The sequence below is a fragment of the Streptomyces erythrochromogenes genome (assembly GCF_040684695.1).
Lineage (GTDB): Bacteria > Actinomycetota > Actinomycetes > Streptomycetales > Streptomycetaceae > Streptomyces > Streptomyces erythrochromogenes_C.
On sequence record NZ_JBFBGM010000027.1, the window covers coordinates 57,672 to 113,507 of the forward strand.

Here is a 55,836-nt window from a genome sequence, read left to right on the forward strand (position 1 = left end):
TGCAGCGCCAGGGCCGCGGCTCCATCATCAACACCGCGTCCTTCGTCGCCATCATGGGCGCCGCCACCTCCCAGATCTCCTACACCGCCTCCAAGGGCGGCGTCCTCGCCATGTCCCGCGAACTCGGCGTCCAGTTCGCCCGCGAGGGCATCCGCGTCAACGCCCTGTGCCCCGGGCCCGTCAACACCCCGCTGCTCCAGGAACTGTTCGCCAAGGACCCCGAGCGCGCCGCCCGCCGGCTCGTGCACATCCCGCTGGGCCGGTTCGCCGAGCCCACCGAGATTGCCGCCGCCGTCGCCTTCCTCGCCAGCGACGACTCCTCCTTCATCAACGCCACCGACTTCCTCGTCGACGGCGGCATCTCCGGGGCGTACGTCACCCCCCTCTAAACGCTCACCCCCGCACTGCCACATCCCCGCATCCCCGCACCACCCACCCGACAGCCGGGCGTCGCACGACGCCCGGCTGTCGTGCTCCACCGCCCGTGACGCCTTCACCGCCAAGGAGCGTTCACCCATGTCCCCACGCACCACCACCCGGCGCCTCCAGGCGCTCGCCGCCGCCGCGATCACCGTGGCGGCCCTCGTCGCCGTCGGCCCCACCGCCGACGCCGCCGCCGCGGGAGCGCCCTGCACCACCCCGCAGCTGAAGCCCGGCTGGTACGGCGACAACCAGGCCCGCCTCCAGCAGCTCATCGACCGGTACGACCGCTGCACCCCCCACCGGCCCACCCGCGCCAAGCCCGTCGCCGTCTTCGACTGGGACAACACCGTCATCAAGAACGACGTCGGCGACGCCACCATGTTCTGGCTGCTCCGCAACTCCCGGATCCGCCAGCCCGCCCGCGGCGACTGGAGCACCACCAGCCGTTTCCTGACCCCCGCCGCCGCCCGGGCCCTGGCCGACGCCTGCGGCGCCCTCGCCCGCCCCGGCAACCCGCTGCCCACCGGGACCCCCGCCGGAGCCGGCTGCGCGGACGAGATCAACGCGGTCTACGGCACCGCCGCGACCCGCACCGGAGCCGCCGCCTTCGCCGGCTGGGACCGCCGCACCATGGAACCCGGGTACGCCTGGCTGCCCCAGCTGATGCAGGGCTGGACCGCCCGCGAGATCCGCGGCTTCGCCGCCGCCGCCCGCACCGAGAACCTCACCGCACCCGTCGGCGCCACCCAGCAGGTCGGCACCGGCCGGGCCACCGGCTGGGTGCGCTACTACGACCAGCAGAAGGACCTGATCAAGAGCCTCCGCAAGGCCGGCTTCGACGTCTGGATCAGCTCGGCCTCCCCGCAGCCGGTCGTCGAGGTCTGGGCCGAGGGCGTCGGCATCGACGCGGACCGCGTCATCGGCATCCGCAACACCACGACCCGCGGCGGGGCGTACACCACCCGCCTCCAGGGCTGCGGATCCGTCCGGGACGGCGCCGACACGATGATCACGTACATCGACGGCAAGCGCTGCTGGATCAACCAGGAGGTCTTCGGGGTGCGCGGCCCCGCCGCCGAGAAGGTCCAGCCGGCCGCCCGCCGCCAGGTGTTCGCGGCGGGCGACTCCGACACCGACATCTCGTTCCTGCGGGACGCGACCGCCCTGCGGCTCGTCGTGAACCGGAACAAGAACGAGCTGATGTGCCGCGCCTACGACAACAGCGACGGCAAGTGGATCGTCAACCCGATGTTCATCGAGCCGAAGAAGCAGAAGACCGGCCCCTACCCCTGCTCCACCACCGGCTACGTCGACCACGACGGCACGCCCGGCCCGGTCCGCCGCGGCGACGGCACCGTCGTCCCGGACCAGACGGACACCGTGTACTGACGGACACCGTGCCCTAGAGGAAGGTGCGGCCCTCGCCCCGGTAGGTCGCCGCGCCGACGGTGACCCGGTCGCCCTCGACGAGGTGCAAGGTGTCGAACCGCTCGCACAGTTCGCCCGCCTTGGCATGGCGGAACCAGACCCGGTCGCCGATCAGCAGATCGTCGGCCGGGCTCCCCAGCAGCGGCGTCTGCACCTCGCCCGCGCCCTCCTGCGGGTCGTAGCGCAGCCCCTGCGGCAGGTACGGGACCGGCAGCCGGTCGGGGCCGGCCGCGCCGGACGCCGGATAGCCGCCGCCGAGCACCGTCACCACCCCCACCCCGGGCCGGCGCACCACCGGCTGGGCGAACAGGGCCGCCGGACGCCCGCTGAACGACGTGTAGTTGTCGAAGAGCCGCGGCACGTACAGACCCGACCCGGCGGCGATCTCCGTCACCGCGTCCTCGGCCGCGGTCTGCTGCACGCTGCCCGTACCGCCGCCGTTGACGAACTCCAGGTCCGGTACGACCTCCCGCACGGCCGCCACCACCGCGGCCCGCCGCGCCGCCAGCTCCCTGCGGGCCGCGCCCTGCATCAGCCGGATCGCCCGGGACCGCAGCGGACGCCCCGCCAGCGCGTCCCCGACCCCGGCGACATGGCCCTCGTACGCCATCAGGCCCACCACCCGGAACCCGGGCCGGGCTGCGACCGCCCGGGCCAGCGCCGCCAGCTGGGCGGGCTCGCGCAGCGGGGAGCGGCGCGCGCCCACCCGGACCCGGCCGCCCAACAGGTGCAGGGCGGTGTCCAGTTCCAGACACACCCGGATCTCCTCGGCGCCGCCGTCGCGGGAGGCGTCGATCAGCTCCAGCTGCGCCGGGTCGTCGACCATCACCGTGACGGCGGCGGCCAGCTTGGCGTCGCTCGCCAGCTCGCCGAAACCGGCCCGGTCGGCGGAGGGATAGGCGAGGAGCACGTCCTCGAACCCGGAACGGGCCAGCCAGAGCGACTCGGCGAGCGTGTACGACATGATCCCGGCGAACCCGGGCCGGGCCAGCACCCGTTCGAGCAGGGCGCGGCACCGGACCGACTTGCTGGCGACCCGCACCGGCTTGCCGCCGGCCCGGCGCACGAGATCGTCGGCGTTGGCGTCGAAGGCCTCGAGATCCACGATGGCCAGCGGTGCGTCCAGGTGCGCGGTCGCCCGGTCGTACCGGGCGCGGTCGGTGGCGGCGGAGTTCATGGGCGGCAGCTTGCCAGAGGTCTGTACCGGTGGGTAGGGCCCGCCCCGATCCGGCGCTCCGCCCCGCACCCCGCGCCTCGAACGCCGGCGAGGCTGAAGGGGACCCCGGCGGGGCGGGTCGGCCGGGGCGGGGACGGGGGCCGGGCCGACCGGACCTGGCCGTGAACCCCGTAGAGTACGGACAGGCAGCCGTACGGAACGGGGGGCGGAGCCGCCGGATGACCACGACGACACCGCGGACCACGATCCCGGGCGAGCCCGACCCCTGGTCCCCGCCGCCCCAGCCCGCCCACGCCCCACCGCGCCGCCACCCCGCCCGCGTCGCGGCCGCCACCCTCTGCGTCATCCTCGGCGGCGGCCTCGTCGGCGGAGCCGCCGTCACCACCTGGGCCGAGCACCGCGCCGCCAACCGCCCCCTGCCCGCCGACGCCGCCTACCGCAAGGCCGGCTCGCTGTGGCGCGCGGCCCCCGTGGACAGCCTCCTCCCGCCCGTCCTCGCCGGTCCCTCGGCCGGCCCCGGCGGAGCCGACCGCACCTGGACCCGCATCGCGCTCGCCCCCGACGCCGACTGCCCCACCGCCCTGCCCGCCGACTGGCAGGCCGCGGTCGCCGCGACCGGCTGCACCCGCGTCCTGCGCGCCACCTACACCGACGCCACCCGCAGCTCCCTCATCGCCGTCGGCATGGTCTTCACCCCCGCCGACGGGCCCGCGATGAACGCGCTCAACGGCCGGCTCCCCGCCCCGCCCGCCTACGGGTTCGCCGACAACCAGCGGGCCGCCTGGGCGGCCTCCGTGCGCACCGAGGCGCCCGTCGTCGTCTACGCCGTCTCCGCCTTCGCCGACGGCCGCCCCCAGGACGCCCCCCGCCCCGCCGAGGACCTCGTCAAGAAGGACGCCACGGGCGCCGCCGCCCAGGCGGGCCTCGGCCACGAGGCCAAGGCGGTCGCCGCCCGCCTCGGCGACGGCCTGACCGCGCTCGCCGCACCGCCCCCCGCAGGCACCGGAACCGGAACCGGCACCAACCCCGCCCCGAAGGCCGCACGATGAGCCCCGCCCGCGTCCGCACCCGCACCCGCGTCCTCCGCGGCGCCGCCGTGCTCGCCGCCACGGCCCTGCTCACCACGGCCACCGCCGCCCCGGCCGCCGCCGACACCATCCGCGACCGCCAGTGGGGGCTCCTGGCCCTGCGCGCCGAGGAGGCCTGGGGCACCACCCGGGGCGACGGCGTGACCGTCGCCGTCCTCGACACCGGCGTCGACGAGTCCCACCCCGACCTGTCCGGCCAGGTCCTCGCCGGCACCGACCTCATCGGCATGGGCGCCGGCCCCGGCGACCGCGCCTGGGCCCGGCACGGGACCGCCATGGCGAGCATCATCGCCGGGCACGGCCACGGCCCCAGCCGCGGTCAGGGCGTCCTCGGCATCGCCCCGCAGGCACGGATCCTGCCCGTGCGGGTGATCCTCGAAGAGGGCGACCCGGGCCGCGCCAAGGCCCGCGAGAGCAAGGGCGGCGCCCTCGCCGACGGCATCCGCTGGGCCACGGACCACGGCGCCGACGTGATCAACCTGTCCCTCGGCGACGACAGCGACTCCGCCCACCACGAGGCGGGCGAGGACGAGGCCGTGCAGTACGCCCTCGCCAAGGGCGTGGTCGTCGTCGCCTCCGCGGGCAACGGCGGCGAGTCGGGGGACCGGGTCTCCTACCCGGCCGCCTACCCGGGAGTCATCGCCGTGACCGCGGTCGACCGCCGCGGCCGGAAGGCCAAGTTCTCCACGCGCAACTGGTACGCCACCGTCAGCGCCCCCGGCGTCGACGTCGTCATCGCCGACCCCGACCGCTCCTACTACGAGGGCTGGGGCACCAGCGCCGCGGCGGCCTTCGTCTCCGGGGCGGCGGCCCTCGTCAAGGCCGCGCACCCCGACCTGTCGCCGGCCCAGATCAAGAAACTGCTGGAGGACACCGCCTCCGACTCACCGGCCGGCGGTCGCGACGACGCCCGCGGCCACGGAATGGTGGACCCCGCCGCCGCCCTCCAGGTCGCGGAGGCGATGCAGCCGGAAGCCTTGGCGCCCGCCCCGGCCGCGGCCGCCGGCACGTACTTCGGCCCGGGCCCCGAGCCGGTCCGCCCGCCCGAGCGCGGTGCCCGGCTCGGCGCGCCGGCCGCCGCGGTCGCCGGGGCCGCGCTGCTCGTACTGGCCGCCGTACTGGCCCGGCGCCCGCGACGGGGTCCCCGGGGCGGCGGCGCCCACCCGGCACAGTAGGGTCGGGTAACTGTGGCGAACATGGCGAACAAGAACATTCCCGACCCGGGCTTCTCCGACGACGACGGCTCCGCCGATCCCGAGCTGACCGCGGCCCTGGCCGCGTGGGCCGCGGACCGCACGCAGGAGCCGCGGGTGCTGGCCGCGCTCAAGGGCGCCCGGCTGCTGGTCCCCGTGGTCGCCGTACTCGGCGAGGTCGAGACCGACCCGGAGACCGGCCTGAAGCGGGAGAAGACCAGCGACATGGCCGTCCCGACCCTGCGCGCGGGAGACCGGCGGGCGCTGCCCGCCTTCACCTCGATCGCCTCGCTCGCCCTCTGGGACCCGGCCGCCCGGCCGGTCGCCGTCCCGCTGCACCAGGCCCTGGCGGCCGCCGCCCACGAGAAGGCCGACACCGTCGTGCTGGACCTGGCCGGCCCGGTCGCCTACCAGCTGACCGGCCCCGCGCTGCTCGCCCTCGCGGAGGGCCGTACGGACACCGACCCGCTGGCCGACCCCGCCGTGCGGGAGGCCGTACGGGCCGCCGTGTCCGGCGAGCCGGCCGTGCTGCGCGCCCACCTCGGCCCGGGGGGCGCGGACGTCGACGGAACCCTCGCGATCGTGCTGGCCGCCGACGCCCAGGCCCCGGCCGCGGCCCGCCGCGTCGCCGAGGCACTGGCGGCGGACACGACCCTGCGGGCCCGCCTGGTGCGCGGCCTGAACCTGGCGCTGCTGCCCTCGGACGCCCCGGTTCCGCCCGGCGAGCCCCTCTTCACCCGCTGAGCGGACCGCAGACACCACGCGGGAGACACCGCACCGGAGTACGACGCAGGAGGGGCCGGTCGTGACATCACGGCCGGCCCCTCCTGCGTCGTGCTTGCGCGTCGTGCTCCCGCCGGATCAGCCGAAGACGGGGCCGGTGAACTTCTCGCCCGGGCCCTGGCCCGGCTCGTCCGGGACGATCGAGGCCTCGCGGAAGGCCAGCTGCAGCGACTTCAGGCCGTCGCGCAGCGGGGCGGCGTGGAAGGAGCTGATCTCGGTGGCGCTCGCGGTGACCAGACCGGCGAGGGCCGTGATCAGCTTGCGGGCCTCGTCGAGGTCCTTGTGCTCGGAGTCCGGCTTGTCCAGGCCCAGGTTGACCGCCGCGGCGCTCAGCAGGTGCACGGCCACCGTGGTGATCACCTCGACGGCGGGCACGTCCGCGATGTCGCGGGTCATGGCGTCGTAGTCGGGGGAGCCGTCGGCAGCGGATTCGGTGGAGGCGGGGGGTGTCGCGTCAGTCATGCGCCCCACGATATGCCGTGCGGCGGGCTTGCAACGCGGGTGCTAGTATGTACATCGACCGGCCGGATGCTGTGGTGTCCGGCCCACAAGTGGAGGCTCCGTTCTCCCACCTGACCGCCTTCCGGGGCGGCGGGTCACCGGTCAGGCGGCATCCATCGTTCCGTACGGACGATGGAAAGCCGCCCGATTCTGCGCCCCGCGTGTTGCATGCGGCGGTGCTCCGGTTGTTTTGGAGCCCCTGCCTGTGCCCGGCGGGGCTTTTTTCATTCTCCCGCCGCGGTCGGTCCGACGGAAATACACGTCAGCGGCTGTCTGCCAGGCAGTCGTGTGGTGCTACCGAGGAGGATCCATCAGCACCGAGCCCCGCATCAACGACCGGATTCGCGTTCCCGAGGTACGACTCGTCGGTCCCAGCGGCGAGCAGGTCGGCATCGTGCCGCTTGCCAAGGCGCTTGAGCTCGCGCAGGAGTACGACCTCGACCTGGTCGAGGTCGCGGCGTCCGCACGCCCGCCGGTCTGCAAGCTCATGGACTACGGCAAGTTCAAGTACGAGTCGGCCATGAAGGCCCGTGAGGCGCGCAAGAACCAGGCGCACACGGTCATCAAGGAAATGAAGCTCCGGCCGAAGATCGACCCGCACGACTATGACACCAAGAAGGGTCACGTCGTTCGGTTCCTCAAGCAGGGCGACAAGGTCAAGATCACGATCATGTTCCGTGGTCGCGAGCAGTCCCGGCCGGAACTCGGCTACCGACTGCTGCAGCGTCTCGCTTCGGACGTCGAGGAGCTCGGCTTCATCGAGTCGAACCCGAAGCAGGACGGCCGAAACATGATCATGGTCCTCGGTCCGCACAAGAAGAAGACCGAGGCGATGGCCGAAGCCCGCGAGGCGCAGGCCGCCCGCAAGGCCGAGCGCCAGGGCACCGCCGCCGCCGACGAGGCGACTCCTTCCGAGGAGGCCGCCCCGGTCGAGGCGACGGACGCCACGGATGCCGAGGTCACCGAGGCCGACGCCGGTGAGGCGAACGCCGAGGCCTGATTCCGAGGCACCTGTCTCGAATCACCTACACACCATGACGCTCCCACCAGCCGGTCCGGTCCGGACCGGCGAGGGAGCGCCACCGACGAGGAGATAACGGCGCCATGCCGAAGAACAAGACGCACAGCGGTACCAAGAAGCGCTTCAAGGTCACCGGCTCCGGCAAGGTGCTCCGCGAGCGCGCCGGCAAGCGCCACCTGCTCGAGCACAAGTCGTCCCGTGTCACCCGCCGCCTCACCGGCAACGCGGAGATGGCTCCCGGCGACGCCGCGAAGATCAAGAAGCTTCTCGGCATCTGACATCCACCGCTCCCCCCGCAGGGAGCGGATGCATGTCGAGACCGGGACCCCATCGAATTTCCGGGTCGTGTGAAGACACCCACGGCCCCGCTACAAGGAGTTAAAAAGTGGCACGCGTCAAGCGGGCAGTAAACGCCCACAAGAAGCGCCGGGCGATCCTCGAGGCGGCCTCCGGCTACCGCGGTCAGCGTTCGCGCCTGTACCGCAAGGCCAAGGAGCAGGTCACCCACTCGCTGGTCTACAACTTCAACGACCGCAAGAAGCGCAAGGGCGACTTCCGTCAGCTGTGGATCCAGCGCATCAACGCCGCTGCCCGCCAGAACGGCATGACGTACAACCGCCTCATCCAGGGTCTGAAGGCCGCCAACATCGAGGTGGACCGCAAGATCCTCGCGGAGCTGGCCGTCAACGACGCCAACGCGTTCGCCGCGCTCGTCGAGGTCGCGCAGAAGGCGCTTCCGGCCGACGTCAACGCCCCCAAGGCCGCCGCGTAAGGCCTGGCCGGCCGCACCGGCGGTCGGCACCCTCGGACCCGCAGGCGATTCGCCTGCGGGTCCGAGTGCTTTCCCCGCTCCGCCGCGCCCCCGGCGCCCGCACCCCGAGAGAGAACCGCAGAGACCATGGCTGACCTGGGTCACCCCGCCGAGCTGATCTCCCCCCGATCCCCGCGGGTGGCCGCCGCCAGGCGACTGGCGCGGCGCAACTTCCGCACCAAGGAGCGCCGGTTCATCGCCGAGGGCCCCCAGGCGGTCCGCGAGGCCGTCGAGCACCGCGGCCCCACGGGCGCCCCGACCCTGATCGAGCTGTTCGCCACCGTCGAGGCCGCCGAGCGCTACGCCGAGATCATCGGTGCGGCCCTGGATGCCGGCGCCCGCGTGCACTACGCCTCCGACGAGGTGCTCGCCGAGGTCTCCCAGACCGTCACCCCGCAGGGCCTCGTCGGCGTCTGCCACTTCCTCGACTCGCCCTTCGAGGAGATCCTCAAGTCCGGGCCCAAGCTCGTCGCCGTCCTCGCGCACGTCCGCGACCCCGGCAACGCGGGCACGGTGCTGCGCTGCGCGGACGCCGCCGGTGCCGACGCGGTGGTGCTGACCGACGCCTCGGTGGACCTCTACAACCCCAAGTCCGTCCGGGCCTCCGTGGGATCCCTCTTCCACCTCCCGGTCGCCGTCGGCGTCCCGGTGGAGCAGGCCGTCGAGGGGCTGCGCGCCGCCGGCGTACGGATCCTCGCGGCCGACGGCGCCGGCGAGGACGACCTCGACGCCGAACTGGACGCGGGCACCATGGGCGGCCCCTCCGCCTGGGTGTTCGGCAACGAGGCCTGGGGCCTGCCGGAGGAGACCCGGGCCCTCGCGGACGCCGTCGTGCGGGTCCCGATCCACGGCAAGGCGGAGAGCCTGAACCTCGCGACGGCCGCCGCCGTGTGTCTCTACGCGTCCGCGCGTGCACAGCGGGCGCCCGGAGGGTGCCGCTCCGTGACCCCCAGCTAGTAATGTGGCGGCCCGGGGGCCCACTGCGCTACTCGGAGATGTGGGGTACGGGGACATGACCGTCGGAACGAACAGCTCACCCGGAGCCGCGGACGCGGCCGAGGAGCGGTTCCTGGACGCCCTCGAACCCCCGGCCGCGGCCGCCGACGGGCTGTGCGGCGTACCACCGCAGGCGGTGGACTCGGGGCGGGCCCGCATCGCCCGCCCGGTGGTCCCCGCCGCCCGGGAGGCCGCCGGGGGCGCCGGGTCCGCCGAGGCGCCCGGTGACCGCCTCGGCTTCGCCGTGGACCCGGACAGCCTGCCCGACGGGCTCGTCGTCGCCGACGACACCGGCCGGGTGGTCTGCTTCAACGCGGCCGCCGCCCGCATCACCGCACTCGCGCCGGAGCAGGCGCTCGGCGCCCCCATCGACCGTGCCCTGCCGCTGGAAGACCTCGAAGGCCGCCGCTGGTGGGCGCTCACCGACCCCTACGGGGGCCTCGCCACCCGCCGCGGACAGCCCGAGCGGAACCTGCTGCTCCCGGGCGGCCGCGAGGTGCTCGTCTCCGCGAGCTACGTCCGCAGCCACCCCACCGGCCCCGTGCGCCGGCTCGTCGTCACCCTGCGCGGCACCGAGGCCCGCCGCCGCACCGAGCGCAGCCACGCCGAGCTGATCGCCACGGTCGCCCACGAGCTGCGGTCCCCGCTGACCTCCGTCAAGGGGTTCACCGCGACCCTGCTGGCCAAGTGGGAGCGGTTCACCGACGACCAGAAGCGGCTGATGCTGGAGACCGTCGACGCCGACGCCAACCGCGTCACCCGTCTCATCGCCGAACTCCTCGACATCTCACGCATCGACTCAGGCCGCCTGGAGGTGCGCCGCCAGCCGGTCGACATCGCCACCGCCGTGGGCCGCCACGTACAGGCGCTCACCGCGAACGGCCAGGCGCCCGAGCGCTTCCTCGTCAGCGTCAGCCGCCCGCTCCCCGATCTGTGGGCCGATCCGGACAAGATCGACCAGATCCTCGGCAACCTCCTCGAAAATGCGGTGCGCCACGGCGAGGGAACGGTCACCATCGGGGTGTCGCCGCATGAGAAGGGAACCGCCGTCACCGTGTCCGACGAAGGCCCCGGGATCCCCGAGGAATCGATGGCCCGCGTCTTCACCCGCTTCTGGCGGGGGAGCAAGCGCGGCGGCACCGGCCTGGGCCTGTACATCGTCAAGGGCATCGTGGAGGCGCACGGCGGCACCATCACGGTCGGCCGCGGCCCCGGCGGCGGCGCCGAGTTCCGATTTATCCTGCCCGTGAGCGCCCCCGCGTACCTCACGCAGTAGTCCTGCGGAGCGTCCCGGCAGGCGGCCCACGGGCTCCTTCACCCCCAGCGACCTTTAGACTCGTCCTTTGGCACCTTTGTGTCCTTGTGCCGAGCGCGTCCTGCGCGTCGCGCGGGGGACCCAACCAGCCAGCCATCGGAAGTACGGGAAGAGATGTCGGCACCGAACAAGTCGTACGACCCTGTCGAGGTCGAGGCACTGAAACCGGAAGAGATCGAGCGCATGCGGGACGAGGCGCTCGCCGCCTTCGCGTCCGCCGGCGACCTCGACGCGCTGCGCGAGGCGAAGACCGCGCACATGGGCGACCGCTCGCCCCTGGCGCTCGCCAACCGCGAGATCGGCGCGCTGCCCCCGCAGGCCAAGGCCGAGGCGGGCAAGCGCGTGGGCCAGGCCCGCGGCGCCGTGAACAAGGCCTTCGGGGCCCGCACCGTCGAGCTCGAGGCCGAGCGCGACGAGCGGGTGCTGGTCGAGGAGGCCGTGGACGTCACGCTGCCCCACGACCGCACGCCCGCGGGCGCCCGGCACCCCCTGACCACGCTGATGGACCGCGTCGCGGACATCTTCGTCGCCATGGGCTACGAGGTCGCCGAGGGCCCCGAGGTCGAGGCGGAGTGGTTCAACTTCGACGCCCTCAACTTCACGCCCGACCACCCGGCGCGCCAGATGCAGGACACCTTCTTCGTCCAGGGGCCCGCGGGCACCGGGGGCGACGAGTCCGGTGTCGTGCTGCGCACCCACACCTCCCCGGTGCAGGCGCGCTCGCTGCTGGAGCGCAAGCCCCCCGTCTACATCGTCTGCCCGGGCCGCGTGTACCGCACCGACGAGCTCGACGCGACGCACACCCCCGTCTTCCACCAGGTCGAGCTGCTCGCCGTGGACGAGGGCCTGACCATGGCGGACCTGCGCGGCACCATCGACCACATGGTCAAGGAGCTGTTCGGCGAGGAGACCACCACCCGGCTGCGCCCGCACTTCTTCCCGTTCACCGAGCCGTCCGCCGAGATGGACATGCAGTGCTACGTGTGCCGCGGCGAGTCGGTGGGCAACCCCGACCGCCCGTGCCGTACCTGCTCCAGCGAGGGCTGGATCGAGCTCGGCGGCTGCGGCATGGTCAACCCCAAGGTGCTGACCGCCTGCGGTGTGGACCCGGAGAAGTACAGCGGGTTCGCCTTCGGCTTCGGCATCGAGCGGATGCTGATGTTCCGTCACAACGTTGAAGACATGCGAGACATGGTCGAGGGTGACGTCCGTTTCACCCGGCCCTTCGGGATGGAGATCTGATGCGGGTCCCGCTTTCGTGGCTGCGGGAGTACGTCGACCTCCCCGCCGGTGAATCCGGTCGCGACGTCGCGGCCAAGCTCGTCGACGCCGGCCTGGAGGTCGAGACCGTCGAGCAGCTCGGCTCCGGGCTCAAGGGCCCCCTCGTCGTCGGCCAGGTGCTGACCATCGAGGAGCTGGAGGGCTTCCGCAAGCCGATCCGCTTCTGCACGGTCGACGTCGGCTCCGCCAACGGCACCGGCGAGCCGCAGGAGATCGTCTGCGGCGCCCGGAACTTCGCCGTCGGCGACAAGGTCGTCGTGGTCCTGCCCGGCGCCGTCCTGCCCGGCGACTTCGCGATCGCCTCGCGCAAGACGTACGGCAAGACCTCGCACGGCATGATCTGCTCCGGCGAGGAGCTCGGCATGGGCGACGACGGCACGCACGGCATCATCGTGCTGCCGCCGGAGCACGAGACCGGCACCGACGCGATCGAGCTGCTCCAGCTCGTCGACGAGGTGCTGCACATCGACGTCACCCCGGACCGCGGCTACTGCATGTCCCTGCGCGGCATCGCCCGCGAGGTGGCCACCGCCTACGGCCTGCCGCTGCGCGACCCGGCGCTGCTCGACGTGCCCGGCCCGAACTCCTACGGCTACCCGGTCAAGATCGACGACCCGGCCGGCTGCGACCGCTTCACCGCCCGCACCGTCACCGGTCTCGACCCCGAGGCCCGCTCCCCGATCTGGCTCCAGCGCCGCCTCCAGAAGGCCGGCATGCGCCCGATCTCGCTCGCCGTCGACATCACCAACTACGTGATGCTCGAACTCGGCCAGCCGCTGCACGCCTACGATCGCTCGCGGATCGACGGCACCATCGGCGTCCGCCGTGCCGAGCAGGGCGAGAAGTTCACCACCCTCGACGGGGTCAAGCGCACGCTCGACGCCGAGGACCTGGTGATCACCGACAACAGCGGGCCGATCGGCCTCGCCGGTGTCATGGGCGGTGCCAACACCGAGATCGCCGACTCCGTCACCGACCCGGAGACCGGCATCGTCACCGGGACCACCGACGTGGTCATCGAGGCGGCGCACTTCGACTCTGTGTCGATCTCGCGCACCGCCCGCCGCATGAAGCTGTCCTCCGAGGCGTCCAAGCGCTTCGAGCGCGGCGTCGACCCGCAGGCCGCCGCCGCGGCCGCGCAGCGGACCGTCGACCTGCTCGTGCTCCTCGCCGGCGGCACCGCCGAGGCCGGGGTCACCGAGGTCGTCGCCCCGGGCGCTCCGCGTACCATCGCGATGGCCGCCGACCACCCGGACCGGGTCGCGGGCATGGACTACGGCCGTGAGACCGTCGTGCGCCGCCTCCAGGAGATCGGCTGCGACGTCTACGGCCAGGACGAGCTCGTCGTCACGCTGCCCTCGTGGCGGCCCGATCTCGCCGCGCCCAACGACCTCGCCGAAGAGGTCATCCGGCTGGAGGGCTACGGGAACCTCCCGTCGACCCTGCCGCAGGTGCCCTCCGGCCGCGGTCTGACCGCCCGGCAGCAGCTCCACCGCCGGGTCGGCCGCGCGCTGGCCGGCGCCGGCTACGTCGAGGCGCTCAGCTACCCGTTCCTCGGCGAGGGCGTCTTCGACCAGCTCCAGCTGCCGGCGCACGACGCCGCCCGCCAGGTCGTCAAGCTGGTCAACCCGCTCTCCGACGAGGAGCCGGCGCTGCGCACCACGCTGCTGCCGGGTCTGCTCGGCGCGCTGCGCCGCAACGACAGCCGGGGCAGCCACGACCTCGCGCTCTTCGAGACCGGTTCGGTCTTCCGGGCCGCCGCGCAGCCGGGTGTCGCCGTACGGCTGCCCGTCGACCGGCGTCCCACCGACGAAGAGGTCGCCACCCTGGACGCGGCGCTGCCCGCGCAGCCGCGGTACGCCGCGGTCGTGCTGGCCGGTGCCCGCGAGCAGGCCGGCTGGTGGGGCAAGGGCCGCCCGGCCGACTGGGCCGACGCCGTCCAGGCCGCCCGGGCGCTGGCCGTCGAGGCCGGCACCGAGCTCGTCGTCCGCCAGGGCCAGTACGGTCCCTGGCACCCGGGCCGCTGCGCCGAGCTGGTCGTCACCATCGACGGTGTGGAGCAGGTCATCGGCCACGCCGGCGAGCTGCACCCGCGCGTGGTCAAGGCCATGGGCCTGCCGGCCCGTACCAGCGCGATGGAGCTCGACCTGGACCGCCTCGCGGCGGCCGGCGGCGAAGCCGTCCAGGCGCCCCGGATCTCCTCCTTCCCGGTGGCGACCCAGGACGTCGCGCTGATCGTGGACGCGTCCGTCCCGGCGTCCTCCGTCGAGGCCGCCCTGCGCAAGGGTGCGGGCGAACTCCTGGAGTCGCTGCGCCTGTTCGACGTCTTCACCGGTGAGCAGGTCGGCGAGGGCAAGAAGTCCCTGGCGTACGCGCTGCGCTTCCGCGCGGCCGACCGCACGCTGACCGCCGAGGAGTCCACGGCCGCGCGCGACGCGGCGGTGGCGCTCGCCGGCGAGCGGACCGGGGCGGTGCTCCGGGGCGCGTAGCCGAACGGTCCCCGGACCCGTTCAAGGCCTGATGAGGGGCACATCCGCCGGCGGATGTGCCCCTCACTCATTCGGGTGAGAAGCTCCTGGGCCCATGTCGGGGGCCGCCGTCCGGTCGACACAATCGATCCGGCCGGAGGGGAGTCCTACGGATGATCACGCGCGGGGAGACGACCCGGGTGCGCCGGGTGTGCGTCGCGGCCTGGGGCGGGGCCGCGGTGTCCTGGGAGCTGTCCACGCCGGGCATGCTCGTGCCCAGCCTGGCCACGTGCGCCGCCTTCCTGCTGTTGGCCACCGCGTGCGCCCTGCACATCCGGCGCGGGCTGCTGGCCGAGCTGCGCCGGTCGCAGGAGATCGCGGGCGCCGCGCAGCGGGCCCTGCTCCGGCCGCTGCCGGGCCGGATCGACGGCCTGGCCCTGGCCGCCGCCCAGCTCTCCGCGAGCCGGGGCGCAGCGGTGGGCGGCGACCTGTACGAGGCCGTGCCGACGGCCCACGGGGTCCGGGTGGTCATCGGGGACGTACGCGGCCACGGGCTGCCGGCGCTGGGCGCGGCCGCGGCCGTCCTCGGGGCCTTCCGCGAGGCGGCGTACGACGAGCCCTCGCTCGGCGGCGTCCTGCGGCGCATGGAGCGGGCCCTGGGCCGGCACGTGCGCGACCGCGCCCGGGCCGAGCACCCGTCGGCCTGTTCCGCCGAGCCGGAGTCCCCGGCGGCGGAGGAGTTCGTGACCGTGCTGCTCCTGCAGATCGCGGCGGACGGCACCCTGCGGGCCCTGAACTGCGGCCACCCCTGGCCCTACCTGATCCGTCCGGCCCCGGTCCCGGAAACCTGTGCGGCGGGCGGCCGGGGCTCTGTCCCGGACCCCGCACCCCGGGTGGGGGCGGGGCAGCCGCACGCGCGGCCCGGCACGGGGGAACGCTCCCCGCGGCCGGCCCCGGAGGTCGGACCGCTCGGCGGCGATACGCTGCCGCCGCTCGGCGTGATGCCGTTGCCGCCGGTCCTGCGGGCGCACACGTGCGGGGAACTCCGGCCCGGGGAGACGTTGTTCCTGCACACCGACGGCGCCGAGGACGCGCGCGACCCGGCCGGGCGGTTCTTCCCGCTGCCGAGCGTCCTGGCACGGGCGCCGCTCACCCCCGCGCGGCTGGTCGCGGGCGTGCACGCGGCCCTGCTCCGGCACACCGGCGGGCGGCTCGCCGACGACGTGGCCCTGCTGGTGCTCCGCAACGACCGGCATTGACCAGGCGCTTGATGACGCGCTCGGCCACGCACGCCGGGCCCGGTGGATGGGCCCGGCGCGCGTCCGGTCCGGTCCGCTGCCGGGGCCCGGCGACCAACCGGGCGCCGGCGGAACCGGAAGGCGCCGCCCGCCTGCCATGGAGTGTCGGGCAGACAGCAGGACGGGCGGCGCGGTGACGGGTCGTCGCACTGTTCGAGGGGGAGCCGACGACCCGAGCTCCTCTTGGCGAGGGCCTTCAGTCAAGCGCCTCCAGGGGTCCGTGCGGCAGAGTGCGGATCGCATTTATGCGCGTACCTGGTTCACACCCCGTGTGAACCACGCACCCACTAGCCTGATACCGACGAGCTCCGGGAGCGGCCCATGCAGCCCAATGTCCTGCTCGACGCCCTCCTCGCCGAGGCGGGCATGTCCCACGCCGGGCTCGCCGCCCACGTGAACCAGGCCGGGCGCACGCGCGGTCTGGCCCTGCGTTACGAACACACCGCCGTGACCCGGTGGTTGAAGGGCCAGCGCCCCCGCGGCCAGGTCCCCGACCTGATCTGCGAGGTGCTCGGCGGCCGGCTGCGGCGGCCCGTCGGGCTGGACGACATCGGCCTCGGGGTCCCCGACCACCCGGTGTCCCTGCACGCCTCCCCGCTCAGCGGGTTCGTGGACCGGGCCGCCGCCCTGTGGCGCTCCGACGGCCGGGCGCGGCCCCAACTGCTCACCGCCGAGGCGGTCACCGGCACCCCGGCCGTCATCCCGGTCTGGGAATGGGAGAACCCGCCCGAGGACGTCGACGTCTCGCGCGACGGCCCGAACCGGATCGGTCCCGAGCACGTCGAGATCCTCAAGGCCGCCCGCGCCCACTACGAGCTGATGTACCGCCGGGCCGGCGGCGTGGCCACCCGCGACCGGATCGTCCGCTTCCTCGGCACGGAGACCGCGCCGATGCTGCGCGGGAGCTACCCCGACGACCTCGGCCGCCGGCTGCACCGGGCCACCGGGTCCCTGGTGGCGGTGGCGGGGATCTGCGCGTACGACTCGGACGCGCACGGGCTGGCGCAGCGCTACTTCCACCAGGCGCTGCGCCTGGCCAAGGCCAGCGGGGACCGGGGGCTCGGCGCGTACGTGATCGCCCTGATCGTCAACCAGTCCCTGCACCTGCGGGAGTACCGCCAGGCCGTCGCCTTCGCCGAGGCCGCGCTGCGCGCCGCCGGCCGGCACACCACCCCGGCCCTCGCCGCCGATCTGCACGCCATGCAGGCCAAGGCCTATGCCCAACTCGGCGACGCGCAGGCCGCGCTGGCCTGCATCCGCGGCGCCGAGGCGGCCGCCGCGCGGATCCGTCCGGGCAGCGAACCGGACGAGACCGGCTACGTCCAGCCCGGCCTGGTCAACGTGCAGGTCGCCGAGGCCCTGCTCAGCCTGGGGGATCTGGAGGCCGCGCGGGTCCAGGCGGCCGCCGCCGTCGGCACCCCGGCACACGACCGCGGCCGGGTGCACCGGCTGGCGATGCTGTGCGAGATCCAGCTCCGGCAGGGAGAGGCGGACCGGGCCGCGGCGGGCGCGGCCGAGATGGCCGAGCGGGCCCGGGGGATGGAGTCGCTGAGACTGCGCGACCGGCTGTGGGCGGTCCGCGAACAGCTTCTGACCAGCGGTTGTTCGGACGCGCAGGAGACCGTGCGGCTCATCGACGGGGCGCTGCGCGTTCCGCTGTGACAAGGCAGCTGCTGCGATGTTTGCCACCTACTCGAACGGAAGGTGGCACAGCCGTGCAGTGGACGAACCTGAGTGAGCAGACTGTGTACAAGAACCGCTGGTTCGATGTGAATCTCGCCGATGTGGAACTCCCCGACGGCCGGCACCTGGACCACTTCGTGATCCGGCTGCGCCCGGTGGCCGTGGCCACGGCCGTCAACGAGGCCAACGAGGTGCTGCTGCTGTGGCGGCACCGCTTCATCACCGACAGCTGGGGCTGGGAACTGCCCGCCGGGGTCGTCGAGGACGGCGAGGACATCGCCGCGGCGGCGGCCCGGGAGATGGAGGAGGAGTCGGGCTGGCGGCCCGGCCCGCTCCACCACCTGATGACCGTCGAGCCGTCCAACGGTCTGACCGACGCCCGCCACCACCTGTACTGGGCGGACGGGGCCACCTACACCGGCCACCCCGAGGACGACTTCGAGTCCTCGCGCCGGGAGTGGGTCCCCCTCAAGCTGGTGCCGGACATGATCGCGGACGGGGAGATCCCGGCCGCCAACATGGCGGCCGGGCTGCTCCTGCTGCACCACCTGCGGCTCGGCCGGCCGTAGCGGTCACCCCGCGGCGGGCCGGCCGGCTCGCGCGCGCGGTCAGCCGTACGGGTAGAAGCCCGCGCCGCTCTTGCGGCCCAGGCGGCCGGCGTCGACCATGCGCTGGAGCAGCGGGGGAGCGGCGTACAGCGGCTCCTTGTACTCGGCGTACATCGAGTCGGCGATCGAGGCGATGGTGTCCAGGCCGATCAGGTCGGACAGCTTCAGCGGGCCCATCGGGTGGGCGCAGCCCAGCTCCATGCCGTTGTCGATGTCCTCGCGGCTCGCGATGCCCGACTCGAACATCCGGATCGCGGACAGCAGGTAGGGGACGAGGAGCGCGTTGACGACGAAACCGGAACGGTCCTGGGCGCGGACCGCGTGCTTGCCGAGCACGTCCCGCACCAGGGCTTCCGCCCGCTTGATCGTCTCCTCGCCCGTGGTCAGCGCCGGGATCAGCTCGACGAGCTTCTGCACGGGGGCCGGGTTGAAGAAGTGGATGCCGATGACCTGGTCGGGCCGCGAGGTCGCGACGGCCAGCTTGACCAGCGGGATCGAGGAGGTGTTGGAGGCGAGGATCGCGTCCGGACGGGTGATCACCTGGTCGAGGACCTGGAAGATCTCGGTCTTGACCTGCTCGTTCTCGACGACCGCCTCGATGACGAGGTCGCGGTCCGCGAACTCGCCGAGGTCGGTGGTGAAGGTGAGGCGGGCCAGGGTGGCGTCCCGCTCCTCCTCGGTGATCTTGCCGCGCTCGGCGGCCTTGGTCAGGGAGTTGTGGAGCCGGGTACGGCCGATCTCCAGGGCTTCGCCGGTGGTCTCGGCGACCTTGACCTCAAGGCCGCTTCGGGCACACACCTCGGCGATACCCGCGCCCATCTGGCCACAGCCCACTACGCCGACCCGTGTGATGTCGGAAGGGAGGTCAGTCACTTCGTGCCTTTCGCAGCTCATCCGTCGGCGGGTCCCCCGTGTGATTCCGGCGCCCGCCACGCCCCCCGACGTTACTCCCGACCTTGCGCGGCGCGGCGGGCCGGGGCGGGCATGCTGGGCGGGCACCGCGCATCGTCACTCAGTGGAACGGAGTCGTCACATGGCGTACATCGGTCGACGGGCACTGCTGGCAGGAGCGGCGGGGGTGATCGCCGCCGCGACCGGGGGGTCGGCGTTCGCCGCGCTGCGGAACTCCGGCCCGCTCCCCGCGGGGGGCGCCGGCACCCCCGAGTTCCGGGGGATGTGGATCGCGTCCGTCTCGAACGTGGACTGGCCCTCGCGCAGCGGGCTGTCGGCCGCGACGCAGCGCAAGGAGCTGCTGGCCCTGCTCGACACCGCCGTCCGCCGCCGGCTCAACGCGGTGGTCCTCCAGGTCCGGCCGGCGGCCGACGCGCTGTGGCCCTCGCCGTTCGAGCCCTGGTCGCAGTGGCTCACGGGGCAGCAGGGGGTCGATCCGGGCTGGGACCCCCTCGGTACGGCCGTCGCGGAGGCGCACGCCCGCGGTCTGGAGCTGCACGCCTGGTTCAACCCGTACCGGGTCGCCAACCACGCCGACTTCGACCGGCTGGTGCCCGAGCACCCGGCCCGGCAGGACGGCTGGACGGTCGAGTACGGCGGGAAGCTCTACTACAACCCCGGGGTACCCGCGGTGCGGCGGTTCGTGCAGGACGCCATGCTCGACGCGGTCACCCGCTACCCGCTGGACGCCGTCCACTGGGACGACTACTTCTACCCCTACCCGGTGGAGGGGGAGTACTTCGACGACGACGACGCCTACGAGGAGTACGGGGGCGGCTTCTCGTCACGGGCGGCGTGGCGGCGGGGCAACACCGACACCCTGGTCCGCGAGATGTCCCAGCGGCTGCGCGCCCTGCGGCCCGCGGTCAGGTTCGGGATCAGCCCCTTCGGGATCTGGCGCAACTCCGACCGGGACCCGGCCGGCTCGCCGACCCGCGGCCTCGCGGCGTACGACGACCTGTACGCGGACACCCGCAAGTGGGTCAGGGAGGGCTGGATCGACTACGTCGTGCCACAGGCCTACTGGCACATCGGGCACGCCACGGCCGACTACGCGGCGCTCGTCCCGTGGTGGGCGCGGACCGTCGCGGGCACGAAGGCGGACCTGTACGTGGGCGAGGCGCTCTACCGCTGCGACGCGGACAGCCCGACCGCGGCCTGGCGGGATCCGGCGGAGCTGTCGCGGCACGTGCGGTTCGCCCGCGGATACCCGGAGGTCCGCGGCCACGTCTACTTCTCGGCGAAGCAGGTGGCCGCGGACCCCAACGGGGCGATGGCACGCGTCGTGGCCGACCACTACGGCTCGGCCGTGCCCCCGCGGTGAAATCAGTGCCTGGGCTCTGCGGGGTGGCGGACGACGCAGTCGGGTCCGGGAGCCATCAGCGCTTCGTGTCCGTCCTGGAAACGGACCCGGTACGGGGGCGTCCCGTTCTCGCCGAGCACCTGGGTGATCTCGCCCACCTTGTCGGGTTGTCCGACGATCCTGCCGTGCTGCACCAGCTGGTCGCCCTCGGTAGCTCGCATGTCTGACCTCCTCGGTGGCGCTCCGATCCGGTGCTAGCAGTTTAGGTCGTTCTATGACTGTTTGACCCGTTGGGTCACCGCAATGCAGACGAGAACCGCGCAGGCCGCGGCCGGTGCGGCGGGCGCGAGGTGCTCCCCGAGGAGCGCCACGGACCAGACCAGCGTCAGCAGCGGCTGCGCGAGCTGGAGCTGGCTGGCCCGGGGCGCCCCGATCTCGGCCATGCCGCGGTACCAGACGTACAGGCCGAGGAAGGTGGACCCGGCCGCCGCCCACACCAGCCCGGCCAGCCCGTGGCCGGTGAGGTGCACCGGCTCGTACGCGAGCCCGAGCACCGAGCCGGCCGCGCTGAGCGGCAGGCACAGCACCAGGGCCCAGCCGATCACCTGCCAGCCCGGCAGGGTGCGGGCCAGCCGCCCGCCCTCGGTGTACCCGGCCGCGCACACCAGCAGCGCGGCGAACAGGTAGCCGTCGCCGGCGGACAGGGAGCCGCCGCTCTGCGCGAGGGTGAAGCCCAGCACCACCACGGCCCCGGCCACGGCCGCGGCCCAGAAGGCCCGCGGGGGCCGGTTGCCGGTACGCAGTGCGGACAGCGCGGCCGTGGTCAGCGGCAGGAGGCCGACGACGACGGCGGCGTGCGAGGTGGTGGAGGTCTGCAGCGCCAGGGTCGTCAGCAGCGGGAAGCCGACGACCACCCCGCCGGCGACGACGGCGAGGCCCGCCCAGTGCTCGCGGGCCGGCGGCGCCACCCGGCGGGCCAGCAGGAAGACGCCCGCGATGGCCGCGGCCAGGACACTGCGCAGGGCCACCAGCGACCACGGGCCGAAGCTCTCCAGGCCCCAGGCGGTGGCGGGGAAGGTCAGCGAGAACGCGACGACGCCGAGCGAGGCGAGGGCCGTGCCCCGCAGCAGCGGATGCTTCACCGCTATCGCGGTCGGGAGAGTAGCGCTATTCTGTGCTGTCATGTATGAGCGTAGCAGTGTGGCGGAGCTGGCAGATTCTCTGAGGTCTGAACTGAACCGCTACTCGGTGGGTGGAAAGCTGCCGTCGAGCCGTGCTCTGGTCGAGCGCTACCGGGTCAGCCCCGTCACCGTCTCCCGGGCCCTCGCGCAGCTCGCCGCCGAGGGCCTCGTCGTCACCCGGCCCGGCGCCGGTGTCTTCCGCGCCGCCCCGCGCACGGCGCTCCCCTCGGCCGGGGACACCTCCTGGCAGGAGGTCGCACTCAGCGCCGAGGGAGCCGGGGACGTCGTTCCGCGGTCGGTGGACGCCTCCGGGGTGCTGGCCTGCCTGGCCGCGCCGCCGCCGTCGGTGATCCCCCTCAACAGCGGATACCTGCACGCCTCCATCCAGCCCGAGCGGGCCATGGCCGCCGCCCTCGCCCGGGCGGGGCGGCGCCCCGGCGCCTGGGACCGGCCGCCCATGGAGGGCCTGCCCGAGCTGCGCGACTGGTTCGCCCGCGAGATCGGCGGGGCGGTCGGGGCCGCCGACGTCCTGGTGACCGCGGGCGGGCAGAGCGCGCTGACCACCGCCCTGCGGGCGCTGGCCCCGCCCGGGGCGCCGATCCTCGTGGAGTCCCCGACCTACCCCGGGCTGCTGGCCATCGCCCGCGCCTCCGGGTGCCGGCCGGTGCCCGTACCGGTGGACGCCGACGGGGTCCGGCCGGAACTCCTGGCCGCCGCCTTCGAGGCGACCGGCGCGCGGGTGTTCGTCTGCCAGCCGCTCTTCCAGAACCCCACCGGCGCGGTACTGGCCCCCGACCGGAGGGCCGAGGTGCTGCGGATCGCGCGCGCCGCGGGGGCCTTCGTGGTCGAGGACGACTACGCCCGCTCCCTCGCCCACGACGACTGCGGGCCGCTGCCCGCGACCCTGGCCGCCGAGGACCACGACGGGGTGGTCGTGCACGTCAGGTCCCTGACCAAGGCCACCTCGCCCAGCCTGCGGGTCGGCGCACTGGCCGCCCGCGGCCCGGTGGTGGACCGGCTGCGCGCCGTCCAGGTCGTGGACAGCTTCTTCGTGCCCCGGCCGCTCCAGGAGGCGGCGCTGGAACTGGTCGGCGCCCCCGCCTGGCCGCGCCACCTGCGCACGGTGGCCGCCGAACTGCGCCACCGGCGCGACGTCCTCGCGGGCGCGCTGCGACGGGAGCTGCCCGGTCTGACCGTGCCCCACCTGCCCTCGGGCGGCTATCAGCTGTGGGCCAGGATGACCGGCGGCGGGGACGACGCGTCCTTCGCGGCCACGGCCCTGCGCGCCGGGGTGGCGGTGGCCCCCGGCCGCCCCTACTTCTGCGCCGAGCCGCCCGCTGCGTACGTCCGCCTGAGCTTCGCCGGAGTCTCCGGCCCGGGCGAACTCGTGGAGGCCGTGCAGCGGGTGCGGTCGGGCCTGGGGGAGGAGGCGCGTACTCCGGACGCTTGACCCGCTGCCCCGCGCGGCCCACCATCACCGCATGCATGTTCGGGTTTCGCTTGTCGCAGCAGCCCGTAGTTCCTCGCTGCTCGCCGAGCGCTTCGACGACGACCGCCCGCTGGACGGGGTCGGCTGGCGGACGGTGGAGTCCGCCGCGCAGGGCCTCGTACCCCTGGGCGCGGCCGAGTTGCGCTACTGCTCGCCCACCCCGCGCAGCCGGGCCACGGGCGAGGCCCTCGGGTACGCGCCGCTGGCCCAGCCGGCGCTGCGCGAGTGCGACATGGGCCGCTGGCGGGGGCTGACCCTCGCCGAGGTCACCGCACAGGAGCCCGAAGCCGTCGACCAGTGGCTCAGCGACCCGCGGGCCGCCCCGCACGGGGGCGAGTCGCTGCTCGCCTTCATCTCCCGGATCGGCGGATGGCTCGACACCCGGCCGGCCGACGACGGCGGCGCGATCGTGGCGGTGGCGGAACCCTCGGTGGTCCGGGCCGCTCTGGTCTACGCCCTGAACGCGCCCCCGCTGACCTACTGGAACGTGGACGTCCGGCCCCTGTCGACGGTGACCCTCACGGGCTGCCCCGGCCGGTGGCACCTCTGCCTGCAGGCCCCCGCGTGAAGACCGCGTGACATCCGGCCCGGCCCCGCCCCGACGGCGGCCGGGCCGCCACCGTCCCGCCCGCCTGCCCGCCGCCGTCTCGTCGACGGGACCCCGCTCACGGCACCGGACCGCCCAGCACGGTCCAACTGCGGGACCGGCTCCCTGCGTCACCGGCGCAATCGGCGCCGCGGCGGGGGCTTTCCTGCTACACATCTTCCGGAGGGGCGCCGGCGCGTCCTCGTTCTCCGGGAGGCCCTTCCGCCGAGATCCACGACATTGCATAAACGTGCAGCGGTACGTATAGTCATGCCATCGATGAGGAGGGTCCGATGGTGGTACGTGTAGCGGTGGCCGGAGCGAGCGGGTACGCGGGCGGAGAAGTCCTGCGCCTGCTGCTCTCGCACCCCGAGGTGGAGATCGGCGCCCTGACCGGCAACTCCAACGCCGGACAGCTCCTCGGCTCCCTGCAACCGCACCTCGTGCCGCTCGCCGGGCGCACCCTGGAGGCGACCACCCCGCAGGCCCTCGCCGGCCACGACGTCGTCTTCCTCGCCCTCCCGCACGGCCAGTCCGCCGCCGTCGCCGCCCAGCTCGGGGACGACGTCCTCGTCGTCGACATGGGCGCCGACCACCGGCTCAAGGACGCGGCCGACTGGGACAGGTTCTACGGCGCCCCGCACGCCGGCACCTGGCCCTACGGCCTCCCCGAACTCCCCGGCGCCCGCGCCGCGCTGGAGGGCACCAAGCGGATCGCCGTCCCCGGCTGCTTCCCCACCGCCGTCTCCCTCGCCCTCTACCCGGCCTACCAGGCCCAGCTCGCCGAGCCCGAGGCCGTGATCGTCGCCGCCACCGGCACCTCCGGCGCGGGCAAGGCGCTCAAGCCGCACCTGCTCGGCGCCGAGGTCATGGGCAACGTGACCCCGTACGGCGTGGGCGGCGGCCACCGGCACACGCCCGAGATGGTGCAGAACCTCAGCCCGCTCGCGGGCGAACGGGTCTGCGTCTCCTTCACGCCGACCCTCGTGCCCATGGCCCGCGGCATCCTCGCCACCTGCTCGGCCAAGGCCCGCCCCGGCACCACGGCCGAGTCGCTGCGCGCGGCCTACGAGAAGGCGTACGCGGACGAGCCCTTCGTCCACCTGCTGCCCGAGGGCCGGATGCCGTCCACCAAGTCCGTCCACGGCTCCAACGCCGTCCACGTCCAGGTCGTCCACGACGAGTCCGCCCGGCGGATCATCGCCGTCAGCGCCATCGACAACCTCACCAAGGGCACCGCCGGCGGTGCGGTGCAGAGCATGAACATCGCCCTCGGGCTCCCCGAGCAGCTCGGGCTTTCCACGATTGGAGTCGCGCCGTGAGTGTTACGGCTGCACAGGGATTCGCGGCGGCGGGCATCGCCGCCGGGATCAAGGCCAACGGCAACCCGGACCTGGCCCTCGTGGTCAATAACGGGCCGCGCCTGGCCGCCGCCGGCGTCTTCACCTCCAACCGCGTCAAGGCCGCGCCCGTCCACTGGTCCGAGCAGGTCCTGCGCGGCGGCACCGTCAGCGCCGTGGTCCTCAACTCCGGCGGCGCCAACGCCTGCACCGGCCCCAAGGGCTTCCAGGACACCCACGCCACGGCGGAGAAGGTCGCCGCCACCCTCAACGCGATCGGTCTCGGCGCGGAGCACAACGCCGGCGAGGTCGCCGTCGCCTCCACCGGACTGATCGGCGTCCTGCTCCCCATGGACAAGCTGCTCCCCGGCATCGAGACCGCCGCCGCGGCCCTGTCCGAGGACGGCGGCGAGGCCGCCGCCATCGCCATCAAGACCACCGACACCGTGCACAAGACCGCCACCGTCACCCAGGGGGGCTGGACGGTCGGCGGCATGGCCAAGGGCGCGGGCATGCTCGCCCCGGGCCTGGCCACCATGCTCGTCGTCCTCACCACCGACGCCGACGTGGAGGGTGCCACCCTCGACAAGGCGCTGCGCTCCGCCACCCGCACCACCTTCGACCGGGTCGACTCCGACGGCTGCATGTCCACCAACGACACGGTGCTGCTGCTCGCCTCCGGGGCCTCCGGCCAGGTCCCCGCGTACGCGGACTTCGCCGACGCCGTGCGCAAGGTCTGCGACGACCTCGCCCGCCAGCTGATCGGCGACGCCGAGGGCGCCAGCAAGGACATCCGCATCGAGGTCATCGGCGCGGCCACCGAGGACGACGCCGTCGAGGTCGGCCGCTCCATCGCCCGCAACAACCTGCTCAAGTGCGCCATCCACGGCGAGGACCCGAACTGGGGCCGCGTGCTGTCCGCGATCGGCACCACCGGGGCCGCCTTCGACCCGGACCGGCTGAACGTCGCCATCAACGGCGTGTGGGTCTGCAAGAACGGCTCGGTCGGCGAGGACCGCGACCTCGTCTCCATGAAGGACCGCGAGGTCCGCATCACCGCGGACCTCTCCACCGGCGCTGAATCGGCCGTCATCTGGGCCAACGACCTCACCGCCGAGTACGTCCACGAGAACAGCGCCTACTCCTCATGAGCGACGAGAAGGCCGGACAGCCCGGCACCTCCGGCGGCACCGCCCGCAAGCACACCGCCCTGCCCAAGGCCCAGATCCTCATCGAGGCCCTGCCCTGGCTCCGGCGCCACAACGGCAAGGTCGTCGTCATCAAGTTCGGCGGCAACGCCATGATCGACGAGGACCTCAAGGCCGCCTTCGCCCAGGACGTGGTCTTCCTGCACCAGGCCGGCCTCAAGCCGGTCGTCGTGCACGGCGGCGGCCCGCAGATCAACGCCCAGCTCGACAAGCAGGGCCTGGTCAGCGAGTTCAAGGCCGGCCTGCGCGTGACGACCCCGGAGGCCATGGACGTCGTACGGATGGTCCTGGCGGGCCAGGTCCAGCGCGAGCTGGTCGGACTGCTCAACCAGCACGGGCCGCTCGCCGTCGGCATGACCGGCGAGGACGCCCGCACCATCACCGCGACCAAGCACAGCCCGGAGATCGACGGCGAGCTCATCGACATCGGCCGGGTCGGCGAGATCATCGACGTCGACACCGGCGCCATCGAGGCGCTGCTGGCCGACGGCCGGATCCCGGTCATCTCCTCCATCGCGCGCAGCGCCGACGACCACCACGTCTACAACGTCAACGCCGACACGGCGGCCGCGGCCCTCGCGGCCTCCCTCGGCGCCGAGACGCTGATGGTCCTCACCGACGTCGAGGGCCTCTACGCCGACTGGCCGAACAGCGACGAGGTCATCAGCAAGCTCACCGTCGGCGAGCTGGAGAAGCTCCTGCCCGAGCTGTCCAGCGGCATGGTGCCCAAGATGGAGGGCTGCCTGCACGCCGTGCGCAGCGGCGTCGGCACCGCCCGCGTCCTCGACGGACGGATCCCGCACTCGATCCTGCTGGAGATCTTCACGGACTCCGGCATCGGCACGATGGTCGTGCCCGACCAGCAGCCAGGGGGAGCAGCATGACGCAGGGCACCGGCAACCAGGAGTACGGCGCACGGTGGCAGGGGGCGCTGGCCGACAACTACGGCACGCCCGCCGTCGCCCTCGTGCGCGGCAGCGGCGCCCAGGTGTGGGACGCCGACGGCAAGCAGTACACCGACTTCGTCGGCGGCATCGCCGTCAACGCCCTCGGCCACGCCCACCCGGCGATCGTGACGGCCGTGACCGAGCAGATCTCCACCCTCGGCCACGTCTCCAACCTCTTCATCTCCGAGCCGGTCGTCGCCCTCGGCGAGCGGCTGCTCCAGCTCTTCGGCCGCCCCGGCAAGGTCTTCTTCTGCAACTCCGGCGCCGAGAGCATCGAGGCCGCCTTCAAGATCGGCCGGCTGACCGGGCGGACCCACATGGTCGCCACCGACGGCGGCTTCCACGGCCGCACCATGGGCGCCCTCGCGCTCACCGGCCAGCCGAAGAAGCAGGAGCCCTTCCTGCCCCTGCCCGGCGACGTCACCCACGTCCCCTACGGCGACGTCGAGGCCCTGCGGGCCGCCGTCACCGAGGAGACCGCACTCGTCGTCATCGAGCCGATCCAGGGCGAGAACGGCGTCGTCGTGCCCCCGGCCGGATACCTGACCGCCGCCCGCGAGATCACCCGGGCCACCGGCACCCTGCTGGTCCTCGACGAGGTCCAGACCGGCATCGGCCGCTGCGGCCAGTGGTTCGAGCACCAGGCCCACGAGGGCGTCGAGCCCGACATCGTCACCCTGGCCAAGGGGCTCGGCGGCGGCCTGCCCATCGGCGCCGTGGTCGCCTTCGGGCCCACCGGCGACCTGCTCCGGCCCGGCCAGCACGGCACCACCTTCGGCGGGAACCCGGTCGCCTGCGCCGCGGGCCTCGCCGTCATCGACACCATCGCCGCCGACGACCTGCTCGACCGGGTCAAGGCGCGGGGGGAGCGGCTGCGCTCGGGCATCGAGTCCTCGGGGCACCCACTGGTGTCCCACGTCCGCGGCGCCGGACTGCTGCTGGGTATCGTGCTGACCGAGCCGCTCGCACCCAAGGTGCAGCAGGCGGCTCAGGACGCCGGCTTCCTGGTCAACGCGCCCGCCCCCGACGTCGTACGGCTCATGCCCCCGTACGTGCTCACCGAGGCCGAGGCGGACGCGTTCGTACGGGCCCTGCCCGGCATCCTTGACGCAGCAGGCGGGGACGGATCCGGAGAATGAGACGACGATGACCCAGGCGCAGGACAACGAGCACGGCGGACAGGCCGTCCCGCAGACCCGCACCGCGCGGCACCGCCGGATCGTGGACATCCTCAACCGGCAGCCGGTCCGCTCCCAGAGCCAGCTGGCGAAGCTGCTCGCCGACGACGGGCTGAGCGTCACCCAGGCGACGCTCTCCCGCGACCTCGACGAGCTGGGCGCGGTGAAGATCCGCAACACCGGCGGCGAGCTGATCTACGCCGTGCCCAGCGAGGGCGGTTTCCGCACCCCGCAGGCGCCTCTCGGCGAATCCGCGAAGGAGGAGCGCATGCGGCGCCTCTCCGGGGAACTGCTGATCTCCGCCGAGGCCTCGGCGAACCTCGTGGTCCTGCGCACGCCGCCGGGCGCCGCGCAGTTCCTCGCCTCGGCCATCGACCAGGCCGAACTCCGCGAGATCCTCGGCACGATCGCCGGTGACGACACCCTGATGCTGATCAGCCGGGACCCGGCGGGCGGCCAGGCCCTCGCCGACCACCTCCTGCGGCTGGCGCAGAAGGAGGGCTGAGCCGGGGCGGGGCGCGGGCAGAGCCGGCGGGGAGAGCCGGGGCGCCGGAAATCCCGGTGCTGCGGCGGCGTCCGCCGACATAGCCTCCGGGCGTGCGCCAATTCGCCCTCGCCGTACTGGTTTCCGCCGTGACCGCAGCCGTCTACGGGCCCGTCGCCCTGCTGTGGTGGCGCCGCGCGCGGGTCCGCGGCCGGACGCTCCGGCTGGTCGCCGCCGTCGAGCTGGAGCCGTACCACGCCGCCCAGTTGCGGCAGGAGGCGACCGAGGCGGCCGCCGCCGAACTCGTCCTCGACGGGTACCTCCGGATCGACGGGGAGGGCGCCGCGTTCCTGACCGGGCGGGGCCGCGACCCCGCCCGGACACCCGCCCACCCGCTGCCCGCCGCCCTGCTGGAGGCCGTACGCCGGCACGATCCGCAGCCCGTGTCGATCGGCTGGATCGACCGGAGCGACGAGGAGTACCGGCAGCGCCGCAGCGCGTACCGGAGCGAACGGGACGCGGCGCTGCCCGTGCTCCCGCGGATGCCCGACGGGCCGGGGAACCTCTTCCTGACCTGCGTCACCTGTGCGGGCATCGCCCTGGTGATGCTGTTCTGGCTCCTCGCGGGCGCGCTGCTGGTGACCGGTCGCCCGCAGGGCCTGCGGGAGGGGGCCCTCACCGTGGTGGCCGCCCTCGGCCTGGCGGCGCTGCCGCTGGCCGCGAAGGCCGCAGGGGCGGTCCGGGAGCGCACGGACCCCGGCGACCCGCTGGGCGACATGGTGCGCTCCGCGCCGCACCCGGCCCTCGCGGCGCTGGACGAGGAGCGGCGCACGCTGGTGCTGCGGAGCGGCGCCGACCTCGACACGTGGCGCGGCGCCGACACGGTCGTCCACGAAGAGGCCGACGAGGGGGCCGACGACGAGGACGACGCGTGGCTGGACGACAAGGTCTGGTGGGAGGACGCGTACGAGTACCGGGCCTCCGACGAGCACGAGCACGACCGCGCGGACCAGGACCAGGACGGGCCTGACGCCGCGCCCGGCGCCGCCGCCCCTAGTAGCGGGTGATCGCGAGCGGCCCCTCCTGCGTGCCGATCGCGATGTGCGGGCGCCGGTCCGGGTCCGCCCAGCGCAGCAGCGCCCGCATGTCCCGCTCGGGCACCGACACGCAACCGGCCGTCGCACCCTTGCCGTTGACGTGCAGGAAGATCCCGGCTCCCCGTCCGCGCACCGGCCGGTCGTAGTTGAAGGCGATCAGCAGCGCGTGCGCGTACTGCTTCTCGTAGGTGACCAGGTGCTCGGCCTCGCCCGGCGCGCAGTCCGCGGGCAGCGGCTCCACCCAGCGGTTGTACGCGGCCGAGGCGTTGTCCTGGCACCACCAGGAGTCCGCGGTCACCCGCCGGTAGCCGTACTGCGTCCCGGCCGGCGCCCGCCGGATCCCGAAGGCGTACGGCAGCGCGTACAGGCCCGTCGGGGTGGTGCTCGTGCCCTGGGTACGGGTCGCGCCCTCGGTCAGGCCGTTCGCCCCGAACCGGGCGGGCGCGCTCCCGGCCTCGTACCAGCGCCCCGCCCGCCGGTCCCACCAGGTCAGGCGGCCGGTCGTGGATCCCGGCGCGGGCGCGACGGCGGTGATCAGCTGACTGCCGCCGCCGGTGTCGGCGAGACGGGCGGGCAGGGGCCCGGACGAGGACCCGGCCCCGTGCGGGAGCAGGGTCGTGACGATCAGTGAGCCCGTGACGAGAGCGGTACGCAGCACATGTCAGACGGTACGGGCAGGAAGGGGCAGGGGCAGTGCAGGCAGGCCGTCGAGGCTCGTCGCGATGTGCTCCTTCTTCTCGCAGTACTCGGCGAACTCCTCGTCCGTCTTGCGGGCGAGGTACTCCGAATGGAGGGTGCGTTCGCCCTGGTACTCCATGAACGGCACGGCGTAGCCGCACACGTCGGCGATCCGCCGGGCGCGCACGAGGACGATCGCCCGCGCGCCGGGCCCGTCGGCCTCACCGAACAGGCCGATCAGCCCGGGCCAGCGCGGGTCGTCGCGGAAGACGGCCTCGCCCTCGCCGTGGATGCGGACGATGTTCGGGGGACCGCTGAAGGCGCACCACATGAGGGTGATCCGGCCGTTCTCGCGGAGGTGGGCGATGGTCTCGGCGCCGCTGCCGCCGAAGTCCAGGTAGGCGAGCCGCTGTTCGTCGATGACGACGAGGGTCCCGGCGCGGCCCTTGGGGGACAGGTTGACATGGCCGTCACCCGAGAGCGGGGCGGTCGCGGTGAAGAAGACAGGCTGCTCCTCGATGAACGTGCGCAGTCTGCCGTCTATGCGTTCGTAGAGCTTTCCCATGAGCAGATTATCTGCCCACGATCGTGGTGAGAGCCGCAGGATTTCAGCTCGTGAGGCCCAACCGGCCGCGCCGCAGGCCCAGTCCGTAGTCGTCGAAGAGCTTCGCGGACCGCTTCAGCAGGGCCGCCAGCTCCGCCCTGTCCGCCTCCCCGTCGAACCGGGCCGGGTGCCACGGGCAGGCGTACACCGCCGCCCGCGCCGTCGCGCGCGTCCTCGGGTGCCAGTCGTCGATCAGCGCGACAGCCGCCCGCAGTGCGTGGATCCCGCCCCGGGCGCGCAGCAGCCGGAAGGCGGCGCGCCGGACGTGCAGCGGGCCGCGGACGTCCAGCCGCTCGGCGAGGTACGAGGGGTCCAGGCGCCGGACCACCGGGAGCAGGGCCAGGCTCGCCTCGCGGGCCACGGACGGCGCCGGGTCGTCCAGCAGCGCGAGCAGGACGGAGTCCTCCACGACGGCCTCCCGGCGCCGCAGCCCGGCCAGTGCGGCGGCCCGGACCGGGCCGACCGGGTGTGCCACGAGCCCGCGCAGCAGATCCGTGTCCTCCTCCCGGCCGCACTCGGCGAGTCCCGCCACGGCGTACGGGGACGGCCCGGCGGGGTCGCGGACCAGCCAGCGGTAGTGCCCGTGGGCGTCGCCGCCGTCCTGGCCGACCAGCCAGCGGGCGCACGCGCGGACGAGCCCGGAGCCGTCGGCGAGGTACCGCGTTCCTTCGGCGGCGCGGCCGGCCCGGCGCAGCGCGGTGACCCCGGCGGCGCGCACGGCCGGGATCCGGGCGCCGGTCAGGACGTCGATCACCGCGTCCGCCTCGGATCCGGGGGCGGCCAGGGCGGCGTCGGTCCAGAGCGCGGCCGTCGCCGGGTCGGGCTCGGCGGCGGCCCGCCGGGCGCACTCCAGGGCGTCGGCCCGGCCGGGGCCGGTGAGGGCCAGCCGGACGGCGAACTGCCGTGCCTGCCGGTCGGGGCCGTCCAGCAGTCCTGCGAGGACGTGGGCCGTCGTGCCGCCCGATGCCGTCGCACCGCCCGGCGCAGTCGCACCGCCCGGTGCCGCCGTGCCGCCCGATGCCGTCGGCGGTCCGGGCAGGTGCCACCACGGCGGGGCGGCCGCGGCCTGCCGCAGCAGCGCCTCCTCGAACCGCTCCAGGACCCAGTCGCCCCGGTGGCGCCGGCCGAGCCGCAGCGCGAGCGGGGTCACCGCACGCAGGGTGGCCTCCGGGCGGGTGCGCAGCGTGCGCTCCATGAGGGTGCGGGCCCGGTCCCGTACGGGCGCGGCCCGGTCGGTGGTCAGGACGGCGACCAGTTCCACGGGGGCGTCGGGCTCGGCGAGGGCGGCCTCGCGGATCCACCCGCTCGGGTGGCAGAGGCGCAGCGCCGGGGGAGCCGGCACCGGCGGCCGCCGCCCTCCGTGGGCGCGGCTGCGGACCTGCTCCGCGAAGGCGAGCCAGACGTCCGGCCCGGCACCCGGCGGCGGCGCCGCGGCCGCGCACCCGTCCAGCAGCTCCTCCGCCAGGGCTCGCCCCGCCGCGGCATCGCTTCCGGCTCCCGTGCCGCGTTCTGTGCGGTGCATCCGTCGCCACCCCTCCCGAAGACCTTCGGGGCCCGATCGTAGGCGGCGGTCACGCCCCGTGCCCGGAATATCCGCCCTGGTCACGCGCCTGCCACCCGCCCACGATTGACGAAACATACGGAGCAATGCATAGTTATGCCTGTCGTCGGACGCACCGCAGGGAGAAGCCCCGTGACCGAGCGCGACCCGGCCTGACCCTCCGCCGCACAGCCCGCACGAAGACGGCCTCCCCGTTACCTCCGCGGCGGGGAGGCCGTTGCACATCCATACATGCAGTCTTGAGGAGCAGTAGCTGTGAGCAGCAACAACGCTGGTGACGTCCGGCTCTGGGGCGGCCGGTTCGCCGACGGTCCCGCCGAGGCCCTCGCGAAGCTGTCCGCGTCGGTCCACTTCGACTGGCGCCTCGCGCCCTACGACATCGCCGGCTCGCGTGCCCACGCCCGCGTGCTGCACACGGCCGGACTGCTCACGGCCGACGAGCTCGAGCGCATGATCGCCGGCCTGGACCGGCTGGAGGCGGACGTCGCCGACGGCTCCTTCACCGGCACCATCGCCGACGAGGACGTGCACACCGCGCTGGAGCGGGGCCTGCTGGAACGGCTCGGCGCCGACCTCGGCGGCAAGCTGCGGGCCGGCCGGTCCCGCAACGACCAGGTGGCCACCCTCTTCCGGATGTACCTGCGCGACCACGCCCGGATCATCGGGGGCCTGATCGCCGACCTCCAGGACGCGCTGGTCGGCCTCGCCGAGAGCCACGCGGACGTGGCGATGCCGGGCCGCACCCACCTGCAGCACGCGCAGCCGGTGCTCTTCGCCCACCACGTACTGGCCCACGTGCAGTCCCTGTCCCGGGACGCGGAGCGGCTGCGGCAGTGGGACACGCGGACGGCCGTCTCGCCGTACGGCTCGGGCGCGCTGGCCGGTTCCTCACTGGGCCTGGACCCGGAGGCGGTCGCCGCGGAGCTGGGCTTCGAGCGGGGTTCGGTGGGCAACTCGATCGACGGCACGGCCTCGCGCGACTTCGTCGCCGAGTTCGCCTTCGTCACCGCGATGATCGGGATCAACCTGTCCCGGATCGCCGAGGAGATCATCATCTGGAACACGAAGGAGTTCTCCTTCGTGACGCTGCACGACGCCTTCTCCACCGGCTCGTCGATCATGCCGCAGAAGAAGAACCCGGACATCGCGGAGCTGGCGCGCGGCAAGTCCGGCCGTCTCATCGGCAACCTGACCGGTCTGCTCGCCACCCTCAAGGCGCTGCCCCTGGCCTACAACCGGGACCTCCAGGAGGACAAGGAGCCCGTCTTCGACTCCTGCGACACCCTCGAGGTCCTGCTGCCGGCCTTCACCGGCATGATGGCCACGCTCACCGTCAACCGGGAGCGGATGGAGGAGCTGGCTCCGGCCGGCTTCTCGCTCGCCACCGACATCGCGGAGTGGCTGGTCAAGCAGGGCGTGCCGTTCCGCGTGGCGCACGAGGTGGCCGGCGAGTGCGTCAAGGAGTGCGAGGCGCTCGGCATCGAGCTGGACGAGCTGACGGACGAGCAGTTCGCGAAGATCTCGGAGCACCTGACCCCCGAGGTCCGCACCGTCCTCAACGTCAAGGGCGCGCTCGCCTCCCGCAAGGGCCGCGGCGGCACCGCCCCCTCGGCGGTGGCGGTCCAGCTCAACGAGCTGAAGGCCGACCTGGTCATCCAGCACGCCTGGGCCGTCCACAAGCAGTAGACGGCCCCCACCGCTTCCGCCGCCCTGCGGCCCGCACGCCCGTGGGACCCGGACCCCGGGTCCGGGCCTGTACGTCCGCACGCGGCGGAATGCCCGGAGGGGCGGCAGGAGCCCTGTGCTCCCGCTGCCCCTCCGGCGCGTCCGGCGTCCTGCGCCCGGTGTCCGGCGCCTGATCAGTCGAGCGGGTGGTCCGGCTCCCAGTTCGTCAGGACGCAGCCCTCGACCTTGGACTTCTCCAGCCGGTAGCCCGCCGGGGCGGAGAAGCCGGGAACGCAGTTCAGGTACAGGAACTGCAGCTGGTAGAGGCCGCGCCGGGACGACGGGCTGTTGGTCTCGACGGCGATGTTCTCCCCGACGAGCAGCCGGCTCGCGGTCTCCTTCAGCCTGCCGTCGTCCTTGTAGTCGGCCAACTGGGCCGCCTTGGCCTTCGTCTGGAGCAGCTTCATGTCCACGACGGTGTCGAGCCAGCTCAGGTCGCGGGCGCGCTGCGCCCCGGCGGGCTCCCCGCACAGGGCGCGCCCCGACAGGCCCCACTCCAGGACGCTGCCCGTGACCACCGGCGCGTAGTCGATCGACTCGATCGCGACGGCACCGGGATCGGTCGAGAAGTGCTTCTCGCAGTCGAGGCTGCTGCCCACGAGGGTCCGGAGCTCGGCCATGCTGCCGGCGCGGGGGAGCCCCAGGCTGCCCGTCGTGGGCTGGCCCGGCTTCTCGCCCCCGCCCGCCGGGTCCTGCGGGGTCTCCAGGTTCGGGCTGCCGGATCCGTCCTGGGAGCCGACGAAGTCGCTGAGGTTGCAGTGCTCCACCAGCGGGTCCTGCCGCTTGTAGCCCTTGGGGACGGGGGCGCCCGGGTTGCAGGTCAGGACCCGCAGGTCGGAGCGGACCAGCGCGAGCGCCGTCCTGGTGCTGGTCGGGACCGCGACGAAGCCCTCGCCGATCAGGATCCGGCTCTCCATCCCGTAGGAGCCGTCACCGCCGTCCATCCGGTCCAGGACGTACTTCTTGTAGCCCTCCTGGAACTGCTTCATGTCCGCCGGTACGGCGATGGCGATCTCGCCCTGGCGGACCTTGTCGCTGCAGACGCCCAGCTCCTTCACCGACCACTGCCCGGCCTTGGGGAAGTCGCCCTTGGGCATCCGGGGGTCGTCGGGCCTGTCGCTCAGGTCGTCGCAGTTGGCGAACTGCCGCAGGTACTGCTGGGCCTTGACGAGCGGGCCCGTCCCGGCGGCGGCCGCGGACGGCGACGAGGCCGGCGGGCCCGGCTGCCCGCCCTCCTCGCACGCGGGGAGGGTGGCCAGACAGCACAGGGTGGCGGTCGCGGCGAGGATCCGCTTCAGGCGCATGGGTCGCTTTCGTCCGTACGGGGAGGGGGGCATGCGCATGCTAAGTCGCGGCCGGATCATGATCAAAACCCCCGCCCGTGGTGGCCGTCGGCCACCGCTCGTCACGCCGCCCAGTCCGCCAGGGCGTCGAAGTCCTCGCGGACCAGGCCGATCCGCTCGTCGATGCGCATCAGCAGGGTCCGCGCCGGGTGGCGCTGGTCGACGTACTCGCGGTCCATCGCCGTGATGTCGTCGTCGATCCAGGCGAAGGGCCGCTCGCCCGCGTACGGAAGGATGTACTGGGTCTTCCAGAAGGTGCCGCGCGGCGCCCGGCCGTGCATCACCGGCCAGTCGATGAACGGGAGCCGGGGCAGCCCCAGGTGCGGGCCTATCCAGTCGTTGGCCTCGTCCTTCCAGGTGGTCGCCCAGACCAGTTCGTACGCGTCCGCGAGCGCGAGCAGCTCCGCACCGTGGCCGTGGTTCAGCCAGACCCGCAGCGGCTTCGCGCTCTCCTTCTCGCTCCAGCCCGTCGGTCGCATCCGGTGGGTGGAATACCCCTCGGGGCGGCGCTGCGGCCGGGCCGCGTAGGGGTTCAGCGGTCCGTCGACGTCGATCAGTAGCAGTGGCTTCATCCCGGCAGGATTCCCTTCCGGCCGCCCGGAGGCAGCCCGTTTTTCCAAAGAATGAGACGCGCATGTCTCAATTGGGGTATGTTTGTCTCATGGCCATGGATCGTGACCAGGTGCTCCGCGACGCGGCCGCCCTGCTCTCCCGCAAATCGACCGCCACGATGGACGAGGTCGCCCGCGCCGCCGGAATCGGCCGCGCGACCCTCCACCGGCACTTCGCCGGGCGCGACGCCCTCGTGCGCGCCCTCGAAGACCTAGGGATCCGCGAATTCGAAGTGGCATTCGACAACGCCCGCCTCGACGAGGACACGGCGGTGGAGGCGCTCCGGCGCCTCGTCGCCGAGGCCGAGCCCAACGCCCAGCTCCTGGCCTTCCTCGTCACCGAGAACCAGCTGTTCGAGGGCGACGAGGTCAACGAGGGCTGGGCCCGGCTGGACGCCCGCGTGATCGCCCTCTTCCGGCGCGGTCAGGAAGAGGGCGACATCCGCATCGACCTGAGCCCCGCCTGGCTCACCGAGGCCCTGTACGGCCTCATCGGCAGCTGTGCCTGGGCCGTCATGGACGGCCGGGTCGCCGCCAAGGACTTCCAATACATGATCATCGAGCTGCTGCTCGGTGGCGCCCGACGGAGTGTGGAGAAATGAGCCGTACCGAACAGCTGATACGTCAGACGGGGGTGGAGGAGAAGAGCCGCGGCCGCTGGCTCGCGCTCTCCGTGCTCGTCCTGGCCGTGCTGCTCGTCGCGGTCGACGCCACGGTCCTCGGCCTCGCCACGCCCTCCCTCAGCGAAGACCTCAAGCCGTCCGGCACCCAGCTGCTGTGGATCGGCGACATCTACTCCTTCGTCATCGCCGGACTCCTGGTGTCCATGGGCTCCCTCGGCGACCGGATCGGACGCAAGAAGCTGCTCCTCGTCGGCGCCACCGCCTTCGGCGCCGTCTCGGTCCTGAACGCCTACGCCACCAGCCCCGAGATGATGATCGTCGCCCGCGCCCTGCTCGGCGTGGCCGGCGCCACCCTGATGCCGTCCACCCTGGCGCTGATCCGCAACATCTTCACCGACCCCAGGGAGCGCAGCCTCGCCATCGGCATCTGGGGCGCCACCGCCTCGGCCGGCGCGGCCGTCGGCCCCGTCGTCGGCGGAGCCCTCCTGCAGCACTTCTGGTGGGGCTCGGTCTTCCTCATCAACCTCCCCGTGATGATCGCCCTGGTCCTCGTCGGAATCAAGCTCCTTCCCGAGTCCAAGAACCCGGTCGCCGGTCCCTGGGACCTGCTCAGCGTGGGCCTCTCCCTCGTCGGCGTCATCGGCGTGGTCTACGCCGTCAAGGAAGCCGCCACGCACGGCTTGACCTGGGAGGTCGCGGTCGCCGCGATCCTCGGCGCGGGCGCCCTGTACGGCTTCGTCCGCCGCCAGTTCACCCTGCCGTCCCCGCTGCTCGACATGCGGCTCTTCCGGCACCGCGGCTTCTCCGGCGCGGTCCTCGCCGACCTGCTCACCGTCTTCGGCCTGTCCGGACTGGTCTTCTTCCTCTCCCAGTTCCTCCAGCTCGTCCAGGGCCGCGGCCCGCTGGAGGCCGGCCTGGCCGAACTGCCCGCCGCCATCGGCGCCGTGGTCACCGGCCTGGTCGCGGGCCGCTACGCCCGCCGGTACTCGGTGCGCTCCGTCGTCACCGGCGGCCTCGCCGCCATCGGCGCCGCCCTGGCCGTCCTGACCGTGATCCACAAGGAGAGCGGCTACCCGCTGCTCGGCGCGGCCCTGCTCGTCGTCGGCCTCGGCGCCGGCTTCTCCTTCACCGTCACCGCCGACGTGATCCTCTCCAGCGTGCCCAAGGAGCAGGCCGGATCGGCCTCCGCCGTCTCCGAGACGGCGTACGAGCTCGGCGCCGCCCTCGGCATCGCCCTGCTCGGCTCCATCGTCACCGGCGTCTACCAGTCCTTCACCGCCCCGGCCTCCGTGAGCGGACCGGTGGCCGACGCCGCGCACGAGTCCCTCGGGGGCGCCGTGGAGGCCGCAAAGACGCTGGACCCGCAGACCGCCGCCCACATGGTCGGCGCCGCCCAGGACGCCTTCGTCGACGGCCTGCGCCTCGCCTCCGGAGTCGGCGCGGCCGTACTGCTGGCCACCGCCGCGGCCGCCTGGTTCCTGCTCCGGGGCCAGCGGCTCCAGGACGGCGTCGAACACTGACCTTCGCCGCACCAAGGGGCGGTGTCCCGGACCGAGTTGACAGTCCGTCGAACCCGGGACACCATCCCCGCGATGGAGATCAACGATCTGACCCCGGCCGAGCGCCGCGTCTGGGAGGCCTTCCCGCGCGGCGACGGAATCGACTTCCGCGAGCACCCCGAGGACAGCTCCGTCGACGGCGCCGGCTGGGGCCCCGACCGCACCCTGCGGGCCGAGGTGCTGCGCGCCCTGCTGCTGGGCGCCGCCCCCGCCGCCGAGGGCCGGGTCGCCGGGCTCAAGATCAAGGGCGCGAGGATCGTCGGCAAGCTCGACCTGCGCTACGCGGTGGTCGACCACCCGATCCGGATGCGCGACTGCTGGTTCGAACGCAAGCCGCTCCTGTACGGAGCCCAGCTCAAGGCCCTCGTCCTCGGCTACTCCACCCTGCCGGGGCTCACCGCGTCCACCCTGCGCGTCGAAGTCGTCCTGCGGCTCTCCTGCTGCCGGATCAGCGGCCCCGTCCGGCTCCAGGGCGCCAAGATATCCGGCGGCCTCTTCCTCCAGGGCGCGGTGGTCGGCCCCACGTCGGGCGAGGAGGCGGACGAACCCCCGCTCCAGCTCAACCACGCCGAGGTCGGCACCGACATCATCGCCAACGACCTGACCGTCCACGGCCAGTTCCGCCTCAACGGAGCCGTCGTCGGCGGCCAGGTCAGCCTCGACAACGCCCGCCTGCTCACCCCGGGCGGCATCGCCCTGCACGCCGAGACCCTGTCCGTCGGCACGGACCTGCGGGCCCACCGACTGGAGGCCCGCGGCATGGTCAACCTCACCGGTGCCCGGATACCCGGCCAGCTCAACCTGGCCCGCGCGGTCTTCGCCAACCCGGGCGGAACCGCCCTGCGCGCCTCCAGCTGCACCATCGGCGAGGTGTGGCTGCGCCGCTGCGACCGCATCCAGGGCATGGTCAACCTGCGTCGCTCCCACGTCGACATGCTGCACATATCGCCCGAGACCTGGCCCGATCAGATCCGCATCGACGGCCTGACCTACCGCACGCTGGCCCCGCACCTGCCCGCCGAGGAGCGGTTGCCCGCGCTGGAGCGCGAGGAGTCGGGCTACCTCCCGTACGCCTACGAACAGCTGGCGGCGGCCTACCGTACGGCGGGCGACGAGGCGGCCGCCCGTACCGTCCAGCTCGCCAAGCTGCGCAGGCACCGCCGCACCCTGCCCCGGCACACCCGCCTGTGGGGGCTCCTGCAGGACGCGACCGTCGGCTACGGCTTCCGCCCGCTGCGCGCGGCGGGGTGGCTGACGGCGCTGCTGCTCACCGGGGCGATCGCGTTCGCGCTGCAGCCGCCGCGCCCGCTCAAGCAGGGCGAGGCGCCGGACTTCAACGCCGTCTTCTACACCATCGACCTGATGCTGCCGATCATCGGATTCGGCCAGGAACAGGCCTTCGCGCCGAGCGGCTGGCACCAGTGGCTGTCGTACCTGCTGATCGTGACCGGCTGGATCCTCGCCACCACGACGGCGGCGGGCGTCAGCCGGTCACTGCGGCGACAGTGAGGACCGCGGGGGAGCGGGGGCGGGCGGTCCTACGCGGCCTTCGCCTTGGTCGCGTACATGTCCACGTACTCCTGGCCCGAGAGCCGCATGACCTCGGCCATCACCGAGTCGGTGACGGCCCGCAGCACGTACCGGTCGCGGTCCATGCCCTCGTAGCGGGAGAACTCCATCGGCTCGCCGAACCGGACGGTGACCCGGCCCGGGCGCGGCATGCCGGCGCCGCCGGGCTGCAGCTTGTCCGTGCCGATCATCGCGAACGGCACCACGGGGGCGCCGGTCATCAGGGTCAGGCGGGCGATGCCGGTACGGCCGCGGTAGAGCCGGCCGTCGGGGGAGCGGGTGCCCTCCGGGTAGATGCCGAAGATCTTGCCCTCTTCGAGGATCCGGCGGCCCGTCATCAGGGCCGCGACCCCGCCGTTGGCCCCGTCGCGGTCGACGGGGATCATGCCGGCGCCGGTGAAGAACCACGCCATGAGCCGGCCCTTGATGCCCTTGCCCGTCACGTACTCGTCCTTGCCGATGAAGTGGACCGTACGGTCGCACACCAGCGGGAGGATCATGGAGTCGATGAAGGTGAGGTGGTTGCCCGCCAGAATCACCGGTCCGGACCCGGGGATGTTCTCGACGCCCTCCACGCGGGTGCGGAACATCGTGCGCATGACCGGTCCGACAGTGGCTTTGATGAGCTTCGTACGGAACAACGTGGGCCCTCCGGCATCGAAAAGCGGCGCGCGCCCCCACCGCTCGGTGGTGGCGCAGGTGAGGACGATACTCGCGGGTCAGCTCCGAGCGCACATCGGGTTCACGTGTCGGATACGTATTGTTGACGCGCGTTTTCGCCAAGTTCCCCGGATGTGCCTTCGAGGCACCCCCCGCGGCCACCCCCCTTTGCCTACCATCGGCACGCCGATCGCGGGCCGCGGAACGCCGTGACGCCACAGGTCGCGGGACCGCCGGCCCCTTTCACGACGAGGAGTGGCAGTCATGACACAGGGTGGGGCAGCGCGGCGCACGGTCCTGGGGGCGGCGGTCCTGGCGGCGGGGACGGGGATCACCTCCCTCGCGGCGGGCACGGCCTCCGCGGCCTCCCCGTCCGCGGCGGGCGGCGGGCACGGCGGCGGGGGCTACCGGGGCCTGCCGTACCCGACGGTCATCGGCCATCGCGGTGCGAGCGGCTACCGGCCGGAGCACACGCTCGGCTCCTACCGGCTGGCCCTCGACCTGGGGGCGGACGTCGTCGAGCAGGACCTGGTCCCGACCCGGGACGGCCACCTGGTGTGCCGCCACGAGAACGAGATCGGCGGGACCACCGACGTCGCCGACCACCGCGAGTTCGCCTCCCGGCGCACCACCAAGACCGTCGACGGGGTCGCGGTCACCGGCTGGTTCACCGAGGACTTCACCCTCGCCGAGCTGAAGACCCTGCGCGCGAAGGAGCGCATCCCCGCCGTCCGCCAGCGCAACACCCTCTACGACGGCCAGTGGGCCGTCCCCACCTTCGAAGAGGTCCTCCGCTGGGCCGACCGCGAGGGACGGCGGCGCGGCGAGCCCGTCTGGCTGCACGTCGAGACCAAGCACCCCAGCTACTTCCGCGGCCTCGGCCTCGGCCTGGAGGAGCCCCTCGCCCGGCTGCTGCGCCGCTACGGGCGCGACGGCCGCGACGCCGCCGTCTTCCTCCAGTCCTTCGAGCCCTCCAGCATCCAGCGGCTCTCCCGGCTGGTCTCCGCGCCCCGCGTCGTCCTGCTCTCGGCCGCGGGCACCCGCCCCTGGGACTTCGAGCAGGCGGGGGACCCGCGCAGGGTCGCCGACCTGGTCAAGCCCGAGGGGCTGAAGTGGATCGCCGGGTTCGCCCAGGGCATCGGCCCCACCATGGACCTGATCCTCCCGCGCGACGCGGCCGGCAAGCTCGGCACTCCCACCACGCTGGTCAAGGACGCCCACGCCCGCGGACTGCTCCTGCACCCCTACACCGCGCGCAACGAGAACAGCTTCCTGCCGGCCGAATACCGCCGGGGCACGGACCCGGCCGCGTACGGCGACGCCCTCGGCGCCTTCCGCACCTACTTCGAACAGGGCATCGACGGCATCTTCACCGACAACCCCGACACCGGACTGCTCGCCGCCGAGGCCTTCCGCCCGGGCCGGCGCCCCGTCAACGGCTGAGCCCCGCTTCCCGAACGAGTGGGCCGCGCCCGGCGGGGAAACCGCCGGGCGCGGCCCACTCGTCCCGCTCGGCATGGACCTGCTGAAGGACCCCGACCTCGTGACCGAACTGGGCCCGCTGCTCTCCGCGGAAGCGGCGGCGGAGGCCCCGGGCGCCGGAGTGGACGCGGCCGACCTCGAACAAGCCGTCTGGGTCAGGCTGCTGGAGAGCGGCCGGCGCGCGCCCGATCGCGCCGACCCGGCCGAACCCGCCCGCTGGCTGCGCCGGGCGGTACGGGCGGAGGCCCGCCTCGCACGGCGCCGGGCGCGGCGCGAGATCCCGTACGACCACCGTCGCCGGCCCGCGGACGGGCCCGTGCCCGAAGACGCCCTGCTGCACGGGGAGGTGAACCGCGCACTCCGATCGGCCGTCGCCCGGTTGCCCGGACGCTGTCCCGAGCTGATGAAGGCACTTCTTTCGCCCAGAGACCTCACATACCGTGAAATCGCAGGAGAGTTGGGTATCTCACAAGGAAGTTTAGGGCCCGTGCGTTCCCGTTGCCTGGGATGTCTGCGCAGAATGCTGACGGCAGAGGTTGCGGCTCCTGGCCTTCGGGGAATGGAGCGGTAGACCAAAGGGCTACCAGGTGAGCTGGAGGCATGCGCACATGGGCATGAGCGTGACCATTTCGGCGGCGGTCGCCGAGGACGCCGAGCAGATCTTCAAACTGCAGTACCTGGCCTTCCAGCGCGAGGCGGAGCTGTACGGCAACTACCTCATCCAGCCGCTCACCCAGTCCCTGGACTCCCTCAAGGGGGAGCTCGCGACGGACACCGTCCTCGTGGCCCGGCTCGGCGACGAGATCGTCGGCACCGTGCGCGGCAGCGTGGACGAGGAGGGCACCGCCAAGATCGCCAAGCTCTGCGTCCACCCCCGCCTCCAGGGCCACGGACTCGGCGCGCGCCTGCTGCGCGCCGTGGAGGAGGCCCTCGCCGGCCCCGGCACCGCCACCCGCTTCCGCCTGCACACCGGTCACAAGAGCGAGTCCAACCTGCGCCTCTACCGCAAGGCCGGCTACGTCAAGGTCGGCGGCCGCACGGCCTCCGACGGCGTGCAGCTGGTGATCCTGGAGAAGGAAGCCAAGGACCCGACCGACTACGCGGTCAGCGCCTGAGCCCGACGACGGCGCCTAGCGCTTGCGCAGCCAGAGCATCCCGGTGATCGGCAGGATCACCGGGATGAACAGGTAGCCCATCCCGAACTGCGACCAGACCGTCGTGTCGGGGAAGGACTCCGGACGCAGCACGGTCCACGTGCCCACGGCCAGTACGCCCGCCAGTTCCGCGGCGCAGCAGACCAGCGCCGCCTTGCGCGCCGTCTCGCCGCCGCGCACCAGCGAGTACGTGATGAACGCGTAGGCCAGTGCCGCCACCGCGGACAGCGAGTAGGCCAGCGGCGCCCGGTCGAACTCGGTGGAGATCTGGAAGGCCGACCGCGAGACCGCGCCCACCACCATCACCCCGTACAGCCACACCAGCAGCAGCCCGGGCCCGGAGACCAGCCGCTTGCGCCCGGCGGGGGTCGCGGTCGTCGTGTCAGCGTCAGGCACCGGTCGTTCCCCAGATGTCGTAGAGCCGTACTTCGAGGACGGCGAGGACGACCGCGCCCGCGGCCACCGTCACCGAGCCCCACTTGGTCCGCTCGGTCAGCGAGAGCAGCCCGGCGGCCGGTACCGCGGCGAAGGCGCCGAGCAGGTAGGCCACGAAGATCACCGAGCCCTCGTCGGGCTTCTCGCCCCTGGCCAGCTGGACCAGGCCGATCACCAGCTGGGCCAGGACCAGGACGGTCACGACGGCCATGCCGATGAAGTGCCAGTCCTTGGTCGGCTGGTCCCGCAGCGCGGCGAAACCGCACCAGGCGGCGAGGGCGAGTGCGGCCACGCCGATGGCGACCGTCAGGGCGTCGAGCATGCAGCGAGGGTATTACGGGCCGAAAGACCCGATGCGCGCGCCCCTTCCCGCCACGGCCGGGGCGCGGCCGCCGGACCCGTGCCCCGGCCGTGGCCTTGACCACAGAAGAGCCCGCGGCCGGCCCCCGCGAAGACGTCCGGCGGCGGCTCGGGACAGCGGCGTCGGCGCAGGTCAGCGGCGATGTCGGCAGAGTGGGACGGATGGTCGTGACTGACCGGTGTAGTCCGATATGCGGTCGATTCGCGTCCGCTATCCGGACAGCTTTGATCGGTGAGGGGATACGTCTGCTTTACTGGGGCCCATGACCACGACGAGCAGCCGCACCCTTGCGACCGAGGCGACGATGACGCCCGGTGCTCGCTGTATGTGTCGAATGTGCGCCTTCTGAGGGCCCCTTCCTGAGCCTCGCGCCCCGAAGCGAGACCGGCCGCGCCAGTACGTCACCGCCTGATGGACAGCACGGCCCACTCATGCCCCGCGCACGCGTCGACCCCATCGATTTCTGACGGTTCGTCCCGTATCGCGTCCCCAGATGTTTGCCCCGTGCCCGGCACACCCCGCTGCGCCGCGCACTCGACAGCGACGGAATTCCTGTGATCACCACATCGGGCCTCACGAAGGTCTACCAGTCCCGTGGCCGCGAGGTCACCGCCCTGGACGGCGTCGACCTCCACGTCCGCGAGGGCGAGGTGTACGGAGTCATCGGCCAGAGCGGCGCCGGAAAGTCCTCCCTGATCCGCTGCGTGAACCTGCTGGAGCGCCCCACCACCGGCACCGTGCGCGTCGACGGGGTCGACCTCACCGCGCTCGCCGGCCGCGGACGCCGCGCCGGCAAGGAACTGCGCGAGGCCCGCAGCCGCATCGGCATGGTCTTCCAGCACTTCAACCTGCTGTCCTCGCGCACCGTCCAGGCCAACGTCGAGCTGCCCCTGGAGATCCTCGGCCTCTCCGGCCGCGAGCGCTCCCGCAAGGCCCTCGAACTCCTCGACCTGGTCGGCCTGGGCGACAAGGCCAAGGCCTACCCCACCCAGCTCTCCGGCGGCCAGAAGCAGCGCGTCGGCATCGCCCGCGCCTTGGCCGGCGACCCCAAGGTGCTGCTGTCCGACGAGGCCACCAGCGCCCTCGACCCCGAGACCACCCGCTCCGTGCTGGGCCTGCTGCGCGACCTCAACCAGCAGCTCGGCCTCACCGTCCTGCTCATCACGCACGAGATGGACGTCGTCAAGAGCGTCTGCGACTCGGCCGCGCTGATGAAGAAGGGCCGCATCGTCGAGTCCGGCACCGTCGCCGAACTGCTCGCCACCCCCGGCTCCGAGCTCGCCGGCGAGCTGTTCCCGGTCACCGGCGCCGCCTCCGGCCCCGACCGCACGGTCGTCGACGTCACCTTCCACGGCGAGGCCGCCGCCCAGCCGGTCATCTCGCAGCTCTCGCGCACGTACAACATCGACATCTCGATCCTCGGCGCCGCGATGGACACCGTCGCCGGCCGGCTGATCGGCCGCATGCGCATCGAGCTGCCCGGCCGCTACGAGGACAACGTCGTGCCCGTCGGCTTCCTGCGCGAGCAGGGCCTCCAGGTCGACGTCGTCGACGAGATCGACAACGAACTGGCCGCACTGGCCGAACTGGCCGAGGATGGTGCCAAGTGACCTGGTCCGAGATGCAGCCCCTGCTCACCCAGGGCACGTACGACACCCTCTACATGGTGCTTTGGTCCACCCTGGTGACCGTGCTCGGCGGACTGCCCATCGGCATCCTGCTGGTCCTCACCGACAAGGGCGGCCTGCTGCAGAACCAGCCGCTCAACAAGGTCCTCGGCGTGATCGTGAACATAGGCCGCTCGCTGCCGTTCATCATCCTGCTGATCTTCCTGATCCCGGTCACCACGGCGGTGGTCGGCACCTTCATCGGCCCCACCGCCATGATCGTGCCGCTCGCCATCGGCGCCATCCCCTTCTTCGCCCGGCTCGTCGAGACCGCCGTCCGCGAGGTGGACCACGGTCTCATCGAAGCCGTCGAGTCCATGGGCGGCGGCATTCCGACCCTGGTCGGCAAGGTGCTCCTGCCGCAGGCCCTGCCATCCCTGGTCGCCGGTGTCACCACCACCGTCATCACCCTCGTCGGCTACTCCGCCATGGCGGGCGCCGTCGGCGGCGAAGGACTCGGCTCCAAGGCCATCACGTACGGCTTCCAGCGCTTCGAGACCGGCTTCATGATCGCCACCGTCGTGGTCCTCATCGTCCTCGTCACCGTGGTCCAGCTGATCGGCGACGGCGTCGTGCGCCTGCTGGCCCGCCGCGGACGCACCGCCTGACCGGCACCGCGCGCGCCGACCGGCACCACGGGCGCGCCGCCCCACAGATTTCCCCCATAGAGCCCGCACTTGTCGTGCTTGGGCCGCCACCACCAGCAAGTCCTCGGTACTTGTTCAGCAAGAAAGGCACTCTTCGTGCGTAAGAACATCAAGCTCACCGCCCTCGCCGCCACCGCCACCGCGCTGACCCTCGGCCTCACCGCCTGCGGCAGTTCCTCGGACCCGTCCTCCGCCAAGGCCGACGGCGGCAAGGCCGACGAGAGCAAGCCGCTCGTCATCGCGGCCTCCCCGAGCCCCCACGCCGACATCCTGAACTTCGTGAAGGACAAGCTCGCGGCCAAGGAGGGCCTCAAGCTGGAGGTCAAGGAGTTCACGGACTACGTCCTGCCCAACACCGCCACCGAGCAGGGCCAGGTCGACGGCAACTACTTCCAGCACAAGCCGTACCTCGACGACTTCAACAAGAAGAACAACACCCACGTCGTCCCCGTCGTGAACGTGCACCTGGAGCCCCTCGGCCTCTACTCCAAGAAGGTCAAGGCCCTCTCCGACATCAAGCCCGGCCAGACCATCGCCGTCCCCAACGACACCACCAACGAGGGCCGCGCGCTCCAGCTGCTGGCCGCGAACAACCTGATCACCCTGAAGGAGGGTGTCGGCACCGGCGCCAAGCTGTCCGACATCACCGACAAGAAGGGCCTGGAGTTCAAGGAGCTGGAGGCCGCCACGGTCCCGCGCGCCCTGGGCGACGTGGACGCCGCGGTCATCAACGGCAACTACGCCCTCGAAGCGAACCTGGCGCCCGCCAAGGACGCGCTCGTCCTGGAGAAGGCCGAGGGCAACCCCTACGCCAACTTCCTCGCGGTCAAGGACGGCAACCAGAACGACCCGCGGATCCAGAAGCTCGCCAAGCTCCTGAACTCCGACGACGTCAAGAAGTTCATCGAGGAGAAGTACCAGGGCTCGGTCGTCCCGGCCTTCGGCACCCCCGCCTCCTGACCCCCGCCCCGCCCGACCCCGTCGGGCCCGGACGGTCATGCATCTCGGCCCCGCACGCCCCTGACGGCGCGCGGGGCCGAGTCCTGCCCGCTCCCGGAGCCGAGTCCTGCCCGCCCCCCGGGCAACCCGGCCCTGCACATCCCCCGTTCGATGCTGCATGCTGTGGCTTACGACCCGCGGATCAGGTCCCGCACCGACGGCCCCGCACCACGGTCGCATCGCACCACGGTCGCACCACGTTCTCAGGCATGGAGCTGCGCATGACTACCACCTTCCCGGACGTCACCATCAGCACGGAACGGCTGGTGCTGCGACCGTTCGAGGAGGAGGACGTCACCGCGCTCGCCGAGATGATGAACGACGAGAACATCACCGCCTGGACCTCCGCGCCGTACCCCTACACCCAGGCCGACGCACGGGCCTGGGCCACCCGGGACTCCCACGCCGAACGAGCCGAGGGCCGGGGCATCGTCTTCGCCGTCACCGAGTTCCTCACCCAGCGCCTGGTCGGCATCGTCCACCTCCGCAACACCGACTGGCGCATCCGCGCCACCGAGGTCGGCTACGTCACCGCGCCCTGGGCCCGCGGCGAGGGCTACGCCAGCGAGTCCGTCCTGGCCGTCGCCCAATGGCTCTTCCGCGAGCAGGGGTTCGAGCGCCTCGAACTGCGCACCGCCGCCGACAACACCGCCTCCCAGCAGGTCGCCCAGAAGATCGGCTGCATCAGCGAGGGCGTCCTGCGCAACGCGTGGACCGTGCGCACCCAGACGGACGGCGGCGGCTGGACCGACACCCGCACCGACCTCATCGTGTGGAGCCTCCTGCCCGAGGACCTCGACGAGGGCGACGGCCTCGACGGGTACGACGGCTACGAGAGCCACGACACCCACGTCGGCCACGGCACCCACGCTCCGCACGACACCCACGGCGGCCCCGCCGCGCACCCCGGCCGCACCGTCCCCGGGCAGCGGTCCGACGCGACCGGCCACCCGGTCGGCGCCGACCGGAAATGAACCGATGACCGGGTAGTCTCACCGTGCCCGCCCCTCCCTCCACCCCCCACTCCAGGAGACAGAAGACGATGGCCGACCGGGTCACGGTGATCGGCTGGGACGGTTCGCCCCTGACCTCGGCCGCCCGGTCCGCGCTCTCCGCCGCCACCCTCGTGGCCGGCGCCGCCCACCACCTCGCCCTCCCCGAAGTCCCGCCCACCGCCGAACGCATCCGCCTCGGCAGCCTGGGCCTGGCCGCCCGCCGGATCGCCGGCCACCGCGGCACCGCGGTGGTCTTCGCCGACGGGGACCCCGGATTCTTCGGCGTCGTACGCACCCTGCGCGCCCCGGAGCACGGCCTGGAGGTCGAGGTCGTCCCCGCCGTCTCCTCCGTCGCGGCCGCCTTCGCCCGCGCCGGGATGCCCTGGGACGACGCCCAGGTGGTCGTCGCCCACCCCCGCACCCTGCGGCGCGCGGTCAACGTCTGCCGCGCCCACCCCAAGGTCGCCGTCCTCACCTCGCCCGGCGCCGGCCCCGCCGAACTCGCCCTGCTCCTCGACGGGGTCCACCGCACCTTCGTCGTCTGCGAGGAACTCGGCACGGACCGCGAGCAGGTGAGCGTCCTCACCTCCGACAAGGCCGCCGACCACAGCTGGCGCGACCCCAACGTCGTCATCGTCATCGGGGGCGCGGGGCAGCCCCAGACCGCCGACCCGGGCTGGCTCCTCGGCCAGAGCGCCGCCCACTCCGGCGAGCGCGGCTGGGCCCGCCCGCAGACCGGCGCGGGGGAGGGGGAGTCGGCCCTGCTGCACGCGGCCCAACTCGCCCGGCTCGGCCCGCGTGCCGGCGACCTCGTCTGGGACATCGGCACCGGATCCGGGGCCGTCGCCGTGGACGCGGCCGCCCTCGGCGCCGCCGTCATCGCCGTCGACGCCGACCCCGCGGCCCGCGAGCGGGTGACCGCCGCGGCCCGCAAACGGGGCGTGCAACTGCAGTTCGTCGCCGGGCGCGCACCGCACGTCCTGGAGAACCTGCCCGAACCCGACGTCGTCCGCGTCGGCGGCGGTGGCGGCGAGGTGGTCGCGGCCGTCGCCGACCGGCGCCCCGAACGGATCGTCAGCCACGCCTCCACCCGCGACGAGGCGGAGGCCATCGGCCGGGCCCTCACCGAACACGGTTACGACGTCGAGTGCGCCCTCCTCCAGTCCGTGGGCCTGGACCCCCGGACCTGGGCGGAACAGGACCGTTCCGTGGTGTTCCTCCTGGCAGCTCAGCGCCCTGTCGCCCGCTGATACGAGGGCCGGGTAGGCTGGCCGATCGTCGTACTGCGCGGACGTTTCGGGCATCGCGACACGGCCTGGACGCGCGACGTGGCGCAGTCCACAGAGGACCGTGGTGGTTATGGCCGCCACGATCGCTAACGGGCGCGACAATGCTTACTGGTTGTCGCGCAGGCGCACGTGAGACGGACTCGTCGCACCCGCGACACCGCACGGCAACTCCGCTCGGAGGCCTCGTGGGCGACCGGGTGATCGAAGAGGCAACACCGATGGGCGAGGGGTAAGCATGACTGACACCGGCCAGGTCCCGGGCGAGGGTCTCCCGGACAACACGGGCATGGTGGATCAGCAGGGCATCCCCGCCCCGGTCCAGATCCCGGCACCGATGCCCGGTTACGCCTTCCAGGACCTCATGGACAATCCGGCCGAGCCGGAGGACGAGGAACTCCTGCTCATGCCGAGCGGCCAGGGCGCCTGGAGCGACCCCCAGGTCGTCCCGCAGGTCCCCGCCTTCCCGGTCGAGCCCCAGCTCGCCGAGCCGCCGGTGTACGCCGACGCGTCCTACGGCGCCGAGTCCGCCTACGCCGGCGCTCCGACGGGGTACCCCGAGCCCGCCGCGTACACCGAGTTCCCCCAGCCCGCCTTCCCCGACGGCTCCTACAGCGCCGGCGCCCACGAGACCGGCGGCCGGGACTCCGGCCAGCTCGACCTCGGCGGGCTCGTCGTCCCGCCGCCCGCCGCCCCGGTGGCCCCCGCGGCCACCGCCCGGCGCCCGCTGCACATGGGCCCGCCCGTGCCCGACGCCACCGGCGGCGTCGTACGGTCCCTCGCGGACCGCGGCCCCGCCGCCGCGCCAGCACAGCCCGCCCCGCTCGTCTCCGCGCTCGGCGCCGCCGTGCCCGTCACCCCGCTCCACCAGGCGGGCCCCCCGACCGTCGGGCCCGAGTACCTGGACGTCCCGCGCGCCGACGCCGCCCAGGAGCCCGCGCCGCAGCTCGGCGAGGTCCCCCCGCAGGCCGGGACGCCGTGGACGCCGGAGCCCGTGGCCGCCCCCGAGCCGCTGCCGGCCGAGGCCGCCCAGGCCCCCGAGCCGGCCGTGGCTCCCGAGCCGGTGCAGGCCGCCGCGGAGCCCGGGCCGGATGCCCAGCCCGGCTCCGCGGAAGCGGAAGCGGTGGCCCAGCCGCCGCAGCCCGAGGCCGTGCCCGCCGAGGCGCCCGCCGCGCCGGTGGAGACTCCCGAGCCCGCGGTCGCCGAGCCCGTCGCGGCCGAGGTGCCCGCGGCCGAGCCGGTCGCTCCCGCGGAGGCCGCTCCTGCCGAGGCTGCTCCCGCCGAGGCCGCCCCGCCGGCCGCACCCGTCGAGGCCGCCGCCGTCGAGCCCGCCGCCGAGCCGGTCCACCAGGCCCCCGTCGAGGCCGTCGCCGCCGTTCCGGCCGAGCCGGTGGCGGTGGCCCCCGAGGAGCCGGCCCAGCCCGTCGCGGCCGAGGCCGTGCCCGCCGAGGCGCCCGCCGCCCCGGTGGAGGCCGCCGAGGCCGCCGAGCCCGCAGAGGCAGAGGCCGGCGTCGCGCCCGAACCGGTGCAGCCCGTGCCGGCCGAGGCCGTCGCCGTCGTCCCGGCCGAACCGGTGGCCGCCGCAGAGCCGCAGCCCGTCCCGGCCGCCCCGGAGGAGCCCGCCGCCCCGGTGGCCCCCGTCGAACCGGTCGAGGCCGTCCTGCCCGAGCCGGCCGAGGCCGTCGCGGCCGCCGAGCAGCCCGAGGCGGCGGCCGAGGCGCCCGCCGCCGCCGAGCCCGTCGGCGAACCGGCCCCCGGCTACGACGACGCCGAGCGCGAGGCCGTCCTGCGCGTCATGCGCGAGCGCCGCGACATCCGCAAGGGCTTCCGGACCGACCCCATCCCGCACGAGGTGCTGCTCCGCGTCCTGGAGGCGGCCCACACCGCCCCCAGCGTCGGCCACTCCCAGCCCTGGGACTTCGTCGTCATCCGCTCCGCCGACACCCGCCGGACGATGCACGAGCTCGCCCAGCGCCAGCGCGAGGCCTACGCGAAGTCGCTGCCCAAGGGCCGCGCGAAGCAGTTCAAGGAACTCAAGATCGAGGCCATCCTCGACACCCCGGTGAACATCGTCGTCACCGCCGACCCCACCCGCGGCGGCCGGCACACCCTCGGCCGGCACACCCAGCCGCAGATGGCCCCGTACTCCTCGGCCCTCGCCGTCGAGAACCTCTGGCTCGCGGCGCGCGCCGAGGGCCTCGGCGTCGGCTGGGTCAGCTTCTTCGACGAGCGCGAGATGGTCCGCGAGCTCGGCCTGCCCGAGCACCTGGAGGTCGTCGCCTACCTGTGCGTCGGCTACGTCGACGAGTTCCCGGAGGAGCCCGAGCTGGCCCAGGCCGGCTGGTCCCAGCGCCGCCCGCTCTCCTGGGTCGTCCACGAGGAGACCTACGGCCGCCGCGCGCTGCCCGGCGAGGAGCCGCACGACCTGCTCTCCGAGACGGTCGCCAGCATCCGCCCGCTCGACGCGAAGGCCCTCGGCGAGGCCTGGGAGCGGCAGAAGCGCATGACCAAGCCCGCCGGGGCCCTGGGCATGCTGGAGATCATCTCCGCCCAGCTCGCGGGCCTCTCCCGGGTCTGCCCGCCGCCGATCCCGGAGCCGGCCGCCGTCGCGATCTTCGCGGGCGACCACGGCGTGCACGCCCAGGGCGTCACCCCGTGGCCCCAGGAGGTGACCACGCAGATGGTCGCCAACTTCCTGGGCGGCGGAGCGGTCTGCAACGCCTTCGCCAACCAGGTGGGCGCCGAGGTCTGCGTGATCGACGTCGGCGTCGCCGGGGACCTCCCGGCCACCCCCGGCCTGCTGCCCCGCAAGGTCCGCCCCGGCACGGCCGACCTCTCCACCGGCCCGGCGATGACCCGCGAGGAGGCCGTCGCCGCCATCGAGGTGGGCATCGAGACGGCCCGCGACCTGGTCGCCGCCGGCAACAAGGCGCTCCTCACGGGCGAGATGGGCATCGCGAACACCACGGTCTCCGCGGCCCTCATCTCGGTGTTCACCGGCGTCGACCCGTCCGAGGTCACCGGCCGCGGCACGGGCATCAACGACGAGACCCACGCCCGCAAGGTCGAGGTCGTCCGCCGTGCCCTGGAACTGCACCAGCCGGACCCGGCGGACCCGATCGGCGTCCTCGCGGCGATCGGCGGCCTGGAGCACGCGGCCATCGTCGGCCTCCTCCTCGGCGGCGCCTCCCTGCGTACGCCGGTGATCCTGGACGGCGTCAGCGCGGGCGCGGCCGCCCTGGTGGCCCGCGCCATCGCGCCCGAGTCCCTCTCGGCCTGCATCGCGGGCCACCGCAGCGCCGAGCCGGGCCACGTGGCGGCCCTGAACAAGCTGGGCCTGCGCCCCCTGGTCGACCTGGACCTCCGCCTCGGCGAGGGCACGGGCGCCCTGCTGGCCCTCCCGCTGGTCCAGAGCGCGGCCCGCGCCATGCACGAGGTCGCCACCTTCGACTCGGCGGGCGTCACCGAGAAGTAACCCGCCCGACCGGTTCCCGGCCCCGCGCCGGGTCCCGGAGGGCGACTGCGGGTGGGGCGGTGCACCTCGGCACCTCCCCGCAGGCCGGGCGAACCCGTCGCCGGTCGGCGGGCCGAGCCGTCCCGGCCCGCTGCCCGGCCACCGCCGCACACCACCGGCCCCGCCGGCGTACGAGGCACGGGGTCCGGGCGGAGCCCCGGGGAGCCGGGCCGCGCTGCCGCCCGCGCAGCCGCGGCCCCGTCCGCGCTGTGGGACGGCCCGCGCCGTATGGTGGACCCGCACCAAGAACCCGCACGTCAGTACCCCGCCAGTACCCCGCCGCTTCAGAGCCGCAGCGGCACGACAGAACGACCGCCGCATCAGGAGCCGCACCGCCATGGCCGACACCCCCGCCTACCCCGTAGGACTCCGCCTCGCCGGCCGCCGCGTCGTCGTCATCGGCGGTGGCCAGGTCGCCCAGCGCCGCCTCCCCGCGCTCATCGCGGCCGGCGCCGACGTCCTGCTCGTCTCGCCCTCCGCCACCCCCTCCGTGGACGCCATGGCCGAGACCGGCGAGATCCGCTGGGAGCGCCGCCGCTACCAGGACGGCGACCTCGCCGGCGCCTGGTACGCCCTCATCGCCACACAGCACCGCGACGTCAACGAGCGGGCGTCCGCCGAGGCCGAGCGCGAGCGGGTCTGGTGCGTCCGGGCCGACGACGCCTCCGCGGCCACCGCGTGGACCCCGGCCACCGGCCGCATCGAGGGCGTCACCGTCGCCGTGCTGACCGGCAACGACCCGCGCCGTTCCGCGGCCGTCCGGGACGCCGTGGTCGAGGGCCTGCGCGACGGCAGCCTCGCCGCCCCCGGCCACCGCCACAGGTCCGCCCCCGGCGTCGCCCTCGTCGGCGGCGGCCCCGGCGACCCCGACCTGATCACCGTGCGCGGCCGCCGCCTCCTCGCCGAGGCCGACGTGGTCATCGCCGACCGGCTCGGCCCCCGCGACCTGCTCGACGAGCTCCCCCCGCACGTCGAGGTCATCGACGCCGCGAAGATCCCCTACGGCCGGTTCATGGCCCAGGAGGCCATCAACAACGCCCTGATCGAGCACGCCAAGGCCGGCAAGGCCGTGGTCCGGCTCAAGGGCGGGGACCCGTACGTCTTCGGCCGCGGCATGGAGGAGCTCCAGGCCCTCGCCGAGGCCGGCATCGCCTGCACCGTCGTCCCCGGCATCTCCAGCTCCATCTCGGTCCCCGGCGCGGCCGGCATCCCGGTGACCCACCGCGGGGTCGCCCACGAGTTCACCGTGGTCAGCGGCCACGTCGGCCCCGACGACCCGCGCTCCCTCGTGGACTGGGCCTCCCTCGCCAAGCTCACCGGCACCCTGGTCATCCTCATGGGCGTCGACAAGATCGGCCTGATCGCCGAGGCGCTGGTGCGCCACGGCCGCTCCGCGGACACCCCGGTCGCCGTCGTCCAGGAGGGCACCACCGCCACCCAGCGCCGCGTGGACGCCACCCTGGCCACCGTCGGCGAGACCGTCCGCGCCCAGGAGGTCCGCCCGCCGGCGGTCATCGTCATCGGCGAGGTCGTCCGCGTCGGAACCCCGGACGTTCCCACCACCAGCGCCTGACAGGCCGTTGGCACCGCACCCAGGACAAGGCAGTATCACCCTGTGGCTGATCTCATCACCATCACCGACCCCGACGACCCCCGCCTGCGCGACTACACGGGCCTGACCGACGTCGAACTCCGGCGCAGGCGCGAGCCCGCGGAAGGCCTCTTCATCGCCGAGGGCGAGAAGGTCATCAGACGGGCCAAGGACGCCGGTTACGAGATGCGCTCGATGCTGCTCTCCGCCAAGTGGGTCGACGTCATGCGCGACGTCATCGACGAGATCCCGGCACCGGTCTACGCCGTCAGCCCCGACCTCGCCGAACGCGTCACCGGCTACCACGTGCACCGTGGTGCCCTCGCCTCCATGCAGCGCAAGCCGCTGCCCACGGCCGAGGAACTCCTCGCCGCGACCCGCCGCGTGGTCGTCATGGAGGCGGTCAACGACCACACCAACATCGGGGCCATCTTCCGCAGCGCCGCCGCCCTCGGCATGGACGCGGTGCTGCTGTCGCCCGACTGCGCCGATCCGCTCTACCGGCGTTCGGTGAAGGTTTCCATGGGCGCGGTGTTCTCCGTCCCCTACGCCCGCCTGGAGGCCTGGCCCAAGAGCCTGGACTCGGTGCGCGAAGCCGGCTTCAAACTGCTCGCGCTGACCCCGCACGAGAAGGCGACGCCGATCGACGTGGCCGCGCCGCAGTCCCTGGAACGGGTCGCGCTGATGCTCGGCGCCGAGGGCGACGGCCTGTCCACGCAGGCGCTGGTCGCCGCCGACGAGTGGGTGCGCATCCCCATGGCCCACGGCGTGGACTCGCTGAACGTGGGCGCCGCCGCCGCGGTGGCCTTCTACGCGGTGGCCCAGGGCCGCTAGGCCGTCTCTTTCGGATCTTGCCGGGCCCGCGCTGCCCGGCACCGCACCTCCCTGCGTTGTCGGGGCTCCCGAGTACGCCCAGTACGCGAGGAGCTCCTCC

General features: G+C 73.5%; 52 protein-coding genes (1 of these 52 cut by a window edge). 39 read left to right on the forward strand and 13 right to left on the reverse strand.

Translation table 11 applies throughout. The features are described 5' to 3' along the window. Positions 1-389: the 3' end of a 3-oxoacyl-ACP reductase gene (locus AB0O53_RS30640; RefSeq protein ID WP_350998159.1), read on the forward strand. It extends 406 nt beyond the left edge of the window; only the last 389 of its 795 coding nucleotides appear in the window; its start codon lies off the left edge, out of view; it ends in the stop codon at positions 387-389. Positions 390-516: 127 nt separating this feature from the next. Next, on the forward strand, positions 517-1,812 hold the full coding sequence (locus AB0O53_RS30645) for a haloacid dehalogenase-like hydrolase (protein ID WP_365199977.1): 1,296 nt from the start codon (positions 517-519) through the stop codon (positions 1,810-1,812). A 13-nt stretch (positions 1,813-1,825) separates the two neighbouring features. On the opposite strand, the gene AB0O53_RS30650 is transcribed toward AB0O53_RS30645, so the two are convergent. Further along, complete coding sequence (locus tag AB0O53_RS30650) at positions 1,826-3,028, reverse strand: alanine racemase (RefSeq protein WP_365199980.1); 1,203 nt, start codon at positions 3,026-3,028, stop codon at positions 1,826-1,828. A 218-nt stretch (positions 3,029-3,246) separates the two neighbouring features. On the opposite strand from AB0O53_RS30650, the gene AB0O53_RS30655 reads away from it, so the two are divergent. From AB0O53_RS30655 to AB0O53_RS30665, 3 genes are read left to right on the forward strand one after another with little or no spacing between them, the layout of a single operon-like run. After that, positions 3,247-4,077 (forward strand): hypothetical protein, encoded by an 831-nt coding sequence (locus AB0O53_RS30655; RefSeq protein WP_365199983.1) that lies wholly within the window; start codon positions 3,247-3,249, stop codon positions 4,075-4,077. Further along, positions 4,074-5,291: a type VII secretion-associated serine protease mycosin gene (gene mycP / locus AB0O53_RS30660; protein ID WP_365199986.1), complete on the forward strand. Its 1,218-nt coding sequence runs from the start codon at positions 4,074-4,076 to the stop codon at positions 5,289-5,291. Before AB0O53_RS30655 ends, mycP begins: the two co-directional genes overlap by 4 nt. Before the next feature lie 21 nt (positions 5,292-5,312). Further along, positions 5,313-6,053 (forward strand): SseB family protein, encoded by a 741-nt coding sequence (locus AB0O53_RS30665; protein WP_365199989.1) that lies wholly within the window; start codon positions 5,313-5,315, stop codon positions 6,051-6,053. 117 nt (positions 6,054-6,170) lie between these two features. Here AB0O53_RS30665 and AB0O53_RS30670 read toward each other — a convergent pair whose 3' ends face one another. Further along, a complete protein-coding gene (locus AB0O53_RS30670) occupies positions 6,171-6,554 on the reverse strand; it encodes a DUF1844 domain-containing protein (protein ID WP_350998147.1) in 384 nt (127 codons plus the stop codon). A 325-nt stretch (positions 6,555-6,879) separates the two neighbouring features. Here AB0O53_RS30670 and infC point away from each other — a divergent pair, with 325 nt between their 5' ends. From infC to AB0O53_RS30720, 10 genes are all read left to right on the forward strand, one after another. Continuing rightward, positions 6,880-7,593 (forward strand): translation initiation factor IF-3, encoded by a 714-nt coding sequence (infC, locus tag AB0O53_RS30675; RefSeq protein ID WP_030656016.1) that lies wholly within the window; start codon positions 6,880-6,882, stop codon positions 7,591-7,593. A 104-nt stretch (positions 7,594-7,697) separates the two neighbouring features. Beyond that, entirely contained in the window at positions 7,698-7,892 is a 195-nt protein-coding gene (gene rpmI, locus AB0O53_RS30680; RefSeq protein ID WP_030012385.1) for a 50S ribosomal protein L35, read from the forward strand. Positions 7,893-7,999: 107 nt separating this feature from the next. Next, a complete protein-coding gene (gene rplT, locus AB0O53_RS30685; protein ID WP_007263143.1) occupies positions 8,000-8,386 on the forward strand; it encodes a 50S ribosomal protein L20 in 387 nt (128 codons plus the stop codon). A gap of 135 nt (positions 8,387-8,521) precedes the next feature. Next, on the forward strand, positions 8,522-9,382 hold the full coding sequence (locus tag AB0O53_RS30690; protein WP_365200038.1) for a TrmH family RNA methyltransferase: 861 nt from the start codon (positions 8,522-8,524) through the stop codon (positions 9,380-9,382). Between the two features lie 55 nt (positions 9,383-9,437). After that, positions 9,438-10,697, forward strand: coding sequence for a sensor histidine kinase (locus tag AB0O53_RS30695; protein ID WP_365199992.1), 1,260 nt, complete (start codon positions 9,438-9,440; stop codon positions 10,695-10,697). Between the two features lie 153 nt (positions 10,698-10,850). Beyond that, positions 10,851-11,978, forward strand: a complete 1,128-nt coding sequence (gene pheS / locus AB0O53_RS30700) for a phenylalanine--tRNA ligase subunit alpha (RefSeq protein ID WP_365199995.1) — start codon at positions 10,851-10,853, stop codon at positions 11,976-11,978. Then, positions 11,978-14,506: a phenylalanine--tRNA ligase subunit beta gene (gene pheT / locus AB0O53_RS30705; RefSeq protein WP_350998139.1), complete on the forward strand. Its 2,529-nt coding sequence runs from the start codon at positions 11,978-11,980 to the stop codon at positions 14,504-14,506. The genes pheS and pheT overlap by 1 nt, the downstream gene beginning before the upstream one ends. 152 nt (positions 14,507-14,658) lie before the next feature. Next, positions 14,659-15,744, forward strand: a complete 1,086-nt coding sequence (locus tag AB0O53_RS30710; protein WP_435886696.1) for a PP2C family protein-serine/threonine phosphatase — start codon at positions 14,659-14,661, stop codon at positions 15,742-15,744. 360 nt (positions 15,745-16,104) lie between these two features. Further along, the gene (locus AB0O53_RS30715) at positions 16,105-17,445 is read left to right on the forward strand and encodes an NsdA family TPR-like regulatory protein (protein WP_350998137.1); all 1,341 of its coding nucleotides are present in this window, start codon (positions 16,105-16,107) and stop codon (positions 17,443-17,445) included. Positions 17,446-17,498: 53 nt separating this feature from the next. Next, complete coding sequence (locus AB0O53_RS30720) at positions 17,499-18,035, forward strand: NUDIX hydrolase (RefSeq protein ID WP_136232839.1); 537 nt, start codon at positions 17,499-17,501, stop codon at positions 18,033-18,035. A 39-nt stretch (positions 18,036-18,074) separates the two neighbouring features. On the opposite strand, the gene AB0O53_RS30725 is transcribed toward AB0O53_RS30720, so the two are convergent. Beyond that, positions 18,075-18,968 (reverse strand): 3-hydroxybutyryl-CoA dehydrogenase, encoded by an 894-nt coding sequence (locus AB0O53_RS30725; RefSeq protein ID WP_350998135.1) that lies wholly within the window; start codon positions 18,966-18,968, stop codon positions 18,075-18,077. A 139-nt stretch (positions 18,969-19,107) separates the two neighbouring features. Here AB0O53_RS30725 and AB0O53_RS30730 point away from each other — a divergent pair, with 139 nt between their 5' ends. Then, positions 19,108-20,349, forward strand: coding sequence for a glycoside hydrolase family 10-like protein (locus AB0O53_RS30730; RefSeq protein ID WP_365199999.1), 1,242 nt, complete (start codon positions 19,108-19,110; stop codon positions 20,347-20,349). Between the two features lie 2 nt (positions 20,350-20,351). Here AB0O53_RS30730 and AB0O53_RS30735 read toward each other — a convergent pair whose 3' ends face one another. Together AB0O53_RS30735 and AB0O53_RS30740 are read right to left on the reverse strand one after the other, a co-directional pair. Further along, positions 20,352-20,549 (reverse strand): DUF1918 domain-containing protein, encoded by a 198-nt coding sequence (locus AB0O53_RS30735; protein WP_030656039.1) that lies wholly within the window; start codon positions 20,547-20,549, stop codon positions 20,352-20,354. Between the two features lie 51 nt (positions 20,550-20,600). Next, entirely contained in the window at positions 20,601-21,512 is a 912-nt protein-coding gene (locus AB0O53_RS30740) for a DMT family transporter (RefSeq protein WP_365200001.1), read from the reverse strand. Here AB0O53_RS30740 and AB0O53_RS30745 point away from each other — a divergent pair. The 8 genes from AB0O53_RS30745 to AB0O53_RS30780 all read left to right on the forward strand — a co-directional run bounded on the left by AB0O53_RS30745 (position 21,511) and on the right by AB0O53_RS30780 (position 29,808). Beyond that, complete coding sequence (locus AB0O53_RS30745; protein ID WP_350998126.1) at positions 21,511-22,959, forward strand: aminotransferase-like domain-containing protein; 1,449 nt, start codon at positions 21,511-21,513, stop codon at positions 22,957-22,959. The genes AB0O53_RS30740 and AB0O53_RS30745 overlap by 2 nt on opposite strands. A gap of 31 nt (positions 22,960-22,990) precedes the next feature. Further along, positions 22,991-23,566 carry a histidine phosphatase family protein gene (locus AB0O53_RS30750; RefSeq protein ID WP_350998123.1) on the forward strand — a complete coding sequence of 192 codons (576 nt, stop codon included), beginning with the start codon at positions 22,991-22,993 and terminating at the stop codon, positions 23,564-23,566. A gap of 311 nt (positions 23,567-23,877) precedes the next feature. Further along, positions 23,878-24,906, forward strand: a complete 1,029-nt coding sequence (gene argC / locus AB0O53_RS30755; protein ID WP_350998120.1) for an N-acetyl-gamma-glutamyl-phosphate reductase — start codon at positions 23,878-23,880, stop codon at positions 24,904-24,906. Then, on the forward strand, positions 24,903-26,075 hold the full coding sequence (gene argJ, locus AB0O53_RS30760; protein WP_365200005.1) for a bifunctional glutamate N-acetyltransferase/amino-acid acetyltransferase ArgJ: 1,173 nt from the start codon (positions 24,903-24,905) through the stop codon (positions 26,073-26,075). Before argC ends, argJ begins: the two co-directional genes overlap by 4 nt. After that, on the forward strand, positions 26,072-27,016 hold the full coding sequence (argB, locus tag AB0O53_RS30765; RefSeq protein ID WP_350998115.1) for an acetylglutamate kinase: 945 nt from the start codon (positions 26,072-26,074) through the stop codon (positions 27,014-27,016). Before argJ ends, argB begins: the two co-directional genes overlap by 4 nt. Further along, positions 27,013-28,218: an acetylornithine transaminase gene (locus AB0O53_RS30770; protein ID WP_350998113.1), complete on the forward strand. Its 1,206-nt coding sequence runs from the start codon at positions 27,013-27,015 to the stop codon at positions 28,216-28,218. Before argB ends, AB0O53_RS30770 begins: the two co-directional genes overlap by 4 nt. Positions 28,219-28,225: 7 nt before the next feature. Next, positions 28,226-28,762: an arginine repressor gene (locus AB0O53_RS30775; RefSeq protein ID WP_350998110.1), complete on the forward strand. Its 537-nt coding sequence runs from the start codon at positions 28,226-28,228 to the stop codon at positions 28,760-28,762. Positions 28,763-28,854: 92 nt separating this feature from the next. After that, positions 28,855-29,808 (forward strand): hypothetical protein, encoded by a 954-nt coding sequence (locus AB0O53_RS30780; RefSeq protein WP_365200009.1) that lies wholly within the window; start codon positions 28,855-28,857, stop codon positions 29,806-29,808. Here AB0O53_RS30780 and AB0O53_RS30785 read toward each other — a convergent pair. Genes AB0O53_RS30785 through AB0O53_RS30795 form a run of 3 tightly spaced genes read right to left on the reverse strand, consistent with a single transcriptional unit; the run spans position 29,795 to position 32,642 of the window. Further along, positions 29,795-30,493, reverse strand: a complete 699-nt coding sequence (locus AB0O53_RS30785; RefSeq protein WP_350998440.1) for a L,D-transpeptidase family protein — start codon at positions 30,491-30,493, stop codon at positions 29,795-29,797. The two genes, AB0O53_RS30780 and AB0O53_RS30785, sit on opposite strands and share 14 nt — an antisense overlap. A 6-nt stretch (positions 30,494-30,499) precedes the next feature. Then, on the reverse strand, positions 30,500-31,081 hold the full coding sequence (locus tag AB0O53_RS30790; RefSeq protein WP_350998104.1) for a pyridoxamine 5'-phosphate oxidase family protein: 582 nt from the start codon (positions 31,079-31,081) through the stop codon (positions 30,500-30,502). Between the two features lie 43 nt (positions 31,082-31,124). Continuing rightward, positions 31,125-32,642, reverse strand: coding sequence for a hypothetical protein (locus AB0O53_RS30795; protein ID WP_365200013.1), 1,518 nt, complete (start codon positions 32,640-32,642; stop codon positions 31,125-31,127). Between the two features lie 294 nt (positions 32,643-32,936). Between AB0O53_RS30795 and argH the strand changes: the two genes are divergently transcribed. Then, positions 32,937-34,367, forward strand: a complete 1,431-nt coding sequence (argH, locus tag AB0O53_RS30800; RefSeq protein ID WP_350998098.1) for an argininosuccinate lyase — start codon at positions 32,937-32,939, stop codon at positions 34,365-34,367. Positions 34,368-34,540: 173 nt separating this feature from the next. Here the strand turns inward: argH and AB0O53_RS30805 are convergent, their stop codons facing one another. Continuing rightward, entirely contained in the window at positions 34,541-35,710 is a 1,170-nt protein-coding gene (locus tag AB0O53_RS30805) for a hypothetical protein (RefSeq protein WP_365200016.1), read from the reverse strand. 101 nt (positions 35,711-35,811) lie between these two features. Further along, a complete protein-coding gene (locus tag AB0O53_RS30810; RefSeq protein ID WP_350998092.1) occupies positions 35,812-36,321 on the reverse strand; it encodes an HAD domain-containing protein in 510 nt (169 codons plus the stop codon). Positions 36,322-36,410: 89 nt separating this feature from the next. Here AB0O53_RS30810 and AB0O53_RS30815 point away from each other — a divergent pair, with 89 nt between their 5' ends. The 3 genes from AB0O53_RS30815 to AB0O53_RS30825 all read left to right on the forward strand — a co-directional run bounded on the left by AB0O53_RS30815 (position 36,411) and on the right by AB0O53_RS30825 (position 40,051). Continuing rightward, entirely contained in the window at positions 36,411-36,962 is a 552-nt protein-coding gene (locus AB0O53_RS30815; RefSeq protein WP_365200019.1) for a TetR/AcrR family transcriptional regulator, read from the forward strand. Further along, positions 36,959-38,503, forward strand: a complete 1,545-nt coding sequence (locus AB0O53_RS30820) for an MFS transporter (RefSeq protein ID WP_350998086.1) — start codon at positions 36,959-36,961, stop codon at positions 38,501-38,503. The genes AB0O53_RS30815 and AB0O53_RS30820 overlap by 4 nt, the downstream gene beginning before the upstream one ends. Before the next feature lie 72 nt (positions 38,504-38,575). Then, the gene (locus AB0O53_RS30825; RefSeq protein ID WP_350998083.1) at positions 38,576-40,051 is read left to right on the forward strand and encodes a membrane-associated oxidoreductase; all 1,476 of its coding nucleotides are present in this window, start codon (positions 38,576-38,578) and stop codon (positions 40,049-40,051) included. A 29-nt stretch (positions 40,052-40,080) separates the two neighbouring features. On the opposite strand, the gene AB0O53_RS30830 is transcribed toward AB0O53_RS30825, so the two are convergent. Then, positions 40,081-40,710, reverse strand: coding sequence for a lysophospholipid acyltransferase family protein (locus AB0O53_RS30830; RefSeq protein ID WP_350998081.1), 630 nt, complete (start codon positions 40,708-40,710; stop codon positions 40,081-40,083). 325 nt (positions 40,711-41,035) lie between these two features. On the opposite strand from AB0O53_RS30830, the gene AB0O53_RS30835 reads away from it, so the two are divergent. The 3 genes from AB0O53_RS30835 to AB0O53_RS30845 all read left to right on the forward strand — a co-directional run bounded on the left by AB0O53_RS30835 (position 41,036) and on the right by AB0O53_RS30845 (position 43,368). After that, a complete protein-coding gene (locus AB0O53_RS30835; RefSeq protein WP_365200023.1) occupies positions 41,036-42,214 on the forward strand; it encodes a glycerophosphodiester phosphodiesterase in 1,179 nt (392 codons plus the stop codon). Positions 42,215-42,287: 73 nt separating this feature from the next. Then, positions 42,288-42,824 carry an RNA polymerase sigma factor gene (locus tag AB0O53_RS30840; RefSeq protein WP_365200024.1) on the forward strand — a complete coding sequence of 179 codons (537 nt, stop codon included), beginning with the start codon at positions 42,288-42,290 and terminating at the stop codon, positions 42,822-42,824. A 37-nt stretch (positions 42,825-42,861) separates the two neighbouring features. Then, the gene (locus AB0O53_RS30845; protein ID WP_350998437.1) at positions 42,862-43,368 is read left to right on the forward strand and encodes a GNAT family N-acetyltransferase; all 507 of its coding nucleotides are present in this window, start codon (positions 42,862-42,864) and stop codon (positions 43,366-43,368) included. A gap of 15 nt (positions 43,369-43,383) precedes the next feature. Here the strand turns inward: AB0O53_RS30845 and AB0O53_RS30850 are convergent, their stop codons facing one another. Both AB0O53_RS30850 and AB0O53_RS30855 read right to left on the reverse strand, forming a co-directional pair. Then, a complete protein-coding gene (locus tag AB0O53_RS30850) occupies positions 43,384-43,803 on the reverse strand; it encodes a hypothetical protein (protein ID WP_350998072.1) in 420 nt (139 codons plus the stop codon). After that, a complete protein-coding gene (locus AB0O53_RS30855; protein ID WP_031150302.1) occupies positions 43,796-44,164 on the reverse strand; it encodes a hypothetical protein in 369 nt (122 codons plus the stop codon). Before AB0O53_RS30855 ends, AB0O53_RS30850 begins: the two co-directional genes overlap by 8 nt. Positions 44,165-44,757: 593 nt before the next feature. On the opposite strand from AB0O53_RS30855, the gene AB0O53_RS30860 reads away from it, so the two are divergent. The 8 genes from AB0O53_RS30860 to AB0O53_RS30895 all read left to right on the forward strand — a co-directional run bounded on the left by AB0O53_RS30860 (position 44,758) and on the right by AB0O53_RS30895 (position 55,736). Then, positions 44,758-45,813: a methionine ABC transporter ATP-binding protein gene (locus AB0O53_RS30860; protein WP_350998069.1), complete on the forward strand. Its 1,056-nt coding sequence runs from the start codon at positions 44,758-44,760 to the stop codon at positions 45,811-45,813. After that, positions 45,810-46,478: a methionine ABC transporter permease gene (locus AB0O53_RS30865; protein WP_350998066.1), complete on the forward strand. Its 669-nt coding sequence runs from the start codon at positions 45,810-45,812 to the stop codon at positions 46,476-46,478. Before AB0O53_RS30860 ends, AB0O53_RS30865 begins: the two co-directional genes overlap by 4 nt. A gap of 135 nt (positions 46,479-46,613) precedes the next feature. Further along, entirely contained in the window at positions 46,614-47,477 is an 864-nt protein-coding gene (locus AB0O53_RS30870; protein ID WP_365200030.1) for a MetQ/NlpA family ABC transporter substrate-binding protein, read from the forward strand. Between the two features lie 260 nt (positions 47,478-47,737). Continuing rightward, entirely contained in the window at positions 47,738-48,490 is a 753-nt protein-coding gene (locus AB0O53_RS30875) for a GNAT family N-acetyltransferase (RefSeq protein ID WP_403137843.1), read from the forward strand. 68 nt (positions 48,491-48,558) lie between these two features. After that, a complete protein-coding gene (cbiE, locus tag AB0O53_RS30880; RefSeq protein WP_350998060.1) occupies positions 48,559-49,761 on the forward strand; it encodes a precorrin-6y C5,15-methyltransferase (decarboxylating) subunit CbiE in 1,203 nt (400 codons plus the stop codon). Positions 49,762-50,035: 274 nt separating this feature from the next. Continuing rightward, positions 50,036-53,272 (forward strand): nicotinate-nucleotide--dimethylbenzimidazole phosphoribosyltransferase, encoded by a 3,237-nt coding sequence (gene cobT, locus AB0O53_RS30885; RefSeq protein ID WP_365200033.1) that lies wholly within the window; start codon positions 50,036-50,038, stop codon positions 53,270-53,272. Positions 53,273-53,648: 376 nt separating this feature from the next. Then, positions 53,649-54,884 (forward strand): uroporphyrinogen-III C-methyltransferase, encoded by a 1,236-nt coding sequence (cobA, locus tag AB0O53_RS30890; RefSeq protein ID WP_350998054.1) that lies wholly within the window; start codon positions 53,649-53,651, stop codon positions 54,882-54,884. A gap of 42 nt (positions 54,885-54,926) precedes the next feature. Next, complete coding sequence (locus tag AB0O53_RS30895; protein WP_350998052.1) at positions 54,927-55,736, forward strand: TrmH family RNA methyltransferase; 810 nt, start codon at positions 54,927-54,929, stop codon at positions 55,734-55,736. The last annotated feature ends 100 nt before the right edge of the window (positions 55,737-55,836 follow it).

Bases quoted from the DNA above. Each gene is read 5' to 3' on its own strand.
- cbiE (WP_350998060.1), top strand. From the start codon at position 48,559: ATGGCCGACCGGGTCACGGTGATCGGCTGGGACGGTTCGCCCCTGACC.
- rpmI (WP_030012385.1), top strand. From the start codon at position 7,698: ATGCCGAAGAACAAGACGCACAGCGGTACCAAGAAGCGCTTCAAGGTC.
- AB0O53_RS30750 (WP_350998123.1), top strand. From the start codon at position 22,991: ATGCATGTTCGGGTTTCGCTTGTCGCAGCAGCCCGTAGTTCCTCGCTG.
- AB0O53_RS30875 (WP_403137843.1), top strand. From the start codon at position 47,738: ATGACTACCACCTTCCCGGACGTCACCATCAGCACGGAACGGCTGGTG.
- AB0O53_RS30795 (WP_365200013.1), bottom strand. From the start codon at position 32,642: ATGCACCGCACAGAACGCGGCACGGGAGCCGGAAGCGATGCCGCGGCG.
- AB0O53_RS30845 (WP_350998437.1), top strand. From the start codon at position 42,862: ATGGGCATGAGCGTGACCATTTCGGCGGCGGTCGCCGAGGACGCCGAG.
- AB0O53_RS30655 (WP_365199983.1), top strand. From the start codon at position 3,247: ATGACCACGACGACACCGCGGACCACGATCCCGGGCGAGCCCGACCCC.
- AB0O53_RS30645 (WP_365199977.1), top strand. From the start codon at position 517: ATGTCCCCACGCACCACCACCCGGCGCCTCCAGGCGCTCGCCGCCGCC.
- AB0O53_RS30805 (WP_365200016.1), bottom strand. From the start codon at position 35,710: ATGCGCCTGAAGCGGATCCTCGCCGCGACCGCCACCCTGTGCTGTCTG.
- AB0O53_RS30670 (WP_350998147.1), bottom strand. From the start codon at position 6,554: ATGACTGACGCGACACCCCCCGCCTCCACCGAATCCGCTGCCGACGGC.
- AB0O53_RS30735 (WP_030656039.1), bottom strand. From the start codon at position 20,549: ATGCGAGCTACCGAGGGCGACCAGCTGGTGCAGCACGGCAGGATCGTC.
- AB0O53_RS30715 (WP_350998137.1), top strand. From the start codon at position 16,105: ATGCAGCCCAATGTCCTGCTCGACGCCCTCCTCGCCGAGGCGGGCATG.
- AB0O53_RS30740 (WP_365200001.1), bottom strand. From the start codon at position 21,512: ATGACAGCACAGAATAGCGCTACTCTCCCGACCGCGATAGCGGTGAAG.
- AB0O53_RS30650 (WP_365199980.1), bottom strand. From the start codon at position 3,028: ATGAACTCCGCCGCCACCGACCGCGCCCGGTACGACCGGGCGACCGCG.
- mycP (WP_365199986.1), top strand. From the start codon at position 4,074: ATGAGCCCCGCCCGCGTCCGCACCCGCACCCGCGTCCTCCGCGGCGCC.
- AB0O53_RS30855 (WP_031150302.1), bottom strand. From the start codon at position 44,164: ATGCTCGACGCCCTGACGGTCGCCATCGGCGTGGCCGCACTCGCCCTC.
- pheS (WP_365199995.1), top strand. From the start codon at position 10,851: ATGTCGGCACCGAACAAGTCGTACGACCCTGTCGAGGTCGAGGCACTG.
- AB0O53_RS30730 (WP_365199999.1), top strand. From the start codon at position 19,108: ATGGCGTACATCGGTCGACGGGCACTGCTGGCAGGAGCGGCGGGGGTG.
- AB0O53_RS30775 (WP_350998110.1), top strand. From the start codon at position 28,226: ATGACCCAGGCGCAGGACAACGAGCACGGCGGACAGGCCGTCCCGCAG.
- AB0O53_RS30710 (WP_435886696.1), top strand. From the start codon at position 14,659: ATGATCACGCGCGGGGAGACGACCCGGGTGCGCCGGGTGTGCGTCGCG.
- pheT (WP_350998139.1), top strand. From the start codon at position 11,978: ATGCGGGTCCCGCTTTCGTGGCTGCGGGAGTACGTCGACCTCCCCGCC.
- AB0O53_RS30815 (WP_365200019.1), top strand. From the start codon at position 36,411: ATGGCCATGGATCGTGACCAGGTGCTCCGCGACGCGGCCGCCCTGCTC.
- argB (WP_350998115.1), top strand. From the start codon at position 26,072: ATGAGCGACGAGAAGGCCGGACAGCCCGGCACCTCCGGCGGCACCGCC.
- AB0O53_RS30825 (WP_350998083.1), top strand. From the start codon at position 38,576: ATGGAGATCAACGATCTGACCCCGGCCGAGCGCCGCGTCTGGGAGGCC.
- AB0O53_RS30725 (WP_350998135.1), bottom strand. From the start codon at position 18,968: ATGAGCTGCGAAAGGCACGAAGTGACTGACCTCCCTTCCGACATCACA.
- cobA (WP_350998054.1), top strand. From the start codon at position 53,649: ATGGCCGACACCCCCGCCTACCCCGTAGGACTCCGCCTCGCCGGCCGC.
- AB0O53_RS30695 (WP_365199992.1), top strand. From the start codon at position 9,438: ATGACCGTCGGAACGAACAGCTCACCCGGAGCCGCGGACGCGGCCGAG.
- cobT (WP_365200033.1), top strand. From the start codon at position 50,036: ATGACTGACACCGGCCAGGTCCCGGGCGAGGGTCTCCCGGACAACACG.
- AB0O53_RS30790 (WP_350998104.1), bottom strand. From the start codon at position 31,081: ATGGGAAAGCTCTACGAACGCATAGACGGCAGACTGCGCACGTTCATC.
- AB0O53_RS30820 (WP_350998086.1), top strand. From the start codon at position 36,959: ATGAGCCGTACCGAACAGCTGATACGTCAGACGGGGGTGGAGGAGAAG.
- AB0O53_RS30810 (WP_350998092.1), bottom strand. From the start codon at position 36,321: ATGAAGCCACTGCTACTGATCGACGTCGACGGACCGCTGAACCCCTAC.
- argC (WP_350998120.1), top strand. From the start codon at position 23,878: ATGGTGGTACGTGTAGCGGTGGCCGGAGCGAGCGGGTACGCGGGCGGA.
- AB0O53_RS30770 (WP_350998113.1), top strand. From the start codon at position 27,013: ATGACGCAGGGCACCGGCAACCAGGAGTACGGCGCACGGTGGCAGGGG.
- AB0O53_RS30745 (WP_350998126.1), top strand. From the start codon at position 21,511: ATGTATGAGCGTAGCAGTGTGGCGGAGCTGGCAGATTCTCTGAGGTCT.
- AB0O53_RS30665 (WP_365199989.1), top strand. From the start codon at position 5,313: ATGGCGAACAAGAACATTCCCGACCCGGGCTTCTCCGACGACGACGGC.
- AB0O53_RS30835 (WP_365200023.1), top strand. From the start codon at position 41,036: ATGACACAGGGTGGGGCAGCGCGGCGCACGGTCCTGGGGGCGGCGGTC.
- AB0O53_RS30830 (WP_350998081.1), bottom strand. From the start codon at position 40,710: ATGCGCACGATGTTCCGCACCCGCGTGGAGGGCGTCGAGAACATCCCC.
- AB0O53_RS30840 (WP_365200024.1), top strand. From the start codon at position 42,288: ATGGACCTGCTGAAGGACCCCGACCTCGTGACCGAACTGGGCCCGCTG.